This window comes from Pseudoalteromonas mucoides (assembly GCF_049257175.1).
GTDB lineage: Bacteria > Pseudomonadota > Gammaproteobacteria > Enterobacterales > Alteromonadaceae > Pseudoalteromonas.
The window spans coordinates 57,672-115,342 of sequence record NZ_JBMMUC010000002.1 but is presented as its reverse complement, the minus strand read 5'-3'; the positions used below and the strand labels follow the sequence as shown (position 1 = coordinate 115,342).

The following is a 57,671-nucleotide window of genomic DNA, read 5'->3' as shown; positions in this document are numbered from 1 at the left end:
CGATGATTTAGATGTGATCAATAAAGGTGCACAGTTTATTCGTGTTATGTGCTTAACCTGGGGCGGAATTGGCGTGCAATTATGTGTTGTTGCTGCCTTTCGGGCATCAGGTAATATGCTCAATGCGATGATATTGGCTTTATTTTCACAATGTGTAGTGCAATTCCCTGCTGCCTATATTTTATCTAAACATACTAATTTAGGCGATTACGGTATTTGGTATTCATTTGCTGTTACCAATGTTTTAGTTGCACTGGTGTCTTATGCATGGTTTTGTCGCGGTCGCTGGCAGCAAACACAATTAACAAAAGATGATAAAGATATAGCAAAAGTTACCCAAGAAGCGTTTATCGAAGAGGGCAGTCATTAAGCGGTCATAAACTCGCGTTGTAATGAACTTACTAAGTTTTGATTAGGTAGGCTTATTATGACGTTAGCGCTTCAAACACATTCTTCAAGTGACACAAACCATGCAGAATCTGTGGTGACTTGTTTACAAAAACTCATCCGATTTAAGTCAGTTACGCCACAGCAAGCGGGTGCAATTGACTGGTTAGCGCCTCAGTTAAAAGAGCTAGGTTTTGAGTGTGAGCAATTTTCTTTTAATAACGTGACGAATTTAATTGCTAAGCTCAGCTTCGGTGATGGGCCTGTTTATGCCTTTTCGGGCCATATAGACGTGGTACCAGCAACGGCAGAACACTGGTGTGTTGACCCTTTTTCAGGGCAGATTAAAGACCATGCCGTTTATGGGCGCGGAGCTGCAGATATGAAAGGAGGAGTGGCTGCAATGTTGAGCGCAACCCGTAAACTGATAGCCGATATTTCGCAAAAAGAAGGCTGCTTTTATTGGTTAATTACTTCAGATGAAGAAGGTGAAGCTGAGTACGGCTCTTTGCTGATTGCAGAACGTTTGGCACAACAAGGAGTTCAACTTGATGGTTGTATTGTGGGTGAGCCGACGAGCCACTTACAGGTTGGTGATACTATTAAAAACGGCCGACGTGGTGCGCTCTCTGCGCGCTTACTGATCACAGGTAAATCGGGTCATGTTGCATACCCTGAAAATACCATAAATGCAGCCCATTTAAGTGCTGATATCGTAAAACGCTTAACTAATATTGGTTGGCAGCATGATGAAGTGGGTTCAACAACCAGCTTACAAATTACAGGAATTAATATTGCCAACGTAGTCGATAATATGGTGCCAGCACAATGTGAGATGACATTTAATATTCGCTATAGTCATGGTTATAAAAGTGCCGATATAAAAAATGAAATTCAATTTGCCTTAGAAGGTTTAGCGCAATACCTCACTATTGAATGGGAACGCCCTTGTGAATCGTTTTATACAAGTCATCAATGTAATCATAATTGTTTGTTAACCCACGTTGAGCAGGCTGTATTCAAGGTCACTGGCAGTTACCCCTTACTAAGCACCAGTGGTGGCACATCAGATGGCCGGTTTTTCGCAAATAGTCATACTCAAGTGATCGAATGTGGGGTACGCAATAATACAATTCATCAAGCTAATGAACACGTTCCAGTTGCTGACTTACTGATGATAGAGCAAATTTATACACAATTACTTACTAATTTATTTAATAAAAATGCTCGCTGTTAGCACGAGCATTTTATAATCAAATATAGAACGAAACTACCTAACCTGAACTCCGGATAATAAATCTATCTCCAGCGGCTACTTTCAACGCTAACTGCGTTGAATTTACTTGCAATAGGCTAGCTATTGACGCGTAAATTCGCCTTGTTATCGCTAAAAGTCTCCGGCTGAAGACTAATAAATATATTTGTGATTTAATATCAATACATTAGTACATCTCTTAACCAGAGTTCAGGTTACCTAAAAATGCGTGTTTACTCTTTGCTTAGATAGCGCTTTGCTTTACCTGCTTTTACTTTTTCAAGATCAACCAGCACGAGCCCATCAATACAGTTATTAAACTCAGGATCTACACTAAAACTTAAAAACTGCACGCCACCAGGCTCACACAATTCAGTATATTGCTTAAATAAAGTGGGTACTTGGGCACCCATATTGGCGAGAACATGTTTCAATTCAACAAAGTCTTCTTTTATATCATCGCCTGAGAATAAACTTTGGCATTGTTTTAATTGTTGCTCAGTGGCTTTAAATTCATTGTTTGGAGTCGCAATAGTGTGTTTAGCACCGTAATAATACTGGTAGTAGTGCACCAGCATTGCTTTGGCTTGATCAGGCAGTGCGTTCGATACACTAACTGCGCCGTATAAATAGCGATATTGCGGATAGTTTTTGACAAATGCGCCTATGCCATACCATAAATAATCGAGACTTTTACGACCCCAATATTTAGGTTGCACAAAGCTGCGGCCAAGTTCGATACCCGCTTTAAAATAGGGAGTCATTTCATCGCTGTAGGAAAATAAACTATCTGTGTATAAACCTTTGCGACCATGTTTATCTATGATCTCTTGTGCACATGCGAGGCGGTAGGCGCCAACTAACTCTAGTTGGTTGGGGTCCCATAAAACCAGATGTTGATAATCCATATCGTATTTATCAATATCGCGACGCTTACCACTGCCTTCGCCCACTGTACGAAATGATATTTCACGTAAACGCCCAAGCTCTCTAAAAATAGGGGAGCTGCCTTGGTACTGATATAGGTATATTTGCATGCCATCTTGCGTAGTGCCTAGTAATTGGCATTTTTCGATGGCTTTTTTCAATTCTTTACGACATTCTGAAGTGGCGATTGGGGTCTGGGTTTTAAGTGGTAATGTTTTCTTGGATGTTAACGCATAAAGTTGTTTGCGAATTAAGTTGACCACTTCTTTGTCTTTTAGATTCTCTATTAAATATGACTCAGGCGGGATTGAGGCACCAATTTCAAATTCTAACGACTTTTGGCGTTGCTTAAACATCTCTTTGACTAGCAATAAACTCGCTAACGGCTTATAAATCATTGAGGTGCCATAAAATAGTGGGCTATTCTTCGCTTTTATATAAATGGGTAATATTGGACAATTCGCTTTTTTGGCGATGCGTAAAAAACCGCTATTCCATTTACAGTCTTTGATACCTGTAGGGCCCAGCCGAGACACTTCACCCGCGGGGAAAATTAATACAGCACCCTCATTTTTCAAGTGTTGATGAATATTACTCAGCTCTTGCTTTTTACTGGTTCCTGAAAGGTTATCTACCGGCAAAAGTAAAGAATGCATAGGGGTCACCGACATGAGCATCCGATTAGCAACCACTTTTAAATCCTGTCGTAAGCTAAACAAGACCTTAATTAATGCTAACGCATCTAAAGAACCAATAGGGTGGTTTGCCACTATGACAAGCTTTCCTTCACTGGGAATATTCTCAATTTGTTTAGGTTTATACCGAGTGTCAAAGTCTAGCTCATCAAGCACTTGCTCTACAAACTCAATTCCTTGTAAATGAGGGTAGGCATCGCCAAACGCCACAAACTCCTGCTCGTGGAGCAAGTAACCTAATCCTTTTTTCACCAACCCTTTTACTTTAGGTGAGTTCTCTAATTGTGGTAGATTTGCAGCGATTACTTTATCAACACTGATCATAATTACCTCATTGTCATTTGGCTCTCAATATAGAGCCAGAGTAAAAGTTTGCTATGACAGTTAGGTTGCAATTGTGTGACTTTTTAAAGAGCGTATTTTTAATCATCGTTTTTTAATCGCTTGCGGATATAATAATAAAAAACACATAGACTTGAGGAATGCCATGCATCTACTAATCGCAATTAGTAACCGAGACTGTACTAAGTTAATAAATACACTACAAAAGCATTTACCTGATGTAGAGATCTCACAATGGCCAAGCTGTAGCAACCTAGACACTGTGGAGTTTGTGGTTGCCTGGCAGGCTCCTGAGCAAATGTGGCAGCAGTTACCTAACCTTAAAGCCGTGTCATCATTTGGCGCCGGGGTTGATAGCATCGATTTAGACTTACTCGCTGATAACGTGGTGGTTACACGCATTGTTGACGAGCTATTAGCGGATGATATGGCTGAATATGTTTTAGCTCACACACTTGCGCATAAGCTCAAATTACAAGAGTACTTTATTAAACAGGTAAATCAGCTTTGGCAGCCTAAACGCGCACATGAATTTAACCATGTGGTATTTTTAGGTTTTGGCCAACTAGGGCAACACTGTGCAAAACGTTTGCTTGCTAATAACTTTAAGGTCTCAGCATTTTCGCAAAGCCCTAAACAGTTTACTGACGTTACCTGTGTACACTCCCAAGAAGAGCTCGCAAGGTTATTACCTCAAGCTGATTACTTAGTGTGTTTATTACCGCTAACGCCCCATACTGAAAATATTATTGATAAAGCATTATTAAGCCAGCTCCCGCAGCATGGCGTTTTAATTAATGTTGCTCGTGGTCAACATGTTGTTGAAGATGATTTACTATGGGCCTTAGATAACAAAGTAATACGCGCTGCAACACTTGATGTGTTTAGGCAAGAGCCATTGCCAGCGGAGCACCCATTTTGGTCTCATGATGCAGTAACCGTTACCCCACACTGCGCAGCTTTATCTAGTGTAGCGAGCGTTGCGCAACAAGTCGCAGAGAATGTTCAGCGGCTAGGAAAAAGGTTAGAACTAAATCATCAGGTAGATAGAACAAAAGGTTATTAAAATTTGAACAATTAATGCTTCATACATCTTGTTAACATATGTGATTTTAGCTAACCTAATACTGTAATAAAAAAATAATAATAAAAATAAGGTTAACTATGAAAAATCAACACGGCGGCGTTAAATTTAGTCTCATTTTAGTATCAGTTATTCTTATGGGAGTATCAGCTTGGTTTAATCAAGCTAATGCAGATGAACCAAACCAGGCTGAAATTACACAACAAGATTAATTATAGCGATTCGAGAGCTCAGCGTTTTGCGTGACGCTCTCGGTTTTCATGCTTTTTCTCATCACTTTTCTTAATTAATACATATGTAGCCCCAATACCGCCATGCTGCCTCAATGCAGTATGAAATGCCAATACGCTCGATAACTCTTGCAGCCATTTATTGGTGTAGCTTTTAAGTATGCCGGGTGTTTTTTTATTTTTGATTCCAATTCCGTGACGCACCAATACAACACGTATGTTTTTAACATGGCAGTCATTTATAAAATCAAATAAGGCTAGGCGAGCGGACTTAAGAGGTTGGCCATGTAAGTCTAACGTCGCATCTATTTGGTATTTTGCTAAGCGCAAGTTTTTAAAGACGCCTTCTTGTACACCTTTATTTTTATAACTGAGTAGAGAGTCTGGCGCGATTAGTTCAACAAGCTCGCTTCTAAGATAGTTTTCGTCGTTCGCTAGATCGGCTTCCGCTGCTTTACGTTTTTCTTGTTGTGATATAGAAGGTTGCGGCTTTAACTGCTGTGGCTTTATGGTATCGTGACTAAGTGGCTCAACATCTTCCATAGAAGATAAAAATAAATCAAAATCCGATAATGACATACTCACCCCAAATTAGTTTAATACGAAGCAGATTTTAACTTAGTTCTAAATAATAGACAAAAAAATACCTCAGTGAGCAAACTCAATGAGGTATAAAATTATCTTGGGAGAGATATTAATTAGCTGTTACATTTAATTGACCGAAAGTATAAACTTTGAACAGATAAAATGTATTGATCAACACTAAACTCATATTTGAGATTACACTCGAAGACATTAAGTCTAAGCTAAACGATAAAAACAATAATACGCAGGCGCTAACCGCGGCAACACGCAATAAAGTTAATTGATTGATAAATAACGCCCCTAATCCTAGGGCTAACAGAGTAAAGTTTAAAAGCCAATCTAGCTCGTTTAACATGATCGTTTCAGTGTACTTGTGTTGAAAAAGGAGCGCCATTATGGTGATCTTTTGCACACCTTTCAACCAAGTAATTTTATATTTTTCAGATTAGTTTTATTAATCCAAAATTAGCTTGCTCATCGCTGCAAAAAAACCTTTTGTCTCGGTAACTCGGTATTTTTGACAGGTAGCTGGCTGTTTTAGGTTTTGGCATAAGTATAAGGTATTACGCTCTAAGTCCGCTCTTGGTTTTAAGCTAGAATCAAACAAGTTAGCGCCGTAGCCAAACAAACCAGGCCAATACACGCTTTGTGTTACTAGACCTAACTTTTGATAGGTAATTAACTGCGGTTTAGGGGTAATTAAAAAGATTAATAGTAAAATAACTAAAGTAATGATTAACACTCTACTTTTGGGCTTACTCTGTGTAGTGGTATTTGTCGAATTACTATTTTCAATCGTTGTGTTTGTTGTATTTATTGCGGCATTTCTTTTATTTGTACTTGGTTGCGTTTTTTTTCTTTGCGGGGCTTTGCCAAGTAACGACTGTTTTTTTATTTTATTAGACATGAAGCAAATCTGGCCTTTTAAGCAAGTGTCTCTATAATGAGATCAATGAATTAAATAAGTTTATATATTAACTATAATAACTTAAACCTAGCTCATAGCCTATGGGGATCAAGTATGAATACGCAGCTTTCTATTTTAATTGTGGATGATGTAGGGACGGTACGTAGCTTTCTTAATCAAACGCTTATGCATTTGGGTATCGAAAATGTTAAAGAAGCTTCTACAGCGGCTCAGTGTATTAGTGCCTGCCAAGCAGCAGACTACAATATTATCTTTTTAGATATCGAGTTGCCCGATGGTGATGGTAAAGAAATTATTGCCAAAATAAATGAAATAAACCCAGCGACAAATGTTGTTATGGTCTCAGCACATTCAACCGTTGAGAACGTTAAGGATGCGATTGATAAAGGAGCGAAAGGGTTTGTTGTAAAACCGTTTACACCTAAGAAAATAGCTGCAATGTTGAAAAAGTTTTATCCAGAATTAGAAATAGCTTAATGAATAGTGTGGTAAGCGCATTTTAGATACAAAAAAACCGGCCTAGGCCGGTTTTTTATATTCTACAAAAACAAATTATAGTGCTTTAATTTTAGCAGCTAAACGGCTCTTATGACGAGCAGCTTTGTTTTTGTGAATTAGACCTTTAGTTGCGTAACGGTCTAAAATTGGTGTAGCAACTGCGAAAGCTTGCTGTGCAGCTTCCTTGTCGCCCGCTTCAATAGCAACAACTACTTTTTTGAAGTATGTACGCATCATTGAACGACGGCTTGCGTTATGCTGACGGTTTTTTTCGCTAGTGATAGCGCGTTTTTTTGCAGACTTGATGTTAGCCAAGGTTTGCTCCTAACAATCTTAAAAATAAGCTTAATTTAAAGGCCGTGGAATATGCCTTTTTTAATCATGAATGTCAATAAAAAATTGACATAACAAGAAAAACTGCTCCTTTATAACGAACATCAATTTGCCGCTTTAGCAGTTAATATCGCTATTGTAACAAAGCCCATGCACTGAGCCTAGTGCTTTAGAGCGATTTATAAAAAAGTCTGTGGCATAATTAACTTTCTCATTGGTTTTTAAGCAGGTTTTAGTGTGGCAAAAGGATTATTTCGTTCTGGTATGATTGTGAGTGCAATGACCATGATCTCGCGTATTTTGGGCTTAGTGCGTGATGCTGTGGTGGCAAATTTGCTAGGTGCCAATGCCGCTGCCGATGTTTTTTTGTTTGCCAATCGTATCCCTAATTTTTTACGTCGATTATTTGCTGAAGGGGCCTTTGCGCAGGCTTTTGTGCCTGTTTTATCTGAAATTAAAGAGCAACAAGGTGATGATAAAGTTCGCTTTTTTGTTGCCCAAGCCGCAGGTACGCTAGGCACTATATTATTAATTGTAACCGTGCTTGGCGTTATAGCATCTCCTGTAATAGCTGCTTTATTTGGTACTGGCTGGTTTATTGAGTGGTACCAAGGAAACCCTGATGGAGAAAAGTTTGTCCTGGCCAGTGAATTACTAAAATGGACATTTCCCTATTTGTTTTTCGTTAGCCTAGTTGCATTAAGCGGTGCGGTAATGAACGTTTATAACCGTTTTGCTGTAGCCGCTTTTACACCCGTATTACTCAATATCTCAATTATCAGCTGCGCTATTTTATTACACGACCAATTTTCAGTAGGGGCATACTCGCTTGCGATAGGAGTATTTGTGGGTGGTGTTGTGCAGTTATTGTTTCAATTGCCGTTTTTATACCGTGCGAAGATGCTCAGTAAACCTCGTTGGGCTTGGCAAGATGAAAATGTTAAAAAAGTCCGCACTTTGATGATCCCAGCGCTGTTTGGTGTATCCATCAGTCAAATTAATTTATTGCTTGATACCATGATTGCGTCACTTTTGATGACAGGGTCAATCGCTTGGCTTTATTATTCAGATAGATTAATCGAGTTTCCACTAGGATTGTTTGGCATCGGTATTGCCACCGTTATTTTGCCTGCGCTATCTAAATTACATAGCAGCGATAAAAGCACTGACTTCCAACATACATTAGATTGGGGTGTACGCTTTGTAATATTTTTAGGCCTCCCTGCGATGGTTGGCTTAATGCTAATTAGCCCATTAATTATTTCTGTTTTGTTTGATCATGGCGCATTTAAAGAGGGCAATATTGACCATGTTCAAGCAGTAAGCCTAGGTGTAATGGCTTACTCCGTTGGTTTAGTCAGCTTTATGTTAATCAAGGTGCTGGCGCCAGGTTTTTATGCACGCCAAGATACTAAAACACCTGTGCGTATAGGTATTATTACTTTGGTTTTAAATATGGTATTTAATATTATGCTAGCGCCATTTATAGGTTATTTAGGGTTAGCTTTGGCCACGTCAATGTCGGCAAGTTGCAATGCTTATTTGTTATACAGACAATTAAACAAAGAGCAGGTATATCATTTTTCAAGTTTTAGTGGACAATTTACATTTAAATGTATTGTTGCAAGCGCTGTAATGGGTTTATCTGTTTGGTATACCTCAAATCAGTTCTTATGGCGAGATTGGCATTTTGGTGAACAAGTTATTTTACTCAGCGGGTTATTGATTTTGGCTGGGTTTGTTTATTTCTTGTGCATGTTTATGCTCGGTGTGCGACTAAATACGATAAAAAACGTAGCAACTACTGAATCAAATTAAAAAAAAGATTATAATCGCCAGCTTCTACGGTTGGAAAATGTTCAGCCGAGCTGGCAAAGGCAATTAGGTGGTATGGAGTTAATCAGAGGTATTCACAATATTCGCACGCAACATTATGGTTGTGTGTTGACCATTGGCAATTTTGATGGCGTTCATTTAGGCCATGGCGAAGTGCTTAAAGGCTTACTTAATGACGCAAAGAAATACAATTTGCCAAGTACAGTGATGTTATTTGAACCTCAGCCCCAAGAGTTTTTTGCCAAAGATAATGCGCCTGCTCGATTAACGCGATTACGTGACAAACTTAAACTACTTGCTAATTTAGGCATTGAGCGAGTAATTTGCATTAGCTTTAATCAACAGTTTGCTAATATGCAGGCTGAGCAGTTTGTCAGCGAGATATTGATTAATAAGCTGGGTGTGAAAGCGCTAACGGTTGGTGATGACTTTCGATTTGGTAAGCGTCGTCAAGGTGACTTTAGATTACTTACGCAAATGGGCCAAGCGGCTCAAATGGATGTAAAAAGCACCGCGAGTTTTCGCCAATTAAATGCTAGAGTAAGCAGCACACTGATTCGTGAAGCACTTGCGCATGGTCAGCTAGCGCAAGCTAAAGCGATGCTTGGTCATAACTATGCTATATCAGGGCGTGTTATACATGGTTGGAAACGTGGCCGGGAACTTGGTTTTAGAACAGCAAACATTGCACTGAAACGTCAGGTCTGCCCTGTTAACGGGGTGTTTGCAGTGCAAGTTATGCTGAAAGGTAGAACAATATATGGGGTTGCTAATATTGGCAATAAGCCCACATTTAATGGAACACGCGCATTATTAGAAGTGCACTTATTTGATTTTGCGCAAGAGATTTACGGACAGTTTATGCATGTGGAGTTGATTGAAAAACTTCGCGATGAGCAAAAATTCGAGACATTAACACAATTGACGGCACAAATAGCAACGGATGTTGCTGCCGCTAAGCAGTGTTTTGGTTTAATTTAGGTAGCCGATACGGAAAGTAGGATTAATGAGCGACTACAAACATACTTTGAATTTACCGGAAACAATGTTTCCAATGCGCGGCAATTTGGCACAACGTGAACCAAAAATGCTTAAAACATGGTATGAAGACGACCTATACGGTCAAATTCGCAACGCTAAAAAAGGTAAAAAAACCTTTATTTTGCATGACGGCCCTCCGTATGCAAACGGCGATATCCATTTAGGCCATTCAGTAAATAAAATTTTAAAAGACATCATTGTTAAATCAAAAACTTTATCTGATTTTGATGCCCCTTATGTGCCGGGTTGGGACTGTCATGGTCTACCAATCGAGTTAATGGTTGAGAAAAAGGTTGGCAAACCCGGTGTTAAAGTCACTGCGGCCGAATTTCGTGAGAAATGCCGTGCTTATGCTAAAAAGCAAGTTGAAGGCCAAAAAGTAGACTTTAAACGCTTAGGTGTTTTTGCTGATTGGGATAGGCCTTATTTAACGATGAACTTTGATTTTGAAGCCAACGCAATTCGCGTATTAGGTCGTATTATCGAAAAAGGGCATTTACATAAAGGTGCGAAACCAGTTCACTGGTGTACAGATTGTGGTTCAGCATTGGCTGAAGCAGAAGTTGAGTACCAAGATAAGCAATCGCCAGCAATTGATGTTCGTTTTGAATTTTCAGATCAAAACGCCGTAATTAATGCATTTGACTTAAAAGCAGATCATGAAGGTACGGGCACTGTAAGCACCGTGATTTGGACAACGACACCGTGGACACTTCCAGCTAACCGTGCAGTTGCCGTTCACGCTGATTTAGAATATGCCCTTGTTCAAGTTGATGACGAAGGCTCGCAGCAACGTTTAATTTTAGGTTCTGAGCTTGTAAAAGATGCTATGGACCGTTATGGCTTTAACCATTACCACGTTTTAGGTTATGTTAAAGGTGCGGTACTTGAAAACCTTCAAGTTGCACACCCATTTTATGACTTTAACGTGCCGGTAATTGTGGCTGAACACGTAACGACTGACTCAGGTACAGGTATTGTTCACACAGCACCAGGTCACGGTCAAGAAGATTTCGTGGCAGGTTTACAATACGGTTTAGAAGTTGCTAATCCTGTAGGTGCCAATGGCGTTTACCTACCAGACACCGAACTGTTTGCAGGTCAGCATGTATTTAAAGCAAACGCCAGTGTGGTTGATGTATTAACTGAGCGTAATGCACTAATGCACCACCATGCATTAACACATAGTTACCCGCATTGCTGGCGCCATAAAACGCCAATTATTTTCCGTGCAACACCGCAGTGGTTTGTTAGCATGGATCAAGCTAATTTGCGTCAAGATTCATTATCAGAAATCAAAAACACTCAATGGCTACCTGAGTGGGGCGAGAGCCGCATTGCAAATATGGTTGAAGGGCGTCCTGATTGGTGTATTTCACGTCAACGTACGTGGGGCGTGCCAATAGCTTTATTTGTTGATAAAGACACCGGCGCGTTACATCCGAATACGCAATCATTGATTGAAGAAGCGGCAAAACTGGTAGAAAAATCAGGTATTCAAGCTTGGTATGATTTAGAACCAGCAACATTGTTAGGCGAAGCAGATGCTCAGCAATACATGAAAGTACAAGATACTCTTGATGTATGGTTTGACTCTGGTGTGTCGCATGCATGTGTTGTTGATGCTCGTGAAGAATTAACAGGCCCAGCCGATTTATACCTAGAAGGGTCAGATCAGCACCGTGGTTGGTTTATGTCATCAATGATGACCTCAGTTGCTATTAATGGTCATGCACCTTATCGCCAAGTACTTACTCATGGTTTCACCGTGGACGAGAATGGTCGTAAAATGTCTAAATCATTAGGCAATGTAATCTCACCACAAAATGTAATGAACAAACTAGGCGCTGATATTTTACGCCTTTGGGTTGCTTCAACAGATTACACTGCTGAAATGACGGTTTCTGATGAAATCTTTAAACGTTCAGCGGACCGCTACCGTCGTATTCGTAACACCAGCCGTTACTTACTGGCTAACTTAAGTGGTTTTGATCCTAAAACAGACCAAGTTGCTATTGAAGACATGGTTGAGCTTGACCGCTGGATTGTAGGTCGTGCAGCGCAATTACAAGATGAAATTGTGGCAGCCTATGAGAGCTATCAGATGCTACAAGTTACGCAAAAGCTAATGAACTTCTGTACAGGAGAGTTAGGCTCGTTCTACTTAGATGTAATTAAAGACCGTCAGTATACAGCGAAGAGTGACAGTCATGCGCGTCGCTCATGTCAAACCGCTTTGTACCATATTGCTGAAGCAATGACGCGTTGGATGGCGCCTATAATGAGCTTCACAGCGCAAGAAATCTGGGAAGCATTACCAGGTGAGCGTGACCAGTATGTATTTACCTCAGTTTGGTATGATGGCTTAAAGGCAGTGACTGAAGGCCAATTTAGCAATGATGATTGGTTAACTATTCTAACCGTGCGTGATGAAGTAAACCGCGTACTTGAAGGTGCTCGTAAAGAAGAAGTCATTGGCGCAACATTACAGGCTAATGTAAGTATTTTTGCAAATGCAGAAATCGCGGATAAATTATCAGCATTAGGTGATGAGTTACGCTTTGTCCTATTGACCTCTCAAGTAACGGTTGCTGCAGTTAATGAGCAACCAGAAGGCACTCAAACAACTGAAATTGATGGTTTATACATTAGTGTTGCGGCAACAGATGCAGAAAAATGTGAGCGTTGTTGGCACTATTGTGATGATGTAGGGGCGAACCCTGCACATCCTGAAATCTGTGGTCGTTGTGTTAGCAACGTAGATGGCGAAGGCGAAACACGCCAATTCGCATAGGAGTAGTGAGTGAGCAAGCTAACCCAAAAAAGTGGTTTAGTGTGGCTTTGGTTAAGTCTGTTACTTTTAGTAGCAGACTTTGCCAGTAAAACGCTAGTGGTGAATACAATGAATTTGCGTGATTCGATTGATATATTGCCGTTTTTTAACCTTACTTACGTACATAACTACGGAGCTGCTTTTAGCTTTTTAAGCGATGAAAGTGGCTGGCAACGTTGGTTTTTAAGTTTAATAGCAATCACGATAAGTGGTTTGTTGATATGGTGGTTAAAACGCCTTCCTGCATCTAATAAAATATTATGTGGTGCGTATTCGCTCGTTTTAGCTGGCGCTATAGGTAACCTATACGACCGCATGTATTACGGATATGTAATCGACTTTTTGCACTTCTATTATGAAAACTGGCATTTTCCTGCGTTTAATATCGCTGATAGTGCAATTTGTATAGGTGCAGCATTGTTATTATTTGATGCCTTCACAGGCGAAAGTCCAAAGGAGCATAAAGCATGAGCCAAACAGTTATCGCTGAAAACTCAGAAGTGATTTTTCATTTTTCAATAAAGCTATCTGATGGCTCTGCGGCTGATTCGACGAAGGTGCATAATAAACCTGCTAAATTAGTGATGGGTGATGGCAGCTTAACCGCAAACTTTGAAAAGTGTTTATTTGGCTTAGCACCGGGCGATAGCAAATCGTTTGAGCTGGAGCCAGAAGATGCCTTTGGTCAACCAAACCCTGACAACATTTATTATGTTGAACGCAGTAAGTTTGGCCCAGATACGCCAGCTACCGTTGGTTCTATTATTGCGTTTACGCAACCTGATGGTACTGAATTACCAGGACTTGTACGCGAAGTGCAAGGCGAGTCGGTAACAATTGATTTTAATCACCCTTTAGCTGGCCAACAATTAACCTTTGAAGTTGAAATTTTAGAAGTTGATAACACGCCTAAGGTAAATGATTAATGGATATTTTATTAGCCAACCCTCGCGGTTTTTGTGCGGGCGTTGACCGTGCGATTAGTATTGTTGAACGTGCGTTAGATATATTCGAAAAGCCAATCTATGTGCGTCACGAGGTTGTTCATAATCGTTATGTGGTTGATGGATTAAAACGCCGTGGTGCGGTGTTTGTTGAAGAGCTTGATCAAGTACCCGATGAAAGCATTGTAATTTTTAGTGCTCATGGTGTATCGCAAGCCGTTCGAAGCGAAGCAAAACGCAGAGAGCTTAAAGTATTTGATGCAACCTGCCCACTGGTTACTAAAGTACACATGGAAGTTACCCGAGCAAGCCGAAAGGGCACTGAGTGTATTTTGATTGGCCACCATGGTCACCCTGAAGTTGAAGGCACCATGGGGCAGTACGATAATAGTAATGGTGGTATTTATCTAGTTGAAACGGCAGAAGATGTCGCTAAACTCAACGTAAAAAATCCAAATAACCTTTTTTACTGTAGCCAAACGACATTGTCTGTTGATGATACTGCGGATGTTATCGATGCTTTGCGCGCTAAATACCCAGTTATTGATGGCCCACGAAAAGATGATATTTGCTACGCCACGCAAAATCGCCAAGATGCAGTTCGTGACTTAGCCGATAAAGTTGATGTGTTATTGGTTGTTGGGGCTAAAAACAGCTCAAACTCTAATCGTTTACGAGAGCTTGCTGATAAAATGGGCACCGTTGCGTACTTGATTGATGATGCCAGCAATGTTGAAGATGCTTGGTTTACTAATGCAAAAGCTGTTGGTGTAACCGCCGGTGCATCTGCACCTGAAGTACTTGTTCAACAAGTTATTAGCCGTCTTAAAGAATTAGGTGGTAAACAGGTTGTTGAAAATCCAGGCGAAGAAGAAAACATAGTATTTGCCGTACCCGTTGAGCTACGCTAACCTTAATCTATTTATGGGGCATTTTTAAGGAGAGTGCAATGAGCAAGTCGGTGCAAACCAATACTTTGCTTTTTGCGGCTCTCTTTACTGAGCGAGGTGTGCTAGCTACATTAGTTGTGGTGCAAGTTATTGCTACTATATTGGCTTTTGCACCTAGTGCAGCTCAAGACATCTGGATCCGTTTAGGTGTAATTAGTTTATTTTTACAGCTTATCTTTTTATTAAGCCTGTCCTGGCTTTTTCTGCTACGGTTTATTCTACAGAGATATTCGCGCTTCATTCAAAGTGTTAGTTTATTCATCTCTCTTTTATCAACCACATTGTTAATGAGTATCGCGGTTCTCTGTTTTGCTGGCAGCGTGATTGAAGTTGCTGATCCTGTTGTGTTTATATTACGAAACTTACTTATTGTAGTTCTAGTTGCGTGTTTATTTGTACAGTTTCTCACAATTTACGTTGAAAAACAGCTGCAAACTAATGCATTAGCAAGAGCTGAGCTTGATGCACTACAGGCGCGTATTCGGCCACACTTTTTATATAATAGTCTTAATACAGCCGCCGAATTGACTCATTACGATCCAGATGCTGCGGAGCAAGCGATCTTAGCATTAGCTGCATTATCGCAAGCTGCAATGCAAGTCGGAAAAGAAACCGGATTGTCTGATGAAATTACATTGACCCGGCAGTATTTAAGGTTAGAAAGCTGGCGGTTTGCAGAGCGGCTACAAGTTGACTGGCAATTACCAGATCAACTCCCAAACATAACAATTCCTTGTTTAACATTACAACCACTATTAGAAAATGCCGTGTGTCATGGTGTTGAGCCTTCATTGACGGGGGCTGTTATTTATGTCGAATTACATGTAAGTCAACGCTCGTTGGTGATTATCGTCGAAAACCCCGTGTCGTCATCATCGCAACAAACACGTCCAGGAAATGGCATGGCATTAGATAATATTCGCCAACGGTTAGATCTCTATTATCAGGGGCATGCTAAGTTGACAATGACAGTAAGAGAAGGGATGTATCGGGTTAAATTGGTACTGCCTTTGGATGTTGATTATACACAGGAGCAACAATGAAAGTTCTTATTGTCGATGATGAGCCATTAGCTCGAGCTCGTTTGCATCGCTTACTTGCGAAAAATCCAGACTACAGTGATATAGCACATGCAAGTAATGGCACCGAAGCTATACAGCAAGTAAAATGTTTGACGCCAGATATTGTATTTTTAGATGTCAATATGCCCGCCATGAACGGTTTAGAAATTGCTGCGCAATTAAATACACTTAGTCTGCCGCCCGCGATAATATTTGTGACCGCTTATCCTGAACATGCTTTGGATGCTTTACAACTTAGTGCAGCAGGTTACTTAGTCAAACCAGTTACAGAGCAAAACTTGGCCAATGCTATAGAGCAACTTGGTCGCCTCACTCGTGCTCATGTGCAAAAACAACGCCCAGTGATGATCAACTATCAACTGGCAGGAGTTACGCGAAGTGTTGCACTAGAAGATGTCTATTATGTGATCGCTGAAGATAAATACACACGTTTAGTTTTTAATGGTGGCGAAGCATTACTTGATCACAGTTTAAAGCAGTTAGAAGAAGAGTTTTCCACGCACTTATTACGAATTCATCGCAAGATATTAATTAATCAATCACGTCTAATTGAGCTGAAAAAAGGCGCTAATGGAACGCATGCTGTTGCATTGAAAGGTTGTGATTGTTTATTACCTGTTAGTCGACGTGCGTATAAGAACGTAAAAGAGCACCTTTAAGTCCCCCCTTACTTTAGATACAAAGGTTATTAGAGCTGGTCGAGTAACCATTTATCAACAAATATAACCGTTTATCCTGAGCAGAGTTGAATCTACCTACTGATAGCATATGCTTATAATGAGATAGTTTTATATTAGGTGCGTTATGAAATTAGTCAATCATACACCACAGCATGGTTTTACATTAGTAGAGGTATTAATTGCGTTTGTGATTCTAAGCTTCGGTTTACTGGGTGCCGTTGCATTACAAGCAAAAGCGAAACAAGCAAGCTTTGATTCAATGCAGCGAGCGGCTGCGGTTGCTCTAGGCAATGATATTATTCAACGGATACGGGCTAATGATCGTTTGGCAGTAATTACTCAATATAATGGCACATTTACGAGTGATACCGAGCTTGAACAGTCACGTACTTGCTACAGCGGCGCATGTAGCTCAGCGCAAATAGCGGCACTTGATCGGCAGCAATGGATCCGTGCAATACAAGCTAAAGAAAATACAGGCGCTTTAGATGATGCAACGGTGTGTATAGAGAATACTGCCGTACCAAATAGCAATGATAAAGCATTTAATATCCAAGTTGTGGTGAGTTGGCAAGGCCGCCAAAAGTTTACCGCCACGACAGAAACCCAGCAATTAACGTGTGGTGAGAGTAATAGTAATCGCCGTATTATGGTTTTGAAAAGTTATATTTACCTAAGGAGCTAATATGAAGCAGCAAGGTTTCACTTTAGTCGAAATGATGGTGGCATTATTTATTGGTGGTTTAGTGCTTGGTGGAGTGATGTTCACGTATGTCAGTATGAAAGTAACCACGAGAGATACAATGACAATAGGTGACTTGCAAGAAACAGGTCGCTTAGCGCTTAATATTATGCAGCGTGATATAGAGCAAGTTGGTTTTTGGGGCACCTTTTATGAAGATTCTTTTTCAGAAGAAAATACACAAGTGTCACTTACATCTGGACAAAAACCAGCCCCAGATTGTTTTGCAGGCTTGAATAATGGTAGCTTTCCTGTTTTTAACGTAAACACTAATTTTCGTTCAGTGTATGCCATTGAAACAATGGGGGGAGAAGCACTAAATTGCCTTAATAAGACAAAAGAAAACACTGATATCTTGCAGGTAAAATTTTTAGAAGGGTTACAAATTGATCCAACTGATAGCACTGCTAATAACTATTATTTTATTGCAGAGCAAGAGCGAGGCGAGTTTCGTAAAGGCCCCATTGCTGCAAATACCATAGGCGGTAATGCAACGCTTTGGCGCTATCGTCATCATGTTTATTATATTGATGAGCAAACTTTTAAAATAAATGATCGTGATAGAGAAGTACCCGTATTGATGCGACGTCGGCTAGCACCGAGTGGAAAAATGGTCACTGAAACGATTATGGAAGGCGTTGAAAATATGCGGTTTTTATTCGGTTTAGATACGAACAATGACAGTCGAGTAGACACTTACCGAAGTGTTAATAAAATGACCGCAGCTGATTGGGAAAACCGCCGGGGCATTTTAACGGTGCAAGTATTTATTTTGGTACGAGCATTACAAGAAGATGCTAACTTAAAACAGCTTAATCAAACATATACCTTAGGCGAAGATGTCGACCAAAGAATACTTGAGTTTGATGATAAGTTTCGTAGAGCTCTATTTACAACAACGATTCGCTTAAATAATGTAGGAGCAAACCTATGGAGAATTTAAGGTTAGCTTCAAAACAGCAAGGTGTTGTTCTGATTGTAGCGCTGATCATGGTTGTTGCTGTCACAGGTATAGCTGTGACGCTTATGAGTAGCAGTAGTGTGGATATGAAAATTACCAATGCCGCATTTGAGCGAGAAGAAGCTGAAAACGCTTTGATGGGTAATGTACAACAAGTGATAGCTGATGAAGCGACTAAAGGAGGAAACAGTTACTTTTTATATACGCGAGCGCAAATACCGAATGGTTCAATCGCATTAGATAAAGTGGGCGATACAGTAAACTCAATGAGTAATTTAAATAATGGTGCGCTAGATCTGCCCTGCCCCCGTAAGTTTAGTTTTACCGCAGGTATTTCATGCAACATGGTGCAAGTTGATAGTACGATAACCTATGGCTCAAAAAGTAAACACACTATTACAATAACGACTGGAATCGCCCAAGAAATGGCTAGTTTAAATACTGGCGGTTAAGTGAGTAAATATGATGAAGTTTGAAAAGTTAGTTATAAGTATTTCGCTCTGTATTGCACTGCTTTTAAGTATGCACAGCTACGCTGAAGATATTGAATTATATGTTAATCATAATGTTGAACTCGATGAAAAACCTCGTGTTTTATTAATTTTTGATACCTCTGGAAGTATGGCTTTTTCCTCAAGAACAGGGGATGACTGCGGACAGTATCAAAATGGAGGTTGGGTATTGTGCAATGATAGCCGGTTGGGAGTGGCTAAAGATGCAATGACACAATTAGTCGAAGGACATTCAGATATTGATTTTGGTCTTATGCGTTACCATAGCACCGATGGTGGATATATTGTTAATGGTATTGGTAGCTCTCATGACACAATTACTCGTTCAATAAATAACTTGCCAGCAGACGGAGGAACGCCTTTAGCCGAAACACTTTGGGAAGCCTATTTATATATAACAGGGAAAGAGCAAAGTTACGGATTTCAAGTAGATAAAGATAAAAGAGATACTGATGTAGAGTCTGAAATTATTACCCAAGAACGAGTTCAAAAATGTAATTATGTCACTTATTACGACTGGTGGGGCCGCAAGCGGACTAGGAAAGAATGTAACTATGTATATGAGGATGTTGTTTCTAGTTACTCTTATATTTCCCCTTTTGCTGACAGCAAAGCTGAAGCTATACGCTGCGATAATTCAGTGAATATAATTTATATGACTGATGGTGATCCGTCTTCAGGGAGTGATAACGGCAGTGATACTGATATAAGTAGCGAATATAAAAAATATTTTGGCCGTTCACTTACCAATGATGATTATGTTTACAGTAATTATTTACATCAACTTGCGAAAGTAATTCATGGTGTAGACGCAAATAAAAAAGCCGGTATCGAAGAAGTTATTGTTGATCTATACCCACAAACCTCTGATATCCACGAAACGGGACGGGTATATACCGTTGGGTTTGGTTCTGGGATGAGTGCCTCAGGCAAGTATTTATTAGAAGAGACTGCGAGATTGGGTGGTGGTCAATATGAACATGCTAATACGGCAGATGAGTTATCCGATGCATTTAAAAAGTTCATTACAAATATTCGAGAAGTAAATGACACGTTTACATCTCCTTCAATCGCAAGTAACAATGTGGATCAGACTCGAAGCCGAGAATCGATTTACTATGCTATGTTTTACCCCGAAACAGGTGCCCGTTGGCGAGGGAATTTAAAAAAGTTAAAAGTGTCTGGCACAGAAATTGTTGATGCGCAAAGTACCCCTGCACTTAATGATGATGGGTTAATTAAATCAACAGCACATACCTTTTGGTTACCTGAAAATTCAGCTGCAGATGGTAATTCAGTGGAAAGTGGTGGTGTTAATTCACATCTTACAAATTTAGCAGAGCGAACCGTTTACACCGATTCTGCCGCAGGAGGACTGATCGAGTTTAAAAGTAATCTTTTGCAAACAGCCTTCGGTGGGCTTGCAAATTTAGCGAATAGTTTTGGGACTGACCTACTCAATGTCGCCTCAACTATTGATTGGGCTAGAGGTGTTGACGTTGATGATGAGGATAAGGATGGCTCTCGTCGGGATCAGCGTCAGGATATATTTGGTGATCCATTACACTCAAAGCCAGTCACAATTGATTATGGTAATGATGATATACGTATCCTGATTGGTACTAATGCTGGTTTTCTACATATGTTTCAGGATAAAGGGGACGAAGTGGGTGAAACATGGTCATTTATTCCTAATAGCTTATATAGAATTTTAACACCGTTGCGGGACAACCAAGCTGATACTAAAGTGTATGGTGTTGATGGACCTATTACTGTATTTTTCGATGACGCTGATCGTGATGGTGTTGTTGAAACTGGCGATCGTGTATGGGCGTTTTTTGGTATGCGTAGAGGCGGTAATTATTATTATGGTTTAGATATTACGAACCCTGATGTTCCTCGATTAATGTGGACAATTCAAGGAGGCACAGGTGTTTTCTCTGAGCTAGCACAAACTTGGTCAGCGCCAATCGCAACATACATTAAAGGTAAAACAGATCCCGTGTTAATTTTTGGGGCGGGCTTTGATACTAATAAAGACAATATACAGCTTAGTAATGATAGTAAAGGACGGGGGTTATATATTGTTAATGCATCAGATGGCAGTTTGGTGTGGGAGCTCACCCCTAAAACAGGCTTTAAAGGAGAGCATAGTATAGCCGCAACCGTATCGATACTTGATTCTGACTATGATGGCTTTATAGACCGTCTGTATGCAGCCGATACAGCGGGTAGTATCTGGCGAGTAGATATGCCCGGTGCAAACCCGAAAGATAGCATAAACCCATGGACTCACTTTGAACTTGCACAATTAGGAGGAGCATTATCTAGCCAAGATCGACGTTTTTTCTATAAGCCGGTTGTAGCGCGTACAATGTTTAGCAAGGTAACTAACACTACTGAAAATGATAAAACAACGATTACTCGCCAAGATACACCTTTTGATGCGGTATTAATTGGCAGTGGTAATAGGCCCAAGCCCACGTTAACGAACGTGCAAGATCAGTTATTTATGATCCGTGATATAAATACTGTGACTAAGTCATTTTTGGATGATGACATTCCAACCCCCATTACAATCAGTGATTTAATGAATGTGAATAATGACCCTTTTGCGAATGCGCTCAGTGATATCGATAAATTTACTGATGAGGAGTTAAAGCTTAGTCAAAAAAGTGGCTGGTATTATGATCTTCCTCGAAGTGGTGAAAAATCACTTGCAGCTGCAACTGTAGTTGGTGGCGTTGCTTACTTTACGAGTTTTACACCGGCTTCAGAAGATTCGGTCATTAATCAATGTTCTTTAAGCGGCGGAAGCGGCGGTTTATATGCATTTCACTTACATTATGGCACCAAAGTGTATGAGCAGTTACGCTATGTCACGAGTAATGATGTGCCTGATACACCACAACTGTATTTTGGTTCAACAAATACATGTGAGACTGATAATTGTGATGAACAGAGCCAGTTTTTATTGCTAGGGCCTGGAGTTAAGCAAACACAAGAAACGCAAGGGGATTCAAGCGCGAAAAACCCATTTGTGCCAAAGGAAATTATAGGGCCTGGTATTTCATTTGATGAAGATGGCAAAATTAAACTAGTAAGCGATGCTGTACCAATTGGTTTTGGTTTTAAAACCCAACAAACATTTATTTATAAACGCGAGTTGAATGATAACTATAAATAACGATTAAAGTTATTTTTATACGGTTTTACTATCGTTAATGTAGTAAAACCGTATAACTCCCTTTACAGTCAGATTGTTTAAATACTTTGCTTAATAACCAACCTTCCTATTAAGACGCATAAGGCTGTATTACAGTTTTTTGTACTGAATAAGCTCCATACCTCTACAAAATATTTTATCTTTTCCCAAATCCTAACCCTATTCTGTAATTTTTCTTTTCTGAGGAAATTAACGAAAAACATGATTTCACTGATGTATTCATTATATTAGTCTAATCAATTAGATGTAGTTAAAAAGGATTGCTTAGTGTGTTTTTTATACAGAAAAGTGACTGTTTTATGTTGTGAAATCTAAATTCTGTGCTGTACTAAAGTATTACTCATACTAAATAGAGAAGTCTTATGTGTGAGTTTTAAACGAAAAGATTTTCACATGGATAGGGTTGTCGCTATGTTTCAATTTACGCATGGGATTACAAAACTGTTTGGCTTTTTAGTTGTTTTTACCAGTCAAGTGACTCTGGCTGATGATATTGAACTATATAATTCACAAAATGACGATAAGCCAAAGGTATTATTAGTATTTGATAACTCGCTAAGTATGGCTTTATCAATAAATAGTAATAAACAGTGTAAAGGGTTGCTTGGTGTAATTAAGCTATGCCCTGAGACTCGACTATCCGCTGCAAAAACTGCGATGAAAAAATTGATCTATGATAATCCCAATGTTGATTTTGCGCTTATAAAATCGAATGGCCCGTTAAATTTAAAATTAAATAATTTACTTGATTTAGGTAACTTATTAGGCTCAACAGGTGGTTATGTCACTCATGGGTTTGGAGCTGAACACAGTGATATTATCGAAACAATTGATGATTGGGGGCTACTATCATTAGTTAACATAAGTCCTGCAACCGAAATGTTACATGAAGCAATGCTTTATTTACATGGCCAACAAGTTGGTTATGATCACCTTAACTTACTTGATCTCATTGATATTCGTATTCAACAACAGGGGCAATATATTTCCCCCTTTAGTTTGAATGATGGCTCTGAAATCCCCTGTGAAAGTAAAGTGAATGTTGTATTGATCACCGATGGTATATCCTTAACAGAAAGCTTGCCATTATTAGAAAATAGCCGTGAAAACGATATAAAGCAGTTGCATCAAAACCTATATGGTTATCCCGCCGATAAATTTAAAAATACCTATTTACCAACCGTAGCCAGACTCTTACATGGGCAAGGAATTAATAATTTTGATGCCTATCCAGACACTGCAATTATCGATAATGTTAATGTATATACAGTCGGGTTTGGCCATGGCATGCCTCTTTATGCTGAGCAGGTATTGGTAGAAACGGCAAAGCAAGGTGGCGGGCAATATTTTTTAGCTGAGTCACTAGAGGAGCTAAATGAAGCATTTGCGACGACAATGAAAACAGTACGCACTGTTGATGCTAGCTTTTCTTCCCCTGCGATTGTCGCAAGTAGTGCCGATAGAACGCGCCACTTAGATAGTATTTATTTAACTATGTTTCAACCAGCTTTAGGTGCTCGTTGGTTGGGAAATTTAAAGAAATTAAAGGTTTCAGGTACGCAAGTTACTGATGCGACAGGTAATCTTGCACTGGATGGAAGTGGGGCAATAAGCCAAGATAGTCGTACTTTTTGGCTTCCTGATGCGGAACCTAATGATGGCGCCAAGTTGCAAAGTGGCGGAGTTAATTATTGGTTGTCGGAATTTGCTGAACGCAATATTTATACGGATACAGCCGCGGGGTTGATGCCTTTTACTTATTCTAATTTAGAAAATCAGTTAGATGACCTTGATGAATTGTTTAATGAACCATTATCGGAGATTGAGGCGACTATAAATTGGGCGCGAGGAGTTGATGTTGATGACGAAAATAACAATAGCAACCGGACTGAAACTCGCAGTAATATTTTTGGTGATCCACTGCACTCTAAACCCGTAGCTATTGATTATGGGAATGGCGATATAAGGATTCTCGTTGGCACAAATGCTGGTTTTTTACATATGTTTCAAGATAAAAACGATACCTTGTCTGAGAGCTGGGCATTTATTCCACGCAGCCTCTATAGCATTCTCAAACCATTAAGAGCTGACCAATCAAATAGTAAAGTATATGGTGTTGACGGCCCTATCAGTTTATTTATTGATGATAAAAATAGCAATGGAATAATTAACGATGATGATCGTGTCTGGGCATTTTTTGGCTTGCGTCGGGGAGGACGTAATTATTACGGACTTGATATTTCAGAGCCTGATTCACCAAAATTACTTTGGAGCACTCCAATTCAAGGAGGGGTATCATCATTTAAAGAGCTTGGGCAAACGTGGTCAAAACCAATTGTAACCTATATTAAATTGGCCGGTTTTGAAAATAAACCGGTATTGATCTTTGCTGCAGGTTATGACGCGAATAAAGATAATGAGCAGCCAAGTCGTGATGATAAAGGGCGAGGCATATATATTGTAGATGCAAGCAGTGGCGAAAAAGTGTGGTCATTGACCCCTGAAAATGGATTTGCAGGAGTAGATAGTATTGCGGGCGATATTGCGGTGTTTGATGCTAATTATGATGGTTATATAGACCGTCTTTATGCTGCTGACACCGGAGGGAATGTATGGCGAGTAGATATGCCTGAAGGCAAGTCGTGGACACATTTTAAATTAGCCGAACTCAGTGCTAGTGGGATAGCTAATAGACGCCGTTTTTTAAATCAACCTATGATTGCAAGAACATTATTTAGCCGTGTTAGTAATGTTTTTTATAATGGAGAAATGCGTCAAATACGTGAGGATATTCCGTTTGATGCGGTGTTAATCGGTAGTGGAGATCGTGCAGATCCGATGACAACAAATATTCAAGATCAACTTTATATGGTGCGTGATATAAATACTGTTACTGGCCAATTTCCTAATGGCTTACCTGAGCCGATTCGTATTGACGAGTTAATGGATGTTAGTTTAGATCCATTTTCCACCAAGCTGGATGATAACGAGGCGTTTGTTCAACTTGAGGTCGAACTGGGAAGCTTTAAAGGGTGGTACTACAACTTACCTAAACTAGGTGAAAAGTCTCTCGCTGTTGCAACAGTGGTTGGCGGTATTGCTTACTTTACAAGTTACACTCCTGCAGCCTCGACTGCGCCTGAGGCAAGTCAACAGTGTATAAATAGTCGTGGGCAAGGTGCTATGTATGCGTTTCATTTGCATTATGGCACTAAAGCCTATGAGCAATTGGCTTATTTAACGCGTGATGAGTTACCAGATACACCGCAATTGTATTTTGGAGTTCAAGAGCAATGCGACGATAAAGATGATGATAACCTTTGTGATGATACTATGAAGCCGGTTGCCAAAAAAAGTCAGTTTTTACTGCTCGGACCTTGGTTAAATACACAGCAAGTGGCAGGTATTTTAAAACCTAGTGAATCGTTTGTACCACAAGAATTATTAGGACCAGACATTACATTTGATGAAAATGGCCATATAAAATTAGTAACGAGCTCATCAACCCAAGGACTAGGTTTTCGGATTCAGCAGACGTATGTATATAAGCAAGACATTATTTCTCAATAATTAAAACAGGTGCTTAATGCGGTAAATACAGGCAATAATTGCATTCGATGCAGTAGGCACTTATGATGTAGTGGTTTAGTTTACACCCCAAACATAATAATTTTCGGCGTATAATGCAAAATAGATGGTGCGAAGAATGAAAATACAAAAAAATGGTTTTACTTTAATTGAGTTAATGATTACGGTGGCTATATTGGGCATTATCGCATCTGTCGCTCTGCCTAGTTACTTTGAACATGTTAAACGCACAGCTCGCACAGAAGCCATTACTTCATTACTTGATGCTGCAAATAAGCAACAACAGTTTTTTGTTGATAATCGAGTGTATACACAAAGCTTAGAAAACTTGGGTGTGGTATCTCCGACAGAGCATGGATTTTATACCATAAAAGTAAGCGTTGATAATTCTGCGGGCACGTTCAAGATCACTGCTACGCCTGCTGCTGGTCCACCACTAAAAGATGACGATTGTAAATCTTTTACTATTGATGATGCCGGACTTAAAACCTCTAAAGGAAGTGCGGATAAAAGTGAGTGCTGGGGGTAATTTCATTTTGGTTTAATGACTTCGCTTTCGCTTGGCATTGCAAATAAACTAAAAAGGCTAACAAATAAGTAAGCTAGATTTTGCTCAAATACTATTTTGACATTCTTGGGTGTCCTTTAGTGTTATTCTACCTATTGTACTCACCGAAATAGCAATCCCCGGTAAATTTGCTGATTTATAGTCAGCACAATATATAAAAGTACCATTATTAAACCCCCTGGGTGTACCATCAGGGCGGTAAGTGATGGCGTTTCGGGGGTAAGTAAGTTTATCTGACTTATTAATAGCTTCAGAGACAAACATAACAGTGTCATCAGAACCAAAGACTCCAACATCCCCTTTATCAACAAAAACGGTAATACCTTCATGCCAACGACTGCCGTCACATACTGAAGACTTCAATGCACAAACAGTAATTTGGCTATTTAAAGATACCGCATTGTTACGCGCTAAATTCAAGGTTCTTTTTATCAGGTGGCTGTAATTTTCAAGGCGAGTTTGTGCAAGAAAAGGCTGCAAGTGAAACAGAGCAAGGTTAGCCATGATAGCGACAATACTCAATACTACCATTGTTTCGAGCAATGTTGTCCCTAATTTTGCTTGGAATTGGGGTGGCTTTCTCATCCTTGAGCTCTTTTGATTACTATTATTCTAATATTAGTTGAGCTTGCTGGAGTTGCAAGCTCAATTAAAGTGCTTTAGCAACACAAGAATTATTAGTATCTCCATTGTACAAAGCGGTACCCGATTGGCTTATTGTTAATGCTTTATTGTTCTCATTGTCTTTATTTGGGCAGTATGTAAATGTACCTGGGTTTGAGGTGATCCGGCCACTTGCATCAAATGTTAATGAAGTATCTCCCGAAAATGTTAATTTACTATTTTCAGATATCTCAGCCATGGTTCTAAGAATTTTGTCTCCTTCCTGTGGATCATAGTCACCATTACTGTTGTCATCGAAAAATACAATGATGGTGCCGTCACTCCAATCTTTAGAGCAGGTCAATTGTGTATTATTTTCTATATTTGTTGTGTCTGCGCTACACACCACCATAAGTGAATCTGTACTGGTGGCTTTTGCGCGGGCAAAATTGATATTGCGTTTTAACTCAAGCAAAAAGTTTTCGGCTCGATTCTCTTCAAGCATATCACTGCTATCCCAAAAAGCGATTGCAGCAACAATGCCAACGATAGCAATGGTGACCATCAATTCTAAAAGCGTAAAGCCGTGTTGTATTTTTTTCATATGTGCCTCTAAATACTAGGTGACTCATTAACAAGCCATACAAACAACGTATTTTATAACTATGGTTGCTAGATTTTTAATTATCATATCATTGTTGATGATTAAATCACCGTAATTCAATTGCTTTGTTTGCTATGAACTGCAGGATTGTCTAAAATCGACTCAAACAGAATTTAAAAGTAGCAACGAACAATGAAAAAAATAGAAGCAATCATCAAACCTTTTAAACTAGACGACGTACGTGAGGCATTATCAGAAGTCGGTATTACAGGTATGACAGTAAGTGAAGTAAAAGGCTTTGGCCGCCAAAAAGGGCATACCGAGCTTTATCGTGGTGCTGAATACATGGTAGATTTTTTACCGAAAGTAAAACTAGACATTGTGTTAGGTGATGAAAATGTTGACCGTGCCATCGAAGTGATCGTTAAAACTGCGCAAACAGGTAAAATCGGCGATGGTAAAATCTTCGTTACTGATGTTGAGCGTGTTGTGCGTATTCGTACGGCAGAAGAAGACGAAGAAGCTATTTAATTAATTCGGTTTAAATGAGTTTTCATTCGATATAAAAAAGGCGCTAATCAAATTAGCGCCTTTTTTATATAATTAAATCTATTTGTTTTTATTCAACTCACGAGTCAATTTAGCGTGCTCACTCAACTCTGGTAAACCTAGTTTGTTATAGCTTTTTTCCATCACCTCTAGTGCTTCATCTAAATAACTACTTTGTGAATAATGTTCTACAACATACTTACCGCGATTTGCCGCTGCAAGGTATGCTTCGCGTTCATAGTAGTACTCAGCTACCTTTAGCTCATAGCGAGCCATTTTATTTAGTAGCCAAACTAAACGACGTTTTGCCTCTGGCGCATAACCACTTTGTGGGAAGCGGTTGACTAAGGTTGATAAGTCAGTAAAGGCAACCCGAGTACGGTTTGCATCACGGTCGGCTCTATCAACACCAAAGTATTCTTGGAATGCATTCTCATCCGCTTTAATGTTCACTAACCCACGCATGTAATACATGTAATCTAGATCTTTGTGATTAGGGTTTAAGCGAATAAAGCGGTCAATGGTCGCTAATGCTTGCTCTGTATTACCTGCTTGGTAATGGGCATAGACTAAATCCATTTGCACTTGCTTTGACATTGGGCCAAATGGGTAGCGTGAATCTATGGCACTTAATAGCTCAATTGCACGGGCATAAAGGCCTGAGTCTAATGTTTGTTTAGCGTCTTCATAAAGCGCTTGTGCTGACTTATTAGGAACGCGTTGGATATCTTCTTCATCTGGAGCAGACGAACATGCGCCTAAACCAAGTAATGAAACTGTAAAAACAATGGCGAATGCACGTTTCCCTATTCTATTTATCATTTTATTTGTTACCTTCGATGTCTTCGGCTAGGCCAACTGGGTAAAACCGAGTAAACTATGCTTATTATATAAATGCTTTTATTAAAAGCGATTCTAACCCAGTCGAGCACAGCTTGCACTGGTAAATTGGGTAAAGTTACTAATGTCAGAACAAATTTCTCTTCAAGCCGAGGTGCCAACTGAGTTAGGCGGTAAACGTCTAGACCAAGTATTGGCGCAATTGTTCCCTGATTATTCACGTTCACGTATAAAAACGTGGATTTTGGATGATAAAATCACCGTGGATGGTGAAATTTTCAACACCCCAAGAGAAAAACTCTTAGGTGGCGAAGTGGTCAATGTTGAAACCAGCATTGAAGCACCACGTGAATATGAAGCGCAAGATATCAAATTAAACATCGTTTATGAAGACGATGATATTTTAGTTATCAATAAACCTATGGGTTTAGTGGTTCACCCAGGCGCAGGTAACCCAGATGGCACAGTATTAAATGCCTTGCTGCATCATTACCCTGAGATCATCAACGTACCACGAGCGGGTATTGTGCACCGTCTTGATAAAGACACTACAGGATTAATGGTGGTAGCGAAAACCATTCCTGCACAAACTCACTTAGTGACTGCATTACAAAAGCGTGAAAACTTCACTCGTGAATATGAAGCGATTTGTAATGGTACGATGACTGCAGGTGGTATGGTTGAAAAGCCAATTGGCCGACACCCTACACAGCGTACTCACATGGCGGTACATGAACAGGGCAAGCCAGCTATCACACACTTTCGTGTTGCTGAAAAGTTTCGCGCCCATACACGCTTGCGTTTACGTCTTGAAACTGGCCGTACTCACCAAATTCGTGTACATATGGCGTTTATTAATCACCCATTGATTGGTGATAAAGCTTATGGCGGCCGTCCGCGCCCACCAAAAGGTGCCACACCTGAGTTGTTTGAAATGCTCAGAGCGTTTAACCGTCAAGCATTACATGCGGTTAAGCTGAGTATTGCTCACCCAATAACAGGTGAAATGATGACGTGGCAAGCACCTATTCCTGATGACATGGTGGCAATGACACACGCATTACGCGAAGACACCAAAGCAAACCCAAATATAGACTTTTAATCGAGATGATCACACCTACATGGCCCGCATCAATAAATATTGGAGCCCTGAGCACGACACGAAAAGGGGGCTACTCAGAAGCCCCATTTAGTAGTTTCAACTTGGGTTTACATGTAGGTGATGATGAACAAAAAGTACTGGCTAACCGTGAGTTATTAGCGAACCACTTACCGACTAAGCCGGTTTGGTTAAACCAAGTTCATAGCAGCGACGTTGTTATTGTTGATGAGCAGTTTGATCATTCCAAGCTAGTGGATGCAGATGCGCTGTTTACTCGTTTGCCAGAGCAACCTTTAGCGATAATGACGGCAGATTGTTTACCCATTCTACTCACCACTGAATGTGGGAGTGAGGTAGCCGCAATTCATGGTGGCTGGCGAGGGTTACATGCCGGAATCATCGAAAAAACGATAGATCATTTTAATACCCCCACAGAGAAAATTATAGCTTGGCTTGGGCCGGCAATTGGTGCGCAAAATTTTGAAGTGGGTGCTGAGGTAAAAGCTGCATTTTGTAAGCTTAGTTCACAGTATCAACATGCTTTTCAGGCAAAAGGTAATGGCAAATTTTTAGCTGATATTTACGCCATTGCACACATTCAGCTAAACCATTTAGGTATTTTTAATATCTCAGGTGGAGAGTATTGTACTGTTGCTCAACAAGAGCAGTTTTTTTCATATCGACGAGAAGGTAAAACCGGGCGCATGGCCACTTTGATCTGGCGCAAATAATCGTGCTCTACACGGATTATATTTCCTTCAAAACCTTGAACAAATCATTAAACATACCCATTAATTAAGTAATTAGTTTTTTAATAGGTAACCCCTCATGCGTTTAGATAGATTTACCAGTAAATTTCAATCTGCGCTTTCTGATGCGCAATCATTGGCACTTGGTCGTGACCATCAATTTATTGAACCTGTTCACTTGATGTACTCACTGTTACAACAAAGTGGCTCTAGCGTGCGTGCTTTATTAGCACAAGCAGGTGTTAGCGCAGATGAGCTTAATACTAAACTGTCAAAAGAAATTGAAAAGTTATTCAAGGTGGAAGGTGTAGGCGGTGATGTTCAACTGTCTAACAACATGGTTTCACTCATAAATTTATGTGATAAATATGCACAAAAGCGCAAAGACAAGTTTATTTCTAGCGAATTATTTGTGTTGGCGGCCTGTGATGATAAAGGACCGCTGGGTGATATTTTTCGCGCACTAAACGTAACCGCAACTAAAATTGAATCAGCGATCGAAGCCATTCGCGGTGGGCAAAAGGTGGATGACCCCAATGCCGAAGAAACTCGCCAAGCCCTGAAAAAGTTTACTATTGATCTCACCGAACGTGCAGAGCAAGGTAAGCTCGACCCTGTGATAGGTCGTGATGATGAAATACGCCGTACTATTCAGGTTTTACAGCGCCGGACCAAAAATAACCCGGTATTAATAGGTGAGCCCGGTGTTGGTAAAACAGCCATTGCCGAAGGGTTAGCGCAGCGTATTATTAATGGCGAGGTGCCAGAAGGACTAAAAAATAAGCGTGTATTATCACTTGATTTAGGTGCGCTGGTGGCAGGAGCTAAATACCGCGGTGAGTTTGAAGAGCGATTAAAATCAGTATTGAATGAGCTAGCTAAAGAAGAAGGCCAAGTTATTCTCTTTATTGATGAAATACATACTATGGTTGGTGCTGGTAAAACCGATGGTGCAATGGATGCAGGTAATATGTTAAAGCCTGCGCTGGCCCGCGGTGAATTACACTGTGTGGGTGCAACAACCCTTGATGAGTATCGCCAATACATTGAAAAAGATGCAGCCCTTGAACGTCGCTTTCAAAAAGTGCTTGTTGAAGAGCCATCAGTTGAAGACACTATCGCTATTTTACGTGGCTTAAAAGAGCGCTATGAATTACATCACAGTGTTGATATTACCGACCCTGCAATCGTAGCCGCGGCGCATTTATCACACCGCTATATTAGTGACAGGCAACTTCCTGATAAAGCGATTGATTTAATTGACGAAGCGGGTTCATCAATCCGTTTACAAATTGATTCAAAGCCAGAATCATTAGATAAATTAGAGCGCCGTATTATTCAGCTAAAACTGGAAGATAATGCCCTTGCCAAAGAAAAAGATGAAGCCAGCCAAAAACGTCGTACAGAGATGCAAGAGCTGATTGGTGATTTAGAATCACAATATCGCGAGCTCGATGAAGTGTGGAACGCGGAAAAAGCCTCGTTACAAGGTACTCAAGTGATAAAGGCTGAGCTTGAACAAGCGCGTTTAGACTTAGAAGTCGCAAGACGTGCAACCGATTTACAACGTATGTCGGAGCTTCAATATGGTCGAATCCCTGATTTAGAGCGTAAACTTGATTTAGCTTCACAAGCCGAAATGCAAGATATGAGCTTGTTAAAAAACCAAGTTGGCGAAGATGAAATAGCGGAGATCTTATCGCGTTGGACAGGTATTCCGGTGTCTAAAATGCTACAAGGTGAGCGTGAAAAGCTATTACAAATGGAAGATCAACTCCATGCTAAAGTGATAGGCCAAGATGAAGCGGTTGTTGCAGTTTCAAACGCAATTCGTCGTTCACGTGCAGGACTTGCTGATCCTAATCGTCCGATTGGTTCATTTCTATTCTTAGGCCCAACAGGGGTGGGTAAAACAGAGCTTACCAAAGCGCTTGCAACGTATATGTTTGATACAGAAAGCGCCATGGTGCGCATTGATATGTCAGAGTTTATGGAAAAACATTCAGTCGCGCGCTTAGTCGGTGCTCCGCCGGGGTATGTAGGTTATGAAGAGGGCGGTTATTTAACTGAAGCTGTGCGACGTCGCCCTTACTCTGTCATCTTACTTGATGAAGTTGAGAAAGCGCACCCTGACGTATTTAATATTTTACTGCAAGTATTAGATGATGGCCGCTTAACTGACGGGCAGGGACGCACAGTTGACTTTAAAAACACCGTGATCATTATGACTTCAAATCTTGGCTCAGATATCATTCAAGAGCAAGCGGGTAATAACGACTACGATACCCTAAAAGAAAAAGTGATGGGTGTGTTGGTGAGTCAATTCAGACCAGAGTTCATTAACCGAATCGATGAAACCGTGGTGTTCCATTCTCTTGCTAATGAGCACATTAAAGAAATTGCGGATATTCAGTTAACGAAATTGCGAGAGCGCTTAACTGAAATGGGGTATTTATTAGATATTAGCGATGCAGCTTTAGAGCGTATAGCAGCCAGCGGCTTTGACCCTGTTTATGGGGCGCGGCCACTTAAACGCGCTATTCAACATACCATTGAGAATCCACTTGCTCAAAAACTGCTAGCAGGTGAGTATCAAAGTGGCAGTATGATAGTGATAGATGCCGATGAAAATGGACTGATATTCAGCGCACGCTAGTGGTATGAATTATCAAATATTAAGGCCAGCAATTTGCTGGCCTTAAATCATTTAAATGTACTGAATTTAACCCTCAACACTGACCGCTTGTAATGATTCACTTTGGTAGCAGCCAAGCACACGTACATATTGCGTATGTTCTTTAAGTTGCTCTAAAGCGTGCTGTACATGGTTATCTACTAAGTTAGCCTCTAAATCAACATAGAACACTTCTTCCCACGGATTGCCAGGCACTGGACGAGATTCAAGCTTCACTAAGTTGATATTGTGCTCTTTGAAAATCATTAATGCATCTGCCAACGAACCGGCTTGTTGCTTTGTAGCCATGATCAGGCTTGTTTTTGTTGGGATTTGCTTTGACACTTGCAACGGTTTACGTGCTACAACGATAAAGCGGCTGTGATTCTCACGTTGGTTGGCAAGCCCTGACTTTAATACTTCTAATCCGACATGTTTGCCTGCTTGAGCTGAGCCTATTGCTGCACTATTAGGTGTGTCAATCGCTGATTGTAATGCACTTGCAGTAGAGTCAGAGGTTTCATGTTGAATATCGCCTAAGCCTTGTAAAAATCGGCTACATTGCGCAAAAGGTTGAGGGTGAGCAAAAATTTTAGTTAATTGGCTAAGCTCAGTGTCAGGAGAGGCGAGTAAACAATGCTCAACACTGTGAGTTACTTCACCAACAATGGATACTTGTGCATGTTGTAGTAAGTCAAATACTTCATTGATACTACCTGAGCTGGTGTTTTCGATGGGCAATAAACCAAAATCTGCTTGGCCGCTTTCTACATTCCCGGTAATTTGTTCAAAGCTTGCACAGCCAAGCTCAACAAGTTTGCCAGGGCGACGACTAAAGTACTTATGGCAGGCTAATTGGCTGTACGTACCTTGGCCACCTAAATAGGCTACTCGGTGGGTTTCACTCATTGCATCAGGGTTTAAATTCTTTTGCAGCATGGCCTGCTGATTGAGCACTGAATCTTCTAAAATTGTTTGGAATACGTTATTGACATAATAAGCATCTAATCCCAGGGACTTACCGTAACCAATTAATTTTTCAAGTAAAGCTTGCTCACGCGCTTCATCACGAATCGGTTTGTTATTAGCTATTTTATATTCTACTACACCATGACTAATACGGCGGCGCTTGGCAAGTAGCACAAGCAGGTCTGAATCAATCTCGTTGATATCATGTCTGAGCGAATTTAGTACATCATTTGTCATTTGGGTTCCTCATTCCAAAAGTTACCTTAAAAAGGCAAAAACAAAAAAGCCTCCCAGTTGGGAGGCTTTGCTATTCGGTTGATTTAATCTCGCAAACAGGTAAGCCTCTTCTATTTGATAAAGAAGCTAAAAAAAGAAAATGTGAAAAGCGAGAATTTTATGTTCATGCTTTAAATGTATGGAGACTAGGCTATAAAGTCAACACTCTATTGTCTTTAATCGGGCAATTGAACTCGTTTATTCGTAGAATTGAGTTTTTTTATGAATATTTACAAAAAATTTATAAATCTAAATAGGGATCTGGTATATTTCTGAGTGTCGATTCAAATAATAACAATTATTAATAAATAAGGTTGGCTTGTGGTGTATAGACGCCCACCATCACGTTTTGGTGTTAATTCATTAAGTATGAAACTGTCGCTGTTAATTTCAGCGATTTGTTTGATCGCAGGTATTTGTGCGGCTGCACTAATGCTTAAATCTGAAGAAAAGCAACTCGTGTTTGAAGAGCACGAAGTATTGAAGCTTTCTAGTGAAAGGCTGAGTCAGCAGTTTAATGCTCTAGTAAAAACCAAAGTGAACATCGCCGAACAAGCGAACACAGTGGTCTCTAGTCAACTTTTTTATAACTCGTCACAATTGGCAAGTAGTCAAAATGCTCAATTAAGTTTTGATGCAGATGGCAGTATTCGTAGTGCCTCTAAAGATGGTTTGTCAGCAGCTTTTTTACCGCAGCAAGAGTTCACTCCGTTTTATAAAAAACTAATTAATGATTCTGAGTCATTATGGAAAATAGTTTCCCCTACTTTGATCCAAGATTTTTTTAATTTTTATCTGATCTCAAAAGATAATTTTATCCGTATTGCGCCACCTAATTGGGCACTTAATGTTGCCAGTGAGCACCAGTTTACTGATGGCAGCAGTTTTAACTACGCTAAAGAAGCACTAAATCCAACGCGCGAAGCAGTATGGTCACAAGTCTATTACGACAAAATTTGGCATAAATGGGTTATTAGTGTGTTGGTGCCAATTTATATTAATAATGAGTTTTTTGGCGTTACAGGCAGTGATCTAGCTCTTGAAACATTAATATCGCAACTCCCTATAGGTGATAACGACCAACATTTATTTGTATTTGATAGCAATGGCCAGCTACTTGCTCATCCCAAGTTGACCAAAAATCAGTACGAGCAATATGGTCAAGCTGGCAAACCTTTACGTACCAGTGATTTTGTTAACACAGATTTACAACAGCTTATAAACCAGACGATTAAAATGAAGCTGCCAAAAAATGCTGATTCATTTGTACAAGATGGCGAAACTCATATTATAAATATGCGAAAAGTTGAGCACCTTGATTGGTATATCGGTATTTATAAAAAGCGTTCTTCCGCGCTATCTGCGTTGCAAGAACTAAAAGTTAAGTTTTTTGGTTTATTTATCTTATACGCCATCTTAGTTGCATTGTTATTGCATCAAGCGTTGTATCAACTTGTTTTACGCCGTATTCATTCTTTAGTGCATGCTGTAACGAGCTTTGGTAAAGGGCACTTACAAATTGAATTTCCGAAAGAAAATAAAGACGAAATAGGTACGTTGAATGGTTCATTTCGTGATATGGCGGTGGAAATTCGCAAACTTATTGATGGTCTAAATCAGCGGATTACTGAAAAAGAAATTGCAGAGAAAGCCGCGAATAGACTTTCAAAAGCCGTGGCGTTCTCTGGTACTGGGGTAGTGATAACCGATCATAACTTTATGATTGAGTACGTTAATCCAAAAATGCTAGAAATGACCAAATTTAGCGAAAAGCACTTTATGCAGTCACCACTGTTAAGCATTATTGCTGATGAAATGGCTATTTTGGTAGATGACATCGATATAGATCTACGTAGCCGAAATTATTGGCGCGGTGATACCTTAATACAAGGATTAGATAAAGCGCCAATCTGGGTTTCGTTGAGTATCTCGCCTATTCGTGAAGAGGGTGGGGAGATCACCAGTTATGTGGCATCCGCTCAAGATATTTCGTTCGTAAAAGAAAGCCAGCGCAAAATGGAGCAATTGGCATACTTTGATACTTTGACCGGACTGGCAAATCGTACCTTCTTTAGAATGCAGTTGCGCAAATCAATGGCACTTGCTGAACGTGGGCATTATGCTTTTGCGTTATTTTATTTTGATTTAGACGAGTTTAAACGGATAAACGATACACTAGGCCACGATGCTGGTGATCAATTGCTCGTTGAAGTAGCAAACCGATTGAAAAAACGCTTACGTGCTGAAGATACCATTGCTCGTTTAGGCGGCGATGAATTTGCCGTGTTACTCAGTGGCATTGAACAACAAGAGCATGCCACTGAAGTTGCCAATACAATACAAAGAACACTCAATGAGCCTATTATGTTAGGCAATAATGAAGTGATCATAAGTGCCAGTATCGGTATTACCATGGCACCGTGTGATAGCCAAGAAGAAGATCAGCTACTTAAACATGCAGATTTAGCAATGTATGAAGCGAAAGCAAAAGGGCGAAATACCTTCCATTTCTACAGCCAAGAGTTAAACGCTGCTGCAAATGAGCGCCTATTTATTGAAAATGAACTACGTATAGCGATTAAAGAACGTCAGTTTGTATTGTATTACCAACCTCAGGTTGATTGCAGAACGCAACAAGTTACGGGCTATGAAGCATTAATTCGTTGGTTCCACCCAACCGAAGGCATGATCCCGCCTACTAAGTTTATACCTATTGCTGAAGCAACAGGCCTTATTGTTGAGCTTGGCGCATGGGTCCTGCAAGAAGCGTGTGAATTTGCTGCAAGGTTAGCCAGACAAGAACGTGAAAATAATATTTCTATCAACCTCTCTGCACGCCAATTTAAAGACGCTAATCTAGTACCACTGTTAGCTTCTATTATTGAGAAAACACAAGTCCCAGCAAAACGCTTGCACTTAGAACTAACCGAAAGCATGTTAATGGGGAATGTTGAAGCTGCGATATCACAACTTCATCAACTTAAAGCCTTGGGTATTTCTATATCGATTGATGATTTTGGTACGGGTTATTCGTCATTGAGCTACTTAAAACGCTTCCCTGTTGATATATTAAAAGTTGACCGCTCATTTGTAAAAGACATCCCAGATGACCCTAATGATATGGAAATCACAGCAGCAATCATTGCGATGGCGCAAAAGCTTAAGTTAGATGTTGTTGCTGAAGGGGTAGAAACGATAGAGCAGGTTGAGTTTTTACAAAACAATAATTGTTTCATTGTGCAAGGTTATTATTATAGCCCACCCATTGCAGAAAGGGAGTTGCCTGAGCTATTTGAAAGGCTAAGCACTGAACTAAAATAAGCGAGAACTTGTATCTCATTGACAAAAAAGGCACTCAATGTGCCTTTTTTGTTGTTATAACAAAGTATAAATATTTACGCTTACCCTGTTAAGCTCTTAACCAATAGCAGGTATTAAACCAGCCATTTGCAGGCCTTGTGCGCTTATTATTAACACACCACATAGCCCAGCAATCGCAAGCCCTATGTTACCTCCTTTAACATTATAACCAGCATATTCGCTTTTACGTTGCTTATATACCATGGCGACAGGTAAAAATACGGCCAATATAACCAGTGCTATAGCTGCGTAGCCAAGCGCCATTATAAAACCCTGCGGGTAGAAAAGGGCAAAGCCTAAAGGCGGAATAAAAGTGATCAAGGCGGTTTTTATACGGTCTTTACTTCCATCGCCTTTTTTAAATGCATCAGCAAAAAAATCGAACAAGCCTAAACTTACCCCTAAAAATGAAGTAGCTAAGGCTAAATCGGCAAATAAATTAACGGCAGTTGATACCGCTGAATTATTAGCAATATTGGCCATGCTAGCCACAAAACCTGGTAAACCTGTACTGGTTAAAAGCTCAGCTTGACTCATCATGCCTTGGCTAATTAGTTGCCAAAAAATATAAATAACGAGTGGCAGTGCAGCGCCTGTGATCATAACGCGACGCAGTGTTTTAATATCCAAGCCAACGTATTTAACGATAGAAGGAATGGAGCCATGAAAACCAAAAGAGGTAAACACAACCGGAATGGCTGAGAGAATAAGCCCTTGCTCTATGGGCATTTCAAGTAAATGCTGGCCATGGACATAAGGCGTGAGCATATAAAACAAGCTCGCAAGTACAATTATTTTAATACTAAATAACACCCGATTAAGTTTATCGACCTTACTTGTGCCAAGGGTGACCACGGTGCCAATAACAACAGCAATAATAATAGAGCCAATTTGTGGTGCTAGATCTAAGTTTAGCCCAGAATTGATCTTTTCTTGTAATTGAGCACCACCCCCTGCGATATATGCAGCGCATAATGCGTAGAATAAAAACATCACAGAAAAATTAGCCACGTATTGGCCACGCTTACCAAGCCACGATTTTGCTAACGTATTTAATGTTGCATCGCGCTCAGCGTGCTGGTGTAACTCGAGCATAAGTAATGCGGTGTACGTCATCAATAACCATGTAGCGACTATCAATGTAAGGGCGGTTGTAAACCCAAGTCCTGCACTTGCAATCGGTAGCGCCAACATCCCTGCGCCTATAGTGGTACCTGCAACAATTAACATGCTGCCTATTGTTTTATTTTTAAGCACTTCTTGCCCCTAAAACTTCGTGAGAGGCAAGCAAGATATAACTAGTTGGCGCAAACTTAAATAGTTTTGTTATAAATCAAAGAAATTAAATGTAACTTATGATTTACATGTGCAATACAGTGCTTAATTTATTCACTGAAACCTAATTTATGTTGACTTATTAATCAAGTCTGCTATTTCTATAGGTATATCCTTATTTTTACAGATTTTTTAGTAGATAATTAAATGCAACTAACTAACCGAGTACCTTCAACTTTGTGCCCATGGCTGACTCTATCAGTGATGCGCTCATGTATGGGTCGCGGTAAAGTATAGTTTTTATCTTTAACCGCGGTATAACGCGGTTAGAATCCTCTTTTTCTCTTCTGTGTTGTACCGCTTCCATAAAGGAATAGCCGGGTGAACGTCAAAGTATCTTATTTGTTTATGGTGTTGATATGGTCAACAACACCGTTAGGCATCGTATTTAGCAGTGAAACAGTTGCTCCAACCCTTGCTGTGCTTATGCGCATGCTTATTGGGTTGGTGTTAGCGGCGTTTGTCGTGTCGATTGCAAATATACGTATTCCTTGGCATCGTCGCGCGTGTTTTTTATATGGCTATTCGAGTATTGGTATTTATGGTGGCATGCTGCTTAGTTATATGGCAGCTAAAACGGTGCCATCAGGGCTGATCTCATTAACCTTTGGCTTAGCGCCTATTTTATCTGGTTTACTGGCCCAGCGGCTATTAAACGAACCTAAGTTCAGCACGGTAAAGATTATAGCGTTGGCTTTTGCATTACTCGGTTTGTATTTAGTCAGTGAAAGGCATATTCAAGGCTCACTAATGCAAATGCAAGGGCTGCTCTATGTGCTATTGGCCGTCTGCTTTTTTAGTTTAAGTGGTGTCATGATCAAACGCGTTAAAATTGCGATACACCCAATGGCCACAACATTTGGTGCCCTGATATTTGTAACCCCCTTATTCTTTGTTACATGGTGGTTGCTTGATGGTGAACTCAATAGTGCGCTTTGGTCGGCTAAATCATTATGGTCAATAGTGTATTTAGGGGTGTTTGGCTCGTTAATTGGCGCACTTGCTTATTTTCATGTTCTGCAAAAGTTAGCAGCAAGCACGGTTGCTTTAACCACGCTCATCACACCTAGCTTCGCTATTGCTCTAGGGGCATGGTTAAACAACGAACCTGTAGATCTGCAACTCATTATAGGAGCTGTAATAATATTATTAAGTTTAGCGGTATTTCAATTTGGCGAAGGGTGGTTTAGCAAAAGAGGCAAGTTAAAAAAACAAGCCTCATAAAGTTTAGGGTCTGTTGACCTTTCAAGGTTAAATTTACAGCAGCCTGTTTGGTATTTAGGCAAGGCAGCGCCTATGTGGTGTGGTTATTCCCCATAAATAGGCGATAACGCAGCATCAATGCCAAACAGGCGCTGCCCTTCGGGTTCTGCCTAGGGACGATTTACTCTTTGTTACTCGGTTTTGACTTAGCCCACTAGGTTACAAACCTCGCTCCGCGATTAAACCGCCCCTAGCTTGAATAAGTTTTAATCCGCAAAGGTTAACAGACCCTAACATTACATTTTTGCTATTTGGATCACTAAGCGGCGGTTTTTATCTCGGCCTAAAATATTGTCATTTGTTGCAACATGGCGCTTTTCACCAAAGCCTTGTGTTTCAACTTTTGACTCATCAATACCTAAACTGACCATATAATCTTTAATGGCTTTGGCGCGCTTTTTAGATAATTCTAAATTGTTCCAACGCCCACCATAGCTATCTGTGTATGAGTCGATCGAAATGGAAGCGATGCTGGTATCGTGCTTTAAATACTCAGCTATTTTATTTAAGCGCTGTTGTGATGATTTAGTTAGTGTGCTGGTATTAGGCTGGTAATTCATCACCGTAAATGAAATATCTTCAAAGCTGTATGGGAGTAACTCATCACGACATTGCAAAAAAGCCCAATATGCTTGTTTAAAGTTGATACTTGATAGACCAACGGCAATTTTGTCGGCACTATTTTGCCAGTCTTGATAATAAAAAGTAGGGTAGAAGCCTTTTTCGAGTTCAGTTAGCATTTCCCATGCGGTTTTATTGCCAAGCTCACCGTCAAATTTTCGCAGTAACTTCATATTAGCTATATCACGCGCAGCAAGACCAGCTCGCCAAGAGGGCGGCACTGCTTTTAGTCCTGCGATGCTGTAATTATCTGGCCTAACCACCATATCTAAGTTAAATAAAACATCTTTGTTCTTACTCGCCGTGGTGCTAAATATGGCTTCGCCGTAGTAAGGAACTTCATGATTTAACTGACATTGTAAGCGAGTGGTTTTTACCACCTCCCATTGTGAGGTATCGGCATCTGCACTGTATTGGCGCATCGCAGCATCTGCCAAGCTACTCGAGAGTAGGGCAATTGTTGTGATACCAAAAGATAAGGATGATAACTTCACAGCAGAGTTCTCCAACAATATTAACTTTTCTATGTGCTTTATAGCGTGCCAAAATTTTGGCTTAATGAACCAGTATAAGAGCCTGTTTATCAAAAACGGCAGACTTTATAAGGCGACGGGCTTAGTTTAGTAATGTATAAGCCTAACTAATACAACTAAGAGATAAGCAATATACATGCCTATAATTTATCGTGTAATAAATCCCTCAACCCCTAGCCTAGAGGGCATCAACTTTGTCATAATAGTGGGCTTACATCCATAAACCAAGAAGACTATGGCAAATACTGAACAAACACTTTTCGCAAAACGCTTTCGTGGCTTTTTTCCTGTTGTTATTGACGTTGAAACTGCGGGCTTTAATAAAGAAACTGATGCGCTATTAGAAATTGCGGTCTCTATTTTAAAAATGGATGATGAAGGCTTGTTAAGTATTGATCACACTGTTCATTTTCATGTGCAGCCATTCGAAGGTGCTAACATTGAACAGGCTGCTATTGAATTTAACGGTATTGATCCTTTTTCGCCGCTTCGTGGCGCAGTACCTGAAGACGAAGCAATAAAAGAAGTCTGTAAAGCCGTACGCAAAGCGCAAAAAGCAGCGGGCTGCCAACGCTCTGTGGTTGTGGCACATAATGCCGCATTTGATCATGGCTTTTTAAATGCAGCTATTGAGCGTAATAATATTAAGCGCACACCGTTTCATCCGTTTGTCAGTTTTGACACAACCTCTTTAGCTGGGCTTGCTCTTGGTCAAACCGTACTCGCTAAAGCGTGCCGTGCTGCGGGGATTGAGTTTGACAATAAACAAGCTCACTCAGCACTTTACGATACAGAGCGTACAGCTGAGCTATACTGTTTAATTGTGAATCGCTGGCAGCAATTAGGTGGTTGGCCGCTAGCTGAAATTGAAGACGAATCAGATACTGAAGCATCAACGCAAGACTCAGCCGCTAAAACGACTGAGTAATTTTGCCTTCACTCATTTTTACTAAATGAGGCGGGTAAATACGAGAAAAGTTTTTTGAGTCTTTTGCTATTTTTAATTCCACACCTGGATGCATTAGCTCATTAACTTTTACTCGGCTGGTTGCTAAAAGCTGTGCTATTTTGGTTTTAATTAAATGCTTCTTACGCTTAATATGCGCAATTCTTATATTTATTTGCTCTTCACTGGCCGCTATTTTAGTTAAAAATAGCTGTCGCTTATCGGCTGCGGGAATTTTAACTGCTTTTTTACGCGCTTGTTTAAGTGATGCGGCTTTTGTAGCCAGTAGCTTCTCAAAGTCAGAGACTTGAATCTGTTTTTGTCGTAAGTCATGCCAATATTGGGCGAGGTGTACCTTAGTTTTAGTACCAGAAGGTGCACCTAGTTCGCCAGTTTCAATACGCATTGCATTTAAAATACTACCACCAATAATTTTACCCTTGGGGTTATTCGCTTTACCAACCCTAATTAACCGCCGCGCACTTAATTCGCAGTGTAGAGCTTGGCGATCGATAAACAAATCTTGTTGCCCCTCAATAAAACAATATTGGGCGTATCCCAATGAGATTGTTCGTGCGGCTTTTATCTTACATGTAAACTCATCACCCTCTTCACGCTTTCGGCCAATTGCACCTAACAGCACGGTGACTGCACTGGCACTGTCTATTTTACCTGACTCAACAAAACCTAATACAGTAACGTCGCCGCTGGCACGTACACGCATACCGTCTTTTATATCGCCACTGATAATGACACTGCCATCAAAATCAACATGACCAGTACCAATATCAACGTTATCAAAACATAATACGTCATCAACGCGCATGCCACGTGGCAATGCAACGGGTACACCTTTACTATCAGCAATAAGCATATTAGGGTTATCAGGGTCGAGTTTAGTTCCTTCGAAGGGCTGTAGAGGAAGGTCTTTACCAGGGCTAGCAGCAATGGTGTCACCAAACACAGTGTAACCATCTTCACCTTGAGTTGCCGCTATGCGCTGCATTAATGGGGTGCCTGGTTTTACAGTGATTATGGCACCTAAGTCACGCATATCCACTTTTCCGCCTTCTGTTGCTTGTGGACTTAAAACACGGTCTTGTGCTGTTGAACATAAGCGAACAAATTTAGCATCGCTACCTTCTTTAGGTCTGCGGCCATGAGCTACAATCGCGCTATACGAAGCCCCTGCGGGTTTTTCAAATTGCTGTCCTAAAAAGCTATCTAATGCACGTTGGCTGATCCCCTGGATAACTCCCGCTTCGAGTAGGGCGTCACGGGCACCATCAACAGACATCAATTGACCACCTCGGGCTGTGGTTAAGGTGGCTTCAGCAACCATATTTTTTTCATCAATTTGAATGAGTAGCGAGGCGTCCACCGCACGCGCAATAATCAATGAATCAGCTTGATAATTACTACTTGGAGCAAACAGTTTGCCAATATTAGCACTGACTACTTCAAAGTCGGCGTACTGAGATTGTTCTAATAATTCTATTAACTGCGAGCTAGTAACAGGGAAACCACTGTTTTTTGGGTGCTCAGCAAGCGCAACAAAACCAGTTTGAGGGTCATGATTAAACAGCGACATTTATAACATCCTTTAGAATATGCCTGTTCTTATTATTAATTACTCACCGAGATGCTTAATTTAAAAGTTTTAATACAAAATGGTGGTTTAGTATGCTATTTGAGCACAGCTATGCTGGTTTGTTAAGTAATTGTTTATTTTATTTTGCAGGACAATGCATAATTTACATTTTGTGCGTAATTAATCACCACTTAGTGGGAGCTAATAAAATAAAGCACTGAAGAGTCTTGAGTATCAGCACCTTAGTCAGTTATACTGCTTGCACACTCTGAATGAGTTTACTAATTCAGGGGCTGATTAGGATTCGACGGAATTCAAGAAGCCCGAGGTGCATGTCGAGGTGCGGTTTGCCTCGTAAAAAAGCCGCAATTTAAAGTAATCGCAAACGACGATAACTACTCTCTAGCAGCTTAGGCTGGCTAGCGCTCCTTCCATGTATTCTTGTGGACTGGATTCTGGAGTGTCACCCTAACACCTGATCGCGACGGAAACCCTGGCCGGGGTTGAAGCGTTAAAACTAAGCGGCCTCGCCTTTACTTACCGTGTTTGTCCGGGACTTAAAGGTTAATTAAATGACAATACTAAACATGTAGTACCGACGGTCGAGGCTTTTCGGACGGGGGTTCAAATCCCCCCAGCTCCACCAATATCGGTTTTTAAATTCGTTGATTTAAAAACCCTAAAAAACCCGCAAATTTGAGTAATCAAGTTTGCGGGTTTTTTTATGCAATTCATTTATATAAACAATGGGCTGACTGTACAAATAAAGTTTGAAAGTGTTACTTTATTAACCATTGCTCAATTTAATAACCTAATTGATAACGTGTTTATTAATATTCCTGTTGAAAGTATGGTGCATCAACATCAAGACGACTACTACCTCGCTATTCGCCAAAGTACCCAGCAAACCGATAGTGCGCCATTTATTGAGTTCATGTTACAAATGATTTTTGATGCAATAACTGAGGCGAAAACGTCAGAAAATGAAGGTTTAAATGCGGGTTTAAGTGAGGGTTTAAAACTATCTGACGTTGATAAAACCATTTTGGCGTTTATTGAGCAAGACCGCTATATCACTAATGTCCAGCTTGCTGCAAAATGTGGCAAGTCGCAAAGCACCATCGAAAGGCGCATAAAAGTTTTAAAAGACGTAGGGTTCATAACCCGCATAGGCGCAAAGAAAACAGGGTATTGGCAGGTTAAACGCTAACAGCCTGCATAAACACAGCGCAGTAAAACAGAAGCGTTTTTTATAAAACGAGTAATGCTTCTCTACGATGTATCAGCTTTGATATTGTAAGCCGCCGGGCTATTTTAATAGTAACTCTACACGCTCTTCCTGTCTAAAACAAAGCTTTCCCCAAGCATGATATTTAAGTATACAAATATGACACTATAATCTGTGTTTTTTGTAGACTTGTTAAAGTGAACGGTTAAGTTTACAATTGTGACATCTTTATGTGTTATTAATGATAACTTGAGGTGTGCCTTGAAGAAATCTGAAGCCATTAAAAAATTCGCAGAATACGATAAGCGAGGTCGTTATATCTTTACTAATTCAGATCTTTCGAAAATTTTCCATCAAGACAACGAGCGAACTTTGCGGGCGGGAATCAAGCGTTTACTAGATGACGGCTTACTTGTGCGCATCATTAATGGCGTGTATTTATATACTCTAGCGCAATCTAAAGGAAGTGATACGTTAGAGCAGATTGCCAAAACGATTAGACGTGGTGAATACAATTACGTTAGTTTGGAATCTGCATTGTCTGAATTTGGAGCTATCTCGCAAATCCCAGTTGATCGTTTAACGGTAATGACAACAGGGCGTTCGGCTGAATATAAAACCCCGTTTGGAACCATTGAATTTACCCATACAAAACGAGCACCGATGGACATTCTAGAAGGTACAAATCTAATTGATAGGCCGCTTAGATTAGCCACCAAACAAATCGCTTATAGAGATTTAAAACGTGTTGGCCGCAATACCCATTTGGTTAATATAGATGAATTGGAGGAGCGTACGTTATGAAAATTGATCAACAGAACTTCGCAAGGTTAGTAAACCAAGCAATGCAAAGTGACAATGTTTCGCACATGCGCGCAGTTATAGAAAAAGAGCTCCTACATTACGATATTTTATTTGCGTTAGAAAAAGCGGGGTTTCTGGACAAGTTAACTTTTCAAGGAGGTACATGTTTACGGCTATGTTATGGCGGCAATCGTTTCAGCGAAGATTTAGATTTTGTAGGCGGTAAAGATTTTAGCTCGACAATGCTGGCTGAGATGAAAGCCTGTATTGAAAAATATATCGGCGGAAGATACGGACTTGAAGTAAGCGTTAAAGAGCCTAATGAGTTAAAAACAGACCCAAAATATGCAGAATTAAACATTGATAAGTGGCAAATTGCAGTTGTTACCTTTCCTGAAAGAAAAGATATACCTAAACAAAAAATTAAACTTGAAGTAGCAAATATCCCAGCTTATACAAAGGAGCCGTTACCTCTGCAAGCAAATTATGACTTTTTGCCGGATGGCTATAGCGATACTCTGATCTTAACAGAGACGTTAGATGAAGTGATGGCAGATAAAATTATTTCGCTACCTGCGACAACAAAATATGTTCGGCATCGAGATATTTGGGACCTCGCTTGGTTACAGCAGCAAGGCGCTACATTGAAAATGGATTTAGTAAAAAGCAAGATAGTAGACTATAAACTTGATCACTATGATGTGTTGCTTGCCAATTTAATTGAGCGCCTAGCTGAGCTTGTTAAAAGTGAAGCATTTATAGCTGAGATGAAACGCTTCTTACCCACTGATGTATTTGACCGCACTTTAGCATTGGAAAAATTTCAGGTGTACTTAACTTCAACATTAATTAAATTGTTTCAAACAGTACAAGATGAGTTATCGGGTAAGGTAAGTGCTGTTGAGTTTAAAATGTAGAGTTCTACATTGTATCTTCGTTACAAAATCAATAGCAGATTGTAGAAAGGCGTTTGAAAGGGTGGTAAATAAAACAGATATTAATTTACCAAAGGGGCAGTGTAGCCATGTTCTACGGCATACTTTCGCAAGTCATTTTATGATGAACGGAGGTAATATTTTAGTGCTACAGCAAATACTTGGGCATGCAAAAATTGAGCAAACTATGGTTTACGCGCACTTTGCCCCAAGTCATTTAGAGGACGCTATTAGGTTTGGTCCAAATGTTAGCCTTTAGAAAGTACCTGCAATAAGTTATCTTTTCTAATGATGATATTCCTTATATAAAAATTGATAATTCTTTCAGTATGTTGTTTGATAAAGTCAATGAGCAGTGGCAATGCTATTGGGTATCTTTACCGCCGAACAATCCTTTAAGAATAATAACCATCAATCCGATAACTGTAGCAAATGTAGTAGTAATGAGAGTTATTAGGACATTATTGGGTATAGATTTATTTAGAAATATATGTTGTGCGACATAAGTTCCTAAAATTACACCAACGAATGTTGAAAACTGAACCATAAATTCAAAAGTTTTAAAGGCTAGTTCTTTCTTTAGTTGAGTGTTATTTCTTGTATCTTCTGTGGCTGCTTTTAAGGAATCTATTTCAGCCTGCATTTTTTGAATTTTAACTTCCTGACTATCATCTGATAACTCCTGTTCTGCGTTAGGATTATCCTCTAAATTAACGATCCCTGTTAAATCTAAACTCACAGCGCAACTACCTTATTAGTTTTAAAGATTTTTTTATAATGTTCTTTAATAATACTATTTGGAATCTCAGCGTTGTAAGTTTCTTGGCCATTTCCATCAAACCATATTCTGTGCCAAGGACTTCCTTCTTTATGAGTTATATCTCTTAATGTCCATCCGTTATATTGAGAAAAATTATCAAAAGCAAATTTGACACTATCTTTCTCTTTGGAAGATAAAGAAACATATTCTCTAACTTCTTTATCTAAATCAATGTCTCTATTGAGGTATTGTTTAAAAGCTAAATAGACAGCAGGTATAACAGGCCCATGCTTCCAAGCATTTACTTCTTCATCAAGTAAAGGTTCATCTTCCTTAGCTAAGTGCACTCCGTGGGCGATATACACTAACTTTTGGATTTGCATATTTGTTAAGCTTTTACCTTCGCGTTTAGCTAAGCTTAAAAACTCTCTTGCAACGTCAACTGCATTAGACATATTACTTTAACCTTATCCGCAAAAAATCACCAGTGAACATTATTATCATATTTAACTGTTTATTTGTCCAGTGATACATCGAGACACCACTTGGTTGATAATGATCACAAAATTTTAATTAATTATAATGCACTTTCTTAAGTTATCTAAGGTTCTCAATGTACATTTATAGTTAATTGTTAAGCCTAGCTAGTGTAATAAAACTGGGACAGATAAATTATAAAGGCTATGTTTGCTCAACAATTGCAGGAGTGCCAATATAAGTAACGTATAGAAAAGTACCATTGCTGAATTGTTGTGAGGAAGTCGCAATTTGAACACCTAAAATAGCGTTAGCTTCATATGGTGCACTATCAACGAAGGAATCTATAACCTCTTGATATTCATTTTTATTGCGTTGCAACATACCACGGATTATTCCTTTATTAGATACTTCAACAGTCCCCGTAACTTGTATCATCCCGAAAGTTTCCTTCACAATAAGACCATCAGGTAAATTTTCAGTAGTGAATAATGTTTTGCTCATTTCAATTCCTTTTATGTGTGATTGTCAGCTAATAATATAAGTCCAAAATTTAATAGGGTATCGAACTTTAAATATGTCCACATAATGCCCAAATCCAAAAGATTACACAAGACTTCAGAAGATACGACAAGGAGTTAAGTTTCTGATTTTAAAATAAGTCATTGTTTTTATTACGCTCAGCTAACAATCGAGGCTTTTCGGACGGGGGTTCAAATCCCCCCAGCTCCACCAATATAGTGTTCGGCAAGTGCCGAATACGTTCAAAAAGCCCTTAACTTTTAACGAGTTAAGGGCTTTTTTGTTTCTAAAGGGTTCGAAGATGTATGGTACTATTCGCAACACTAAGTACCATTGCAAGTACCATAAACCGCTGAGAACAAACTTGTGGTACCAAAAAACATTTTTACTATAAATTTCAGTTGATTGTAGCTAAGTTTAAGAAGGTAACTAATGGCAAAATTGATCAAACCCCTCAGCGACACCCAATTAAAGCGCGCAAAGGCAAAAGATAAAGATTATGAACTTGCAGATGGCAACGGTCTTTATTTAAGAATACGCGTCTCTGGTAATAAATCTTGGATATTCCGCTACTACCGTCCATACACTAAAAAGCGTAACAATATGGTGTTGGGTGCATACCCTACAATCACACTTCAAGAAGCAAGAGTATTAAGAGAGCAGGCACGAGCACTCCTTGCAAAAAGCATTGATCCAAAAGAGCAGGCCGAGCAAGAAAAGACCGATGTACTTAACGAAACTCAAAACACCTTTAAACATGTTGCAGAGCAATGGTTCGATGTAAAGCGTGCATCGGTCAGTGAAGGCTATGCAGAAGATATTTGGCGCTCGTTTGAAAACCACTTATTTCCTCAACTCGCAAACAGACCTATCAATACATTAACAGCACCCATGGTCATCGCTGTTATGAAGCCACTAGCATCAAAAGGTGTGCTTGAACAAATTAGACGATTAAGCCAACGAGTGAATGAAGTCATGACCTATGCTGTGAACGTGGGTTTGATAAAGTCAAACCCGCTAGCAGGGATCCGCAGTGCATTTCAATCACCAAAACGAACTCACATGAGTACGATTGAGCCAGAAAGATTGCCTGAACTAATGACAATGTTGAATCGTGCGAGCATAAAATACACGACTCGATGTTTGATTGAGTGGCAGTTACATACAATGTGCCGACCAATGGAAGCCGCGGCAGCTAAATGGTCTGAAGTCAATTTTGATGACGGGTTATGGATAATTCCTGCTGAGCGGATGAAAATGAGGAAAGAGCACAAAGTACCTTTGACTAAACAAACGCTTCATTTACTAGAATTAATGAAACCAGTTAGCGGTCACAGAGAATATATTTTTCCTGCGGATAGAAACCCACGAAGTCATACCAATGCACAAACCGCGAATGCGGCATTAAAAAGAATGGGGCTTGAAGGTGCGCTGGTGGCTCATGGTATGCGTGCACTCGCCAGCACCATATTAAATGAGCAAGGATTTGATCCAGACTTAATTGAAACAGCGTTAGCACATGTCGAAAAAAATGAAGTCAGACGCGCTTATAACCGAGCACAGTATATTGACCGCAGACGAGAAATGATGGACTGGTGGAGCCAACACATAGCAAAAGCGAGTTAATAGTTAGTTCAAATGAAACAAATTTGAGCGAGTAAACCCCCTTAAATCATGCCATATAATCAAGGCTATCTTTTGACAAAAAAGAGGCCTTGAACATCCTACTAATAACTCATTATTACCAATAGTAATTGTTTAGCCTACGTTCAACTAAACTTCTATATAAATCCCCGTTTTGTATGAAGTATTCCACTTTTTGTTATTAGTTACTTAAAATCAATTGCTTGTCGTTTCATTCTTATGCCGTAGAAGTGGTTTTTCGATTTGTTCAATTTTAAAAAAGTCTGAGCCTAGCAGCTAGGCTCGATTCTCAGACTTTTAATTTTTCTATTTAATGGCTCTCGAACTGATGCGATCACACTCGATCGAATCGAAATAAAAAATAGAGAAATTTACATGAATACAAATAATAGTGAACAGCAAACACCAAGCATTGACCGTTTTGTTAGAGAAAAAGAATGCCAGCATATTACAGGGCTATCACGTACATCACGTTATGAGATGGAGCAGGCGGGTACGTTTCCAAAGCGAATTCAATTAAATAAAAGAACGACAGCATGGCGATTATCCGACATTTTAAACTGGATGGAGGCATGCATTAATGGACAATAAGATCATAAAAGGGGCATTAACACCGACAGATAGTACTAATAAAGTAAGTAAAAACAATATGCTTACAGTGTCTTATAAAGAGTCATTAACAAAGACAGATGGTCTTTTTTTAGTAAACAATAATATTAAAACACGAATTGATTATGTAACGATTAATTTAGTACTCATTTGTAAGGACCAATTTGATGAGGTTATGCAAAAGCTTAAAGACTGGTTAAAGTCACTATTGATTAAAATCAGTCAGTTTAAGCCTAAGTTAAAACACTTTGATGATGGGCAATTACTACACAGTTATGATGTGGTTAAACAAAATTGCGGTGCAATTAAATGGCCTAACAATAAAACAAGTATTCGATTAGAGCTAACAGGTTTTGCATGTGAGTTAATCAATTTAGATGACCGCTATTTTTTTCCGCTATTACAACTTGAGCAATTTGCTAAGTTGGACATTAGGCGAATTGATTTAGCGCTCGATGATTTAAGCGGTAAATACAACATACGCCATGTTCAAAAGTCGTTTAGTAAAGGTGACTACTCGCCTAAGTCTGGTACTGCGCCGACTCGACGAGATCTCAAATCAAACGAGGGGAGAACAATTTACATAGGTGCCAATAGCTCTCATAAAAAGATGGCAATTTATGAAAAGGGTAAGCAACTCAAACTACCTGTAGGTGAACCTCTTTACAAAGATTGGACGCGTCACGAATTACGTTTACAAGGTAAGCGGACTCAACCAATACCGCTTGATATATTTACAACACCAGACAGCTACTTTGTTTCAGCATACCCAAAGGCATACAGCCGTATGCTCAAGCGTGTTGAACCAAGAGCGATTGTTCGAGAAGTAAAAGCACGTTGTAAAGTAACGCTCGATAAGCGGCTTGCACACTTACGTAACCAGTATGGGCCTACAATAATTCTTGCAAATCAAACAATGACAGAGACGGAAATTATAAGGCGCATTGCTCGAGCTAGTAAAAGTTATCAACCTTCATTACCAATAGTACTACTTCAAGAACAAAGGGCCATTTCATAGTCGTTTTTTCTGCTGCTAAATGTTAGATCACAGATAGATCGGTGTTACTTCCATGACCATGCGAGCCCTTGTGAACAAAGGGCTCAGAGGTCTTTTATGAAAACTTCAGAGTAAGAGGTTTACACATTTGTATATTTAAGGTGTTTGCTTAGTCAAATAATCAGCAATCAAAGCGCTGTTTTAAAGAGTTTGGCACGCTAAAACCTATGCTTTTTGTTTGTAACTAAAATGAATGCTCAGGTTGTCTTTATTCACTTGGTACTGTTAAGGTATTGAATTTAAATATTTAATTTTATTCATCGAGTGCATAAATTGCGGATGAAAATGACACTTTTTTTGTCATTTGGCAAAGTTTGTCATTCTGGCAATTGTGGTGAAATTGCCAAAATATTGATGGGCATGTAAGGGCTTGCTCATAGAGTTACTTAATCTACTCATTTACCGCAAACAATTGCTCTGAGAAAGTAAATTACATAGTATGAAATTGTTTAGTTTTAAGGGACCCAGCAATGCTGGCAAAAGGAAGTATGACAGTACCTAGTTACCAAGCGTTTATGCAGCCTTTGTTACAGGTGCTTAAACAGCATTACCCACAATCGTTGAAACTTAGTGAAGTTGATAGTCAAGTTTATTTATTATTAGCTTTAACACCTAAAGAGTTAAAACAACGAATTCCCAGTGGCAAGCAAACTTATGCTTATCACCGTTTAGGCTGGGCCAAAACTTACTTAGTGCAAGCGGGTTTAATTGAGCAACCTAAAAGAGCTTTTTGTAAAATCACCCCAAAAGGGCTAGCTGCAATTGAGTCTGGTGAGCCAATCAATAATCAATACTTAAGCAAGTTTGCAGCTTTTATTGATTTTAAAACACGTTCTAAAGACGAAAGTGAACCTGCACAAGCAAATGCCACCAGCATAGTCAGTAATAACTCAGATAAAACCCCTGAAGAACTGATTGAAGCCGCAGTTGATACCCTCAATACCAACCTAACTGACGAAATACTAAAAGCGATATTATCAGCATCCCCAGTATTTTTTGAAAACCTAGTGGTCGATTTAATGCTCGCTATGGGTTACGGCGGGTCACGCAAAGATGCAGGGCAAGCTACGCAGTATACTCAAGATGGTGGCATTGATGGTGTAATAAAAGAAGATAAACTCGGCCTCGAAATGATATATTTACAGGCTAAACGCTACACCAACAAAACAGTGGGTAGACCAGACATACAAGCCTTTGCCGGTGCGCTTGATATGCACCGCGCTAAAAAGGGTGTATTCATTACCACCAGCAGTTTTAGTAAAGACGCCTTTGACTACATTGGTAGAATCGACAAACGCATAGTGCTTATAGGTGGTGCACAACTTACAGAGCTAATGCTTAGTCATAATTTAGGCGTTAGCACCAAACAGGTATTTGAAGTAAAAGCGCTTGATAGCGATTATTTTATAGAAGATTAATTAGGCAAAACTAATGACCAATACTGAAGAACAACAATTTCTAACCGATCTTGAAAAAAAGCTCTGGAATGCTGCCGACAAACTACGTTCAACCCTTGATGCTGCGCAGTATAAACACGCCGTACTGGGTTTAGTGTTTATTAAATACGTGTCTGATGCTTTTAAAATTCGCCAAGACGAATTAATCGCTGCGTTTAATAATCCTGATAGCGACTATTTTTTAGACCCCGAAGACTTTGGCGGGGCAGAGTCCGCCGAGTACCAAGAAGAACTTGCAGTTGAGTTAGAGCAACGCGATTATTACCTTGAAACCAATACATTTTGGGTGCCAACTCAAGCCCGCTGGTCGTTTTTACAAGATAACAATAAAACGGTGATCGGTGGCGCTGAGCTGCCAATTGGTAACGATAAAACTATTAAAATCACTTCGGTCGGTCATTTTATTGATAACGCGCTTGATGCCATTGAAGTTGCCAACCCAAAACTTAAGGGCGTACTTAATAAGCAATACACCCGTTTGCAAATAGACCAAGTTAAACTGGCCGAACTTATCGACTTAATCGCGACTATTCCTTTTGTGCATGCGTCATTAAATTCAAAAGATATTCTTGGTCATGTTTATGAATATATGCTTGGTCAGTTTGCATTAGCAGAGGGTAAAAAAGGCGGTCAGTTCTACACGCCTAAATCAATTGTAAGCCTCATGGTACAAATGATGGAACCCTTTAAAGGCCGTGTTTACGACCCTGCTATGGGCTCGGGTGGTTTCTTTGTACAAAGTGAGCACTTTATAAATGCGCACAAAGGTAAAATTGGCGATGTGTCTATTTACGGCCAAGAATACAACCATACGACATGGCAGTTAGCCTCGATGAATATGGCTATTCGCGGTATCGATTTTAACTTTGGTAAAGAGCCTGCCAATACCTATACCAACGATCAACACCCCGATTTACGTGCCGACTTCGTAATGGCTAACCCGCCATTTAACATGAAAGAGTGGGATGTTGGCGTAAGTGACGACGACCCGCGCTGGGCTTATGGCACGCCGCCATCGGGCAATGCCAATTTTGCTTGGTTACAGCACATGTTATATCACACTGCGCCCAATGGTAGTGTTGGCTTGTTACTGGCTAATGGCTCAATGTCATCAAACACCAATAACGAAGGTGCAATCCGCAAAGCCCTTATTGAGCAAGACTTGGTAGAATGTATGGTAGCCTTGCCCGGCCAGCTATTTACTAATACTCAAATTCCGGCCTGTATTTGGTTTTTAACTAAAAACAAAAATGCGCGAGTGAGTGCCTCAGGACGTCAATTAACCGACCGCCGTGGAAAAATACTATTTATTGATGCACGTAACTTAGGCTACATGAAAGACCGCGTATTGCGCGACTTTACTCAAATCGATTTAGACCAAGTAGCCACTACCTTTCACAATTGGCAGCAAGCAAGCGACTATCAAGACACCGCAGGCTTTTGTGCCAGTGTTGATGTAGCAGGCATTACCAAACACGACTTTGTCTTAACCCCAGGGCGTTATGTGGGCGCAGAAGCCGCCGAAGACGATGGTGAACTCTTTGCTGATAAAATGGCGCGCCTAACAGCCCAGCTAAAAAACCAATTTGCAGAGTCAGAACATTTAGAGGCGCAAATAAAACAAAACCTCAAAGGCTTAGGGTATGAAATCTAAACAACCTAGTATAGCAACTGAGGCTACGCCCGTGCTATTAGCCAATATTCGCCAAGTAATTAACCAAGCGCAAAGCCAAGTTAAACATGCGGTTAATAGTGCCATGGTGCAAGCTTACTGGCATATTGGTCAGTTAATTGTTGAGCAAGAACAACAAGGGCAAAATCGTGCTGAGTACGGAAAAGCTCAGCTTAAACAGCTCTCAATGCAGTTAACCAAAGAATACGGCAAAGGTTTTTCTAGCCGTAACCTTGCTAATATGCGCAGTTTTTATGTAGCGTTTCCAATTTTGCAGACACTGTCTGCAAAATTGAGCTGGTCACATTACTGTCAATTAATTCGTATTGAAAACCAAGCAGCGCGACTTTGGTATATGCAAGAATCTGCCGAGCAAAACTGGAGCGTACGCGCGCTTGAACGCCAAGTGGGCACGTTGTATTACGAGCGCTTATTAGCCAGTAAAAATAAACAACCGGTAGAGCAAGAAGCCCAGCAAAATACTTTGCCGCTGGCAGAACATGCACAAGATTATTTACGCGACCCCTACATTCTCGACTTTTTAAATTTAGAGAGCGGCCAGTATCAAGAGGTCGATCTCGAGCAAGGCATTATTAATAACCTGCAAAAATTTTTGCTAGAGCTGGGTAAAGGCTTTGCCTTTGTTGCGCGCCAACAACGTATTTGTACGGATGATGGCGACTACTTTATAGATTTGGTGTTTTACAACTTTCACCTCAAGTGCTTTATGCTCATTGACTTAAAGCTCAACAAACTTACTCATCAAGATGTCGGGCAAATGGATATGTATGTGCGCATGTACGAAGAGCAACAACGCCGCCCTGACGACAACCCCACTATTGGTTTAATTCTTTGTAGCGAACATAACCACACCGTGGCTAAATATTCAGTACTTAACGAAAGCAAACAGTTATTTGCGTCAAAATACCTGACTCAATTACCGAGCGAAGAAGAGTTACAGCGTGAGCTTGAAAAAGAGCGTGCCCGCGTGCAACAGCAGTTGAGTAGTCAGCAAAAGGAGCTTGGTGATGAAGAGTAAGTATTTGATGAAAAGGTTAATTGGTATAGCAGTTAAGCAGGTTCAAAAAAGTGGAGTTGGTTTATGAATTGGATAGAAACAACTGTTGGAGAATATTGCCCATTCGTTTATGGAAAAAGTTTACCTAAAACCCAGCGTACCGAAGGTGATATTCCTGTTTTTGGCTCAAATGGCTGCGTGGACTATCACAACAAAAGTCATGTGAATGGCCCTGGTATTATTATTGGTAGAAAAGGCAGTGTTGGTGCAGTTCATTTATCTGTAGAGCCTTTTTGGCCAATAGATACTTCTTTTTATGTAGAAAAGGAAAGTATTGATGAGCTTAAGTTTACTTATTACCTATTAAAGTCATTAGGTTTAAAGGGGATGAATTCTGATAGTGCAGTCCCTGGATTAAACCGCGAAAATGCACATGCATTACCAATCAGAATACCTGAAAAAATACAGGATAGAGAAAAGCTTGGTCAATGGATTTCTGTATATGACTCTAAAATCGAACTCAACCGGCAAACCAACCAAACCTTAGAGCAAATTGCACAGGCGATGTTTAAAAGCTGGTTTGTCGATTTTGACCCTGTACGTGCAAAAATAGTGGCCAATGCCGCTGGTGAAAATGCGCAGCGTGCTGCTATAGCTGTTATTAGCGGTAAGAACCAAGCAGAGCTTGACCAATTAGAACAACAACACCCAGCGCAATACCAGAAACTACAAGCTACCGCCGACTTATTCCCCGATAACCTTATCGACTCAGAACTAGGCGAAATACCAGATGGGTGGGAGGTTGTTGGTTTCAAGGATATAATTAGAAAATATATCGATAATCGGGGAAAGACGCCGCCAACGGCAGAAAGTGGCATCCCTTTACTTGAGGTCAAACATTTACCTGATGGGTCAATTAAGCCAAGTTTAAATACTTCAAAATACGTTGATATTGAAACATTTAATTCTTGGTTTAGAGCGCACCTTGAAGCTGAAGATATTTTGATCTCTACAGTAGGTACAATTGGTCGTATTTGTATGGTACCTAAAGGTGTCAAAGTTGCAATCGCGCAAAACTTACTTGGAATGCGGTTCCAACGCGAAAAAGTTTCTCCTTATTTTATGTATTACCAAATGGATAGTCTTAGGTTTAGACATGATATTGATGCACGATTAGTTGTAACTGTCCAAGCCAGCATAAAAAGAAAAGATTTAGAGACAATTGATTTACTAGCACCACCAGTCG

Annotated in this window: 51 protein-coding genes, 1 other RNA gene and 1 pseudogene (2 of these 53 cut by a window edge); 38 read left to right on the top strand and 15 right to left on the bottom strand. The window is 40.0% G+C overall.

Annotation, left to right across the window (positions count from 1 at the left end):
* Together AAEU30_RS02240 and dapE are read left to right on the top strand one after the other, a co-directional pair.
* Positions 1 to 370 carry the 3' end of an MATE family efflux transporter gene (locus AAEU30_RS02240; protein WP_421959117.1) on the top strand. The gene continues 1,049 nt to the left of window position 1, outside the view, so only the last 370 of its 1,419 coding nucleotides appear in the window; its start codon lies off the left edge, out of view; it ends in the stop codon at positions 368 to 370.
* Positions 371 to 427: 57 nt separating this feature from the next.
* On the top strand, positions 428 to 1,624 hold the full coding sequence (gene dapE, locus AAEU30_RS02235) for a succinyl-diaminopimelate desuccinylase (RefSeq protein WP_421959116.1): 1,197 nt from the start codon (positions 428 to 430) through the stop codon (positions 1,622 to 1,624).
* Positions 1,625 to 1,875: 251 nt separating this feature from the next.
* On the opposite strand, the gene olsF is transcribed toward dapE, so the two are convergent.
* A complete protein-coding gene (olsF, locus tag AAEU30_RS02230; protein WP_421959115.1) occupies positions 1,876 to 3,588 on the bottom strand; it encodes a bifunctional ornithine lipid synthase OlsF in 1,713 nt (570 codons plus the stop codon).
* A 163-nt stretch (positions 3,589 to 3,751) separates the two neighbouring features.
* Between olsF and AAEU30_RS02225 the strand changes: the two genes are divergently transcribed.
* Both AAEU30_RS02225 and AAEU30_RS02220 read left to right on the top strand, forming a co-directional pair.
* Positions 3,752 to 4,672, top strand: a complete 921-nt coding sequence (locus AAEU30_RS02225; RefSeq protein ID WP_421959114.1) for a 2-hydroxyacid dehydrogenase — start codon at positions 3,752 to 3,754, stop codon at positions 4,670 to 4,672.
* 98 nt (positions 4,673 to 4,770) lie between these two features.
* Positions 4,771 to 4,902 (top strand): hypothetical protein, encoded by a 132-nt coding sequence (locus AAEU30_RS02220; RefSeq protein WP_421959113.1) that lies wholly within the window; start codon positions 4,771 to 4,773, stop codon positions 4,900 to 4,902.
* Between the two features lie 18 nt (positions 4,903 to 4,920).
* On the opposite strand, the gene smrA is transcribed toward AAEU30_RS02220, so the two are convergent.
* From smrA to AAEU30_RS02205, 3 genes are all read right to left on the bottom strand, one after another.
* Positions 4,921 to 5,499, bottom strand: a complete 579-nt coding sequence (gene smrA, locus AAEU30_RS02215) for a DNA endonuclease SmrA (RefSeq protein WP_421959112.1) — start codon at positions 5,497 to 5,499, stop codon at positions 4,921 to 4,923.
* 115 nt (positions 5,500 to 5,614) lie between these two features.
* The gene (locus tag AAEU30_RS02210; protein ID WP_421959313.1) at positions 5,615 to 5,860 is read right to left on the bottom strand and encodes a hypothetical protein; all 246 of its coding nucleotides are present in this window, start codon (positions 5,858 to 5,860) and stop codon (positions 5,615 to 5,617) included.
* Between the two features lie 99 nt (positions 5,861 to 5,959).
* Entirely contained in the window at positions 5,960 to 6,412 is a 453-nt protein-coding gene (locus tag AAEU30_RS02205; RefSeq protein ID WP_421959111.1) for a hypothetical protein, read from the bottom strand.
* 114 nt (positions 6,413 to 6,526) lie between these two features.
* Between AAEU30_RS02205 and AAEU30_RS02200 the strand changes: the two genes are divergently transcribed.
* Positions 6,527 to 6,910 carry a response regulator gene (locus tag AAEU30_RS02200; RefSeq protein WP_421959110.1) on the top strand — a complete coding sequence of 128 codons (384 nt, stop codon included), beginning with the start codon at positions 6,527 to 6,529 and terminating at the stop codon, positions 6,908 to 6,910.
* A 75-nt stretch (positions 6,911 to 6,985) separates the two neighbouring features.
* Here AAEU30_RS02200 and rpsT read toward each other — a convergent pair whose 3' ends face one another.
* On the bottom strand, positions 6,986 to 7,246 hold the full coding sequence (gene rpsT, locus AAEU30_RS02195; RefSeq protein ID WP_016708897.1) for a 30S ribosomal protein S20: 261 nt from the start codon (positions 7,244 to 7,246) through the stop codon (positions 6,986 to 6,988).
* A gap of 297 nt (positions 7,247 to 7,543) precedes the next feature.
* Between rpsT and murJ the strand changes: the two genes are divergently transcribed.
* The 14 genes from murJ (at position 7,544) to AAEU30_RS02125 (ending at position 26,188) form a co-directional block, all read left to right on the top strand.
* On the top strand, positions 7,544 to 9,082 hold the full coding sequence (murJ, locus tag AAEU30_RS02190) for a murein biosynthesis integral membrane protein MurJ (protein WP_421959312.1): 1,539 nt from the start codon (positions 7,544 to 7,546) through the stop codon (positions 9,080 to 9,082).
* Positions 9,083 to 9,154: 72 nt separating this feature from the next.
* The gene (ribF, locus tag AAEU30_RS02185) at positions 9,155 to 10,081 is read left to right on the top strand and encodes a bifunctional riboflavin kinase/FAD synthetase (RefSeq protein ID WP_421959109.1); all 927 of its coding nucleotides are present in this window, start codon (positions 9,155 to 9,157) and stop codon (positions 10,079 to 10,081) included.
* 25 nt (positions 10,082 to 10,106) lie between these two features.
* The gene (gene ileS / locus AAEU30_RS02180; RefSeq protein ID WP_421959108.1) at positions 10,107 to 12,935 is read left to right on the top strand and encodes an isoleucine--tRNA ligase; all 2,829 of its coding nucleotides are present in this window, start codon (positions 10,107 to 10,109) and stop codon (positions 12,933 to 12,935) included.
* Positions 12,936 to 12,944: 9 nt separating this feature from the next.
* The gene (lspA, locus tag AAEU30_RS02175; protein ID WP_421959107.1) at positions 12,945 to 13,445 is read left to right on the top strand and encodes a signal peptidase II; all 501 of its coding nucleotides are present in this window, start codon (positions 12,945 to 12,947) and stop codon (positions 13,443 to 13,445) included.
* Positions 13,442 to 13,900: an FKBP-type peptidyl-prolyl cis-trans isomerase gene (fkpB, locus tag AAEU30_RS02170; protein ID WP_421959106.1), complete on the top strand. Its 459-nt coding sequence runs from the start codon at positions 13,442 to 13,444 to the stop codon at positions 13,898 to 13,900. The genes lspA and fkpB overlap by 4 nt, the downstream gene beginning before the upstream one ends.
* Positions 13,900 to 14,829, top strand: coding sequence for a 4-hydroxy-3-methylbut-2-enyl diphosphate reductase (ispH, locus tag AAEU30_RS02165; RefSeq protein ID WP_421959105.1), 930 nt, complete (start codon positions 13,900 to 13,902; stop codon positions 14,827 to 14,829). Before fkpB ends, ispH begins: the two co-directional genes overlap by 1 nt.
* Positions 14,830 to 14,867: 38 nt before the next feature.
* Entirely contained in the window at positions 14,868 to 15,911 is a 1,044-nt protein-coding gene (locus tag AAEU30_RS02160; protein ID WP_421959104.1) for a sensor histidine kinase, read from the top strand.
* Positions 15,908 to 16,609: a LytR/AlgR family response regulator transcription factor gene (locus tag AAEU30_RS02155; protein WP_421959103.1), complete on the top strand. Its 702-nt coding sequence runs from the start codon at positions 15,908 to 15,910 to the stop codon at positions 16,607 to 16,609. The genes AAEU30_RS02160 and AAEU30_RS02155 overlap by 4 nt, the downstream gene beginning before the upstream one ends.
* Positions 16,610 to 16,754: 145 nt before the next feature.
* A complete protein-coding gene (pilV, locus tag AAEU30_RS02150) occupies positions 16,755 to 17,315 on the top strand; it encodes a type IV pilus modification protein PilV (RefSeq protein WP_421959102.1) in 561 nt (186 codons plus the stop codon).
* A 1-nt stretch (position 17,316) separates the two neighbouring features.
* Positions 17,317 to 18,315, top strand: coding sequence for a PilW family protein (locus tag AAEU30_RS02145; RefSeq protein ID WP_421959101.1), 999 nt, complete (start codon positions 17,317 to 17,319; stop codon positions 18,313 to 18,315).
* A complete protein-coding gene (locus tag AAEU30_RS02140) occupies positions 18,303 to 18,785 on the top strand; it encodes a pilus assembly PilX family protein (protein ID WP_421959100.1) in 483 nt (160 codons plus the stop codon). Before AAEU30_RS02145 ends, AAEU30_RS02140 begins: the two co-directional genes overlap by 13 nt.
* A 13-nt stretch (positions 18,786 to 18,798) precedes the next feature.
* On the top strand, positions 18,799 to 22,032 hold the full coding sequence (locus AAEU30_RS02135) for a PilC/PilY family type IV pilus protein (RefSeq protein ID WP_421959311.1): 3,234 nt from the start codon (positions 18,799 to 18,801) through the stop codon (positions 22,030 to 22,032).
* 432 nt (positions 22,033 to 22,464) lie between these two features.
* On the top strand, positions 22,465 to 25,641 hold the full coding sequence (locus tag AAEU30_RS02130; RefSeq protein WP_421959099.1) for a pilus assembly protein: 3,177 nt from the start codon (positions 22,465 to 22,467) through the stop codon (positions 25,639 to 25,641).
* 136 nt (positions 25,642 to 25,777) lie between these two features.
* The gene (locus tag AAEU30_RS02125) at positions 25,778 to 26,188 is read left to right on the top strand and encodes a type IV pilin protein (RefSeq protein WP_087532093.1); all 411 of its coding nucleotides are present in this window, start codon (positions 25,778 to 25,780) and stop codon (positions 26,186 to 26,188) included.
* Between the two features lie 84 nt (positions 26,189 to 26,272).
* Here AAEU30_RS02125 and AAEU30_RS02120 read toward each other — a convergent pair whose 3' ends face one another.
* The gene (locus AAEU30_RS02120) at positions 26,273 to 26,812 is read right to left on the bottom strand and encodes a GspH/FimT family pseudopilin (RefSeq protein WP_421959098.1); all 540 of its coding nucleotides are present in this window, start codon (positions 26,810 to 26,812) and stop codon (positions 26,273 to 26,275) included.
* A 64-nt stretch (positions 26,813 to 26,876) separates the two neighbouring features.
* The gene (locus AAEU30_RS02115; protein WP_421959097.1) at positions 26,877 to 27,434 is read right to left on the bottom strand and encodes a GspH/FimT family pseudopilin; all 558 of its coding nucleotides are present in this window, start codon (positions 27,432 to 27,434) and stop codon (positions 26,877 to 26,879) included.
* Positions 27,435 to 27,626: 192 nt separating this feature from the next.
* Here AAEU30_RS02115 and glnB point away from each other — a divergent pair, with 192 nt between their 5' ends.
* The gene (gene glnB / locus AAEU30_RS02110) at positions 27,627 to 27,965 is read left to right on the top strand and encodes a nitrogen regulatory protein P-II (RefSeq protein ID WP_087532096.1); all 339 of its coding nucleotides are present in this window, start codon (positions 27,627 to 27,629) and stop codon (positions 27,963 to 27,965) included.
* 78 nt (positions 27,966 to 28,043) lie between these two features.
* Here the strand turns inward: glnB and AAEU30_RS02105 are convergent, their stop codons facing one another.
* The gene (locus AAEU30_RS02105) at positions 28,044 to 28,805 is read right to left on the bottom strand and encodes an outer membrane protein assembly factor BamD (RefSeq protein WP_421959096.1); all 762 of its coding nucleotides are present in this window, start codon (positions 28,803 to 28,805) and stop codon (positions 28,044 to 28,046) included.
* A gap of 142 nt (positions 28,806 to 28,947) precedes the next feature.
* Between AAEU30_RS02105 and rluD the strand changes: the two genes are divergently transcribed.
* From rluD to clpB, 3 genes are all read left to right on the top strand, one after another.
* Positions 28,948 to 29,925 (top strand): 23S rRNA pseudouridine(1911/1915/1917) synthase RluD, encoded by a 978-nt coding sequence (gene rluD, locus AAEU30_RS02100; protein WP_290210826.1) that lies wholly within the window; start codon positions 28,948 to 28,950, stop codon positions 29,923 to 29,925.
* A complete protein-coding gene (gene pgeF, locus AAEU30_RS02095; protein ID WP_421959310.1) occupies positions 29,925 to 30,656 on the top strand; it encodes a peptidoglycan editing factor PgeF in 732 nt (243 codons plus the stop codon). Before rluD ends, pgeF begins: the two co-directional genes overlap by 1 nt.
* A gap of 97 nt (positions 30,657 to 30,753) precedes the next feature.
* Positions 30,754 to 33,330 carry an ATP-dependent chaperone ClpB gene (gene clpB, locus AAEU30_RS02090; RefSeq protein ID WP_421959095.1) on the top strand — a complete coding sequence of 859 codons (2,577 nt, stop codon included), beginning with the start codon at positions 30,754 to 30,756 and terminating at the stop codon, positions 33,328 to 33,330.
* Between the two features lie 66 nt (positions 33,331 to 33,396).
* Here the strand turns inward: clpB and AAEU30_RS02085 are convergent, their stop codons facing one another.
* Positions 33,397 to 34,554: a chorismate mutase gene (locus AAEU30_RS02085; RefSeq protein WP_421959094.1), complete on the bottom strand. Its 1,158-nt coding sequence runs from the start codon at positions 34,552 to 34,554 to the stop codon at positions 33,397 to 33,399.
* 360 nt (positions 34,555 to 34,914) lie between these two features.
* Here AAEU30_RS02085 and AAEU30_RS02080 point away from each other — a divergent pair, with 360 nt between their 5' ends.
* On the top strand, positions 34,915 to 37,914 hold the full coding sequence (locus AAEU30_RS02080; protein WP_421959093.1) for a bifunctional diguanylate cyclase/phosphodiesterase: 3,000 nt from the start codon (positions 34,915 to 34,917) through the stop codon (positions 37,912 to 37,914).
* 96 nt (positions 37,915 to 38,010) lie between these two features.
* On the opposite strand, the gene AAEU30_RS02075 is transcribed toward AAEU30_RS02080, so the two are convergent.
* Complete coding sequence (locus AAEU30_RS02075; RefSeq protein ID WP_421959092.1) at positions 38,011 to 39,210, bottom strand: aromatic amino acid transport family protein; 1,200 nt, start codon at positions 39,208 to 39,210, stop codon at positions 38,011 to 38,013.
* Between the two features lie 399 nt (positions 39,211 to 39,609).
* Between AAEU30_RS02075 and AAEU30_RS02070 the strand changes: the two genes are divergently transcribed.
* The gene (locus AAEU30_RS02070) at positions 39,610 to 40,512 is read left to right on the top strand and encodes a DMT family transporter (protein WP_421959091.1); all 903 of its coding nucleotides are present in this window, start codon (positions 39,610 to 39,612) and stop codon (positions 40,510 to 40,512) included.
* A 275-nt stretch (positions 40,513 to 40,787) separates the two neighbouring features.
* Here the strand turns inward: AAEU30_RS02070 and AAEU30_RS02065 are convergent, their stop codons facing one another.
* A complete protein-coding gene (locus AAEU30_RS02065; protein ID WP_421959090.1) occupies positions 40,788 to 41,666 on the bottom strand; it encodes a flagellar protein MotY in 879 nt (292 codons plus the stop codon).
* 274 nt (positions 41,667 to 41,940) lie between these two features.
* On the opposite strand from AAEU30_RS02065, the gene rnt reads away from it, so the two are divergent.
* Positions 41,941 to 42,633 (top strand): ribonuclease T, encoded by a 693-nt coding sequence (gene rnt, locus AAEU30_RS02060; RefSeq protein WP_421959089.1) that lies wholly within the window; start codon positions 41,941 to 41,943, stop codon positions 42,631 to 42,633.
* Here rnt and AAEU30_RS02055 read toward each other — a convergent pair.
* Positions 42,617 to 44,242 carry a flagellar assembly protein A gene (locus AAEU30_RS02055; RefSeq protein ID WP_421959088.1) on the bottom strand — a complete coding sequence of 542 codons (1,626 nt, stop codon included), beginning with the start codon at positions 44,240 to 44,242 and terminating at the stop codon, positions 42,617 to 42,619. The two genes, rnt and AAEU30_RS02055, sit on opposite strands and share 17 nt — an antisense overlap.
* Positions 44,243 to 44,531: 289 nt before the next feature.
* On the opposite strand from AAEU30_RS02055, the gene ssrA reads away from it, so the two are divergent.
* The 5 genes and pseudogenes from ssrA to AAEU30_RS02030 all read left to right on the top strand — a co-directional run.
* Positions 44,532 to 44,888: a transfer-messenger RNA gene (gene ssrA, locus AAEU30_RS02050) on the top strand.
* A gap of 78 nt (positions 44,889 to 44,966) precedes the next feature.
* Complete coding sequence (locus AAEU30_RS02045) at positions 44,967 to 45,452, top strand: winged helix-turn-helix transcriptional regulator (protein ID WP_421959087.1); 486 nt, start codon at positions 44,967 to 44,969, stop codon at positions 45,450 to 45,452.
* A gap of 237 nt (positions 45,453 to 45,689) precedes the next feature.
* Complete coding sequence (gene abiEi / locus AAEU30_RS02040) at positions 45,690 to 46,274, top strand: type IV toxin-antitoxin system AbiEi family antitoxin (RefSeq protein ID WP_421959086.1); 585 nt, start codon at positions 45,690 to 45,692, stop codon at positions 46,272 to 46,274.
* On the top strand, positions 46,271 to 47,191 hold the full coding sequence (locus AAEU30_RS02035) for a nucleotidyl transferase AbiEii/AbiGii toxin family protein (RefSeq protein ID WP_421959085.1): 921 nt from the start codon (positions 46,271 to 46,273) through the stop codon (positions 47,189 to 47,191). The genes abiEi and AAEU30_RS02035 overlap by 4 nt, the downstream gene beginning before the upstream one ends.
* Before the next feature lie 40 nt (positions 47,192 to 47,231).
* Positions 47,232 to 47,468, top strand: a pseudogene (locus AAEU30_RS02030) (tyrosine-type recombinase/integrase); the annotation flags it as partial.
* A gap of 105 nt (positions 47,469 to 47,573) precedes the next feature.
* Here the strand turns inward: AAEU30_RS02030 and AAEU30_RS02025 are convergent.
* The 3 genes from AAEU30_RS02025 to AAEU30_RS02015 form a co-directional block, all read right to left on the bottom strand.
* On the bottom strand, positions 47,574 to 47,948 hold the full coding sequence (locus AAEU30_RS02025; protein WP_421959084.1) for a hypothetical protein: 375 nt from the start codon (positions 47,946 to 47,948) through the stop codon (positions 47,574 to 47,576).
* Positions 47,945 to 48,424, bottom strand: coding sequence for a Panacea domain-containing protein (locus tag AAEU30_RS02020; protein ID WP_421959083.1), 480 nt, complete (start codon positions 48,422 to 48,424; stop codon positions 47,945 to 47,947). The genes AAEU30_RS02025 and AAEU30_RS02020 overlap by 4 nt, the downstream gene beginning before the upstream one ends.
* 226 nt (positions 48,425 to 48,650) lie before the next feature.
* The gene (locus AAEU30_RS02015) at positions 48,651 to 48,950 is read right to left on the bottom strand and encodes a hypothetical protein (RefSeq protein WP_421959082.1); all 300 of its coding nucleotides are present in this window, start codon (positions 48,948 to 48,950) and stop codon (positions 48,651 to 48,653) included.
* A 450-nt stretch (positions 48,951 to 49,400) separates the two neighbouring features.
* Between AAEU30_RS02015 and AAEU30_RS02010 the strand changes: the two genes are divergently transcribed.
* From AAEU30_RS02010 to AAEU30_RS01980, 7 genes are all read left to right on the top strand, one after another.
* Positions 49,401 to 50,594, top strand: coding sequence for an integrase domain-containing protein (locus tag AAEU30_RS02010; protein ID WP_421959081.1), 1,194 nt, complete (start codon positions 49,401 to 49,403; stop codon positions 50,592 to 50,594).
* Between the two features lie 393 nt (positions 50,595 to 50,987).
* Positions 50,988 to 51,203 (top strand): helix-turn-helix transcriptional regulator, encoded by a 216-nt coding sequence (locus tag AAEU30_RS02005; RefSeq protein WP_421959080.1) that lies wholly within the window; start codon positions 50,988 to 50,990, stop codon positions 51,201 to 51,203.
* A complete protein-coding gene (locus tag AAEU30_RS02000) occupies positions 51,193 to 52,239 on the top strand; it encodes a replication initiation factor domain-containing protein (RefSeq protein ID WP_421959079.1) in 1,047 nt (348 codons plus the stop codon). Before AAEU30_RS02005 ends, AAEU30_RS02000 begins: the two co-directional genes overlap by 11 nt.
* A gap of 509 nt (positions 52,240 to 52,748) precedes the next feature.
* Positions 52,749 to 53,696, top strand: coding sequence for a restriction endonuclease (locus AAEU30_RS01995; RefSeq protein WP_421959078.1), 948 nt, complete (start codon positions 52,749 to 52,751; stop codon positions 53,694 to 53,696).
* 13 nt (positions 53,697 to 53,709) lie between these two features.
* Positions 53,710 to 55,389 carry a class I SAM-dependent DNA methyltransferase gene (locus AAEU30_RS01990; protein WP_421959077.1) on the top strand — a complete coding sequence of 560 codons (1,680 nt, stop codon included), beginning with the start codon at positions 53,710 to 53,712 and terminating at the stop codon, positions 55,387 to 55,389.
* Entirely contained in the window at positions 55,379 to 56,446 is a 1,068-nt protein-coding gene (locus AAEU30_RS01985; RefSeq protein WP_421959076.1) for a PDDEXK nuclease domain-containing protein, read from the top strand. The genes AAEU30_RS01990 and AAEU30_RS01985 overlap by 11 nt, the downstream gene beginning before the upstream one ends.
* 63 nt (positions 56,447 to 56,509) lie before the next feature.
* Positions 56,510 to 57,671 carry the 5' portion of a restriction endonuclease subunit S gene (locus AAEU30_RS01980; RefSeq protein WP_421959075.1) on the top strand. The gene runs 152 nt beyond the window's last position, so only the first 1,162 of its 1,314 coding nucleotides appear in the window; it begins with the start codon at positions 56,510 to 56,512; its stop codon lies off the right edge, out of view.

What these genes read in the sequence shown, in the direction of transcription:
- smrA (WP_421959112.1), bottom strand. Translation starts at nt 5,499, where the DNA reads ATGTCATTATCGGATTTTGATTTATTTTTATCTTCTATGGAAGATGTT.
- AAEU30_RS02155 (WP_421959103.1), top strand. Translation starts at nt 15,908, where the DNA reads ATGAAAGTTCTTATTGTCGATGATGAGCCATTAGCTCGAGCTCGTTTG.
- AAEU30_RS02115 (WP_421959097.1), bottom strand. Translation starts at nt 27,434, where the DNA reads ATGAAAAAAATACAACACGGCTTTACGCTTTTAGAATTGATGGTCACC.
- murJ (WP_421959312.1), top strand. Translation starts at nt 7,544, where the DNA reads ATGACCATGATCTCGCGTATTTTGGGCTTAGTGCGTGATGCTGTGGTG.
- AAEU30_RS02020 (WP_421959083.1), bottom strand. Translation starts at nt 48,424, where the DNA reads ATGTCTAATGCAGTTGACGTTGCAAGAGAGTTTTTAAGCTTAGCTAAA.
- AAEU30_RS02015 (WP_421959082.1), bottom strand. Translation starts at nt 48,950, where the DNA reads ATGAGCAAAACATTATTCACTACTGAAAATTTACCTGATGGTCTTATT.
- AAEU30_RS01985 (WP_421959076.1), top strand. Translation starts at nt 55,379, where the DNA reads ATGAAATCTAAACAACCTAGTATAGCAACTGAGGCTACGCCCGTGCTA.
- AAEU30_RS02130 (WP_421959099.1), top strand. Translation starts at nt 22,465, where the DNA reads ATGGATAGGGTTGTCGCTATGTTTCAATTTACGCATGGGATTACAAAA.
- AAEU30_RS02055 (WP_421959088.1), bottom strand. Translation starts at nt 44,242, where the DNA reads ATGTCGCTGTTTAATCATGACCCTCAAACTGGTTTTGTTGCGCTTGCT.
- AAEU30_RS01995 (WP_421959078.1), top strand. Translation starts at nt 52,749, where the DNA reads ATGCTGGCAAAAGGAAGTATGACAGTACCTAGTTACCAAGCGTTTATG.
- AAEU30_RS02205 (WP_421959111.1), bottom strand. Translation starts at nt 6,412, where the DNA reads ATGTCTAATAAAATAAAAAAACAGTCGTTACTTGGCAAAGCCCCGCAA.
- AAEU30_RS02045 (WP_421959087.1), top strand. Translation starts at nt 44,967, where the DNA reads ATGCAATTCATTTATATAAACAATGGGCTGACTGTACAAATAAAGTTT.
- AAEU30_RS02135 (WP_421959311.1), top strand. Translation starts at nt 18,799, where the DNA reads ATGAAGTTTGAAAAGTTAGTTATAAGTATTTCGCTCTGTATTGCACTG.
- rluD (WP_290210826.1), top strand. Translation starts at nt 28,948, where the DNA reads ATGTCAGAACAAATTTCTCTTCAAGCCGAGGTGCCAACTGAGTTAGGC.
- AAEU30_RS02000 (WP_421959079.1), top strand. Translation starts at nt 51,193, where the DNA reads ATGGACAATAAGATCATAAAAGGGGCATTAACACCGACAGATAGTACT.
- AAEU30_RS02005 (WP_421959080.1), top strand. Translation starts at nt 50,988, where the DNA reads ATGAATACAAATAATAGTGAACAGCAAACACCAAGCATTGACCGTTTT.
- AAEU30_RS02220 (WP_421959113.1), top strand. Translation starts at nt 4,771, where the DNA reads ATGAAAAATCAACACGGCGGCGTTAAATTTAGTCTCATTTTAGTATCA.
- AAEU30_RS01990 (WP_421959077.1), top strand. Translation starts at nt 53,710, where the DNA reads ATGACCAATACTGAAGAACAACAATTTCTAACCGATCTTGAAAAAAAG.
- ispH (WP_421959105.1), top strand. Translation starts at nt 13,900, where the DNA reads ATGGATATTTTATTAGCCAACCCTCGCGGTTTTTGTGCGGGCGTTGAC.
- dapE (WP_421959116.1), top strand. Translation starts at nt 428, where the DNA reads ATGACGTTAGCGCTTCAAACACATTCTTCAAGTGACACAAACCATGCA.
- rnt (WP_421959089.1), top strand. Translation starts at nt 41,941, where the DNA reads ATGGCAAATACTGAACAAACACTTTTCGCAAAACGCTTTCGTGGCTTT.
- AAEU30_RS02200 (WP_421959110.1), top strand. Translation starts at nt 6,527, where the DNA reads ATGAATACGCAGCTTTCTATTTTAATTGTGGATGATGTAGGGACGGTA.
- AAEU30_RS02160 (WP_421959104.1), top strand. Translation starts at nt 14,868, where the DNA reads ATGAGCAAGTCGGTGCAAACCAATACTTTGCTTTTTGCGGCTCTCTTT.
- AAEU30_RS02210 (WP_421959313.1), bottom strand. Translation starts at nt 5,860, where the DNA reads ATGTTAAACGAGCTAGATTGGCTTTTAAACTTTACTCTGTTAGCCCTA.
- AAEU30_RS02225 (WP_421959114.1), top strand. Translation starts at nt 3,752, where the DNA reads ATGCATCTACTAATCGCAATTAGTAACCGAGACTGTACTAAGTTAATA.
- ribF (WP_421959109.1), top strand. Translation starts at nt 9,155, where the DNA reads ATGGAGTTAATCAGAGGTATTCACAATATTCGCACGCAACATTATGGT.
- AAEU30_RS02140 (WP_421959100.1), top strand. Translation starts at nt 18,303, where the DNA reads ATGGAGAATTTAAGGTTAGCTTCAAAACAGCAAGGTGTTGTTCTGATT.
- clpB (WP_421959095.1), top strand. Translation starts at nt 30,754, where the DNA reads ATGCGTTTAGATAGATTTACCAGTAAATTTCAATCTGCGCTTTCTGAT.
- ileS (WP_421959108.1), top strand. Translation starts at nt 10,107, where the DNA reads ATGAGCGACTACAAACATACTTTGAATTTACCGGAAACAATGTTTCCA.
- AAEU30_RS02010 (WP_421959081.1), top strand. Translation starts at nt 49,401, where the DNA reads ATGGCAAAATTGATCAAACCCCTCAGCGACACCCAATTAAAGCGCGCA.
- fkpB (WP_421959106.1), top strand. Translation starts at nt 13,442, where the DNA reads ATGAGCCAAACAGTTATCGCTGAAAACTCAGAAGTGATTTTTCATTTT.
- pilV (WP_421959102.1), top strand. Translation starts at nt 16,755, where the DNA reads ATGAAATTAGTCAATCATACACCACAGCATGGTTTTACATTAGTAGAG.
- AAEU30_RS02145 (WP_421959101.1), top strand. Translation starts at nt 17,317, where the DNA reads ATGAAGCAGCAAGGTTTCACTTTAGTCGAAATGATGGTGGCATTATTT.
- AAEU30_RS02085 (WP_421959094.1), bottom strand. Translation starts at nt 34,554, where the DNA reads ATGACAAATGATGTACTAAATTCGCTCAGACATGATATCAACGAGATT.
- AAEU30_RS02035 (WP_421959085.1), top strand. Translation starts at nt 46,271, where the DNA reads ATGAAAATTGATCAACAGAACTTCGCAAGGTTAGTAAACCAAGCAATG.
- AAEU30_RS02120 (WP_421959098.1), bottom strand. Translation starts at nt 26,812, where the DNA reads ATGAGAAAGCCACCCCAATTCCAAGCAAAATTAGGGACAACATTGCTC.
- AAEU30_RS02105 (WP_421959096.1), bottom strand. Translation starts at nt 28,805, where the DNA reads ATGATAAATAGAATAGGGAAACGTGCATTCGCCATTGTTTTTACAGTT.
- AAEU30_RS02125 (WP_087532093.1), top strand. Translation starts at nt 25,778, where the DNA reads ATGAAAATACAAAAAAATGGTTTTACTTTAATTGAGTTAATGATTACG.
- glnB (WP_087532096.1), top strand. Translation starts at nt 27,627, where the DNA reads ATGAAAAAAATAGAAGCAATCATCAAACCTTTTAAACTAGACGACGTA.
- olsF (WP_421959115.1), bottom strand. Translation starts at nt 3,588, where the DNA reads ATGATCAGTGTTGATAAAGTAATCGCTGCAAATCTACCACAATTAGAG.